At 70.0% G+C, this 52,064-nt stretch carries 53 protein-coding genes and 7 pseudogenes (1 of these 60 only partly in view); 20 read left to right on the top strand and 40 right to left on the bottom strand.

The features are described 5' to 3' along the window. Window positions 1–234 precede the first annotated feature (234 nt). On the top strand, window positions 235–966 hold the full coding sequence (locus ABT186_RS21265) for a nucleotidyltransferase family protein (protein WP_351223531.1): 732 nt from the start codon (window positions 235–237) through the stop codon (window positions 964–966). Between the two features lie 80 nt (window positions 967–1,046). Here ABT186_RS21265 and ABT186_RS21260 read toward each other — a convergent pair whose 3' ends face one another. From ABT186_RS21260 to ABT186_RS21230, 7 genes and pseudogenes are all read right to left on the bottom strand, one after another. Continuing rightward, entirely contained in the window at window positions 1,047–2,768 is a 1,722-nt protein-coding gene (locus tag ABT186_RS21260; protein ID WP_351926246.1) for a DoxX family protein, read from the bottom strand. A 146-nt stretch (window positions 2,769–2,914) separates the two neighbouring features. Then, window positions 2,915–3,022 (bottom strand): annotated as a pseudogene (locus ABT186_RS21255) (23S rRNA (guanosine(2251)-2'-O)-methyltransferase RlmB); the annotation flags it as partial. Between the two features lie 94 nt (window positions 3,023–3,116). Continuing rightward, complete coding sequence (rlmB, locus tag ABT186_RS21250) at window positions 3,117–4,055, bottom strand: 23S rRNA (guanosine(2251)-2'-O)-methyltransferase RlmB (RefSeq protein WP_351223533.1); 939 nt, start codon at window positions 4,053–4,055, stop codon at window positions 3,117–3,119. A gap of 97 nt (window positions 4,056–4,152) precedes the next feature. After that, the gene (gene cysS, locus ABT186_RS21245) at window positions 4,153–5,553 is read right to left on the bottom strand and encodes a cysteine--tRNA ligase (RefSeq protein ID WP_351223535.1); all 1,401 of its coding nucleotides are present in this window, start codon (window positions 5,551–5,553) and stop codon (window positions 4,153–4,155) included. A 314-nt stretch (window positions 5,554–5,867) separates the two neighbouring features. Continuing rightward, window positions 5,868–6,389 carry a 2-C-methyl-D-erythritol 2,4-cyclodiphosphate synthase gene (gene ispF, locus ABT186_RS21240; protein WP_351223537.1) on the bottom strand — a complete coding sequence of 174 codons (522 nt, stop codon included), beginning with the start codon at window positions 6,387–6,389 and terminating at the stop codon, window positions 5,868–5,870. After that, window positions 6,379–7,170, bottom strand: coding sequence for a 2-C-methyl-D-erythritol 4-phosphate cytidylyltransferase (gene ispD / locus ABT186_RS21235; RefSeq protein WP_351223539.1), 792 nt, complete (start codon window positions 7,168–7,170; stop codon window positions 6,379–6,381). The genes ispF and ispD overlap by 11 nt, the downstream gene beginning before the upstream one ends. Window positions 7,171–7,533: 363 nt before the next feature. Further along, window positions 7,534–8,016, bottom strand: a complete 483-nt coding sequence (locus tag ABT186_RS21230) for a CarD family transcriptional regulator (RefSeq protein WP_003953493.1) — start codon at window positions 8,014–8,016, stop codon at window positions 7,534–7,536. Window positions 8,017–8,675: 659 nt separating this feature from the next. Here ABT186_RS21230 and ABT186_RS21225 point away from each other — a divergent pair. After that, complete coding sequence (locus ABT186_RS21225) at window positions 8,676–9,332, top strand: copper chaperone PCu(A)C domain-containing protein (RefSeq protein ID WP_351223541.1); 657 nt, start codon at window positions 8,676–8,678, stop codon at window positions 9,330–9,332. 208 nt (window positions 9,333–9,540) lie between these two features. Here ABT186_RS21225 and phoP read toward each other — a convergent pair whose 3' ends face one another. Continuing rightward, entirely contained in the window at window positions 9,541–10,212 is a 672-nt protein-coding gene (gene phoP / locus ABT186_RS21220) for a two-component system response regulator PhoP (RefSeq protein ID WP_005476807.1), read from the bottom strand. A gap of 5 nt (window positions 10,213–10,217) precedes the next feature. Next, window positions 10,218–11,486 (bottom strand): two-component system sensor histidine kinase PhoR, encoded by a 1,269-nt coding sequence (gene phoR / locus ABT186_RS21215; RefSeq protein ID WP_351223543.1) that lies wholly within the window; start codon window positions 11,484–11,486, stop codon window positions 10,218–10,220. A 243-nt stretch (window positions 11,487–11,729) separates the two neighbouring features. Here phoR and phoU point away from each other — a divergent pair, with 243 nt between their 5' ends. The 4 genes and pseudogenes from phoU (at window position 11,730) to ABT186_RS21195 (ending at window position 15,225) form a co-directional block, all read left to right on the top strand. After that, the gene (phoU, locus tag ABT186_RS21210) at window positions 11,730–12,419 is read left to right on the top strand and encodes a phosphate signaling complex protein PhoU (protein ID WP_351223545.1); all 690 of its coding nucleotides are present in this window, start codon (window positions 11,730–11,732) and stop codon (window positions 12,417–12,419) included. An 802-nt stretch (window positions 12,420–13,221) separates the two neighbouring features. After that, window positions 13,222–13,465, top strand: a pseudogene (locus ABT186_RS21205) (alpha/beta hydrolase); the annotation flags it as partial. Between the two features lie 93 nt (window positions 13,466–13,558). Further along, complete coding sequence (locus ABT186_RS21200; protein WP_351223627.1) at window positions 13,559–13,810, top strand: SCO4226 family nickel-binding protein; 252 nt, start codon at window positions 13,559–13,561, stop codon at window positions 13,808–13,810. A 218-nt stretch (window positions 13,811–14,028) separates the two neighbouring features. Then, a complete protein-coding gene (locus ABT186_RS21195) occupies window positions 14,029–15,225 on the top strand; it encodes an SMI1/KNR4 family protein (protein ID WP_351926242.1) in 1,197 nt (398 codons plus the stop codon). Here the strand turns inward: ABT186_RS21195 and ABT186_RS21190 are convergent. After that, a pseudogene (locus ABT186_RS21190) lies at window positions 15,216–15,392 on the bottom strand (winged helix-turn-helix transcriptional regulator); the annotation flags it as partial. The gene ABT186_RS21195 and the pseudogene ABT186_RS21190 overlap by 10 nt on opposite strands. A 243-nt stretch (window positions 15,393–15,635) precedes the next feature. Here ABT186_RS21190 and ABT186_RS21185 point away from each other — a divergent pair. From ABT186_RS21185 to ABT186_RS21175, 3 genes are all read left to right on the top strand, one after another. Then, entirely contained in the window at window positions 15,636–15,854 is a 219-nt protein-coding gene (locus ABT186_RS21185; protein ID WP_351223549.1) for a DUF8825 domain-containing protein, read from the top strand. Window positions 15,855–15,887: 33 nt separating this feature from the next. Then, window positions 15,888–16,319, top strand: coding sequence for a DUF6233 domain-containing protein (locus tag ABT186_RS21180; RefSeq protein ID WP_351223551.1), 432 nt, complete (start codon window positions 15,888–15,890; stop codon window positions 16,317–16,319). Window positions 16,320–16,407: 88 nt separating this feature from the next. Further along, on the top strand, window positions 16,408–17,478 hold the full coding sequence (locus ABT186_RS21175; protein ID WP_351926240.1) for a PP2C family protein-serine/threonine phosphatase: 1,071 nt from the start codon (window positions 16,408–16,410) through the stop codon (window positions 17,476–17,478). Between the two features lie 247 nt (window positions 17,479–17,725). On the opposite strand, the gene ABT186_RS21170 is transcribed toward ABT186_RS21175, so the two are convergent. Then, window positions 17,726–19,039: a transcriptional regulator gene (locus ABT186_RS21170; RefSeq protein WP_351926238.1), complete on the bottom strand. Its 1,314-nt coding sequence runs from the start codon at window positions 19,037–19,039 to the stop codon at window positions 17,726–17,728. Between the two features lie 213 nt (window positions 19,040–19,252). Here ABT186_RS21170 and ABT186_RS21165 point away from each other — a divergent pair, with 213 nt between their 5' ends. Further along, complete coding sequence (locus ABT186_RS21165; protein WP_351926236.1) at window positions 19,253–19,978, top strand: DUF4232 domain-containing protein; 726 nt, start codon at window positions 19,253–19,255, stop codon at window positions 19,976–19,978. 284 nt (window positions 19,979–20,262) lie between these two features. On the opposite strand, the gene ABT186_RS21155 is transcribed toward ABT186_RS21165, so the two are convergent. Then, entirely contained in the window at window positions 20,263–21,024 is a 762-nt protein-coding gene (locus ABT186_RS21155) for a phosphoglyceromutase (RefSeq protein ID WP_351223563.1), read from the bottom strand. A 199-nt stretch (window positions 21,025–21,223) separates the two neighbouring features. Between ABT186_RS21155 and ABT186_RS21150 the strand changes: the two genes are divergently transcribed. Further along, a complete protein-coding gene (locus ABT186_RS21150; RefSeq protein WP_351223565.1) occupies window positions 21,224–22,477 on the top strand; it encodes an MDR family MFS transporter in 1,254 nt (417 codons plus the stop codon). A 42-nt stretch (window positions 22,478–22,519) separates the two neighbouring features. On the opposite strand, the gene ABT186_RS21145 is transcribed toward ABT186_RS21150, so the two are convergent. Both ABT186_RS21145 and ABT186_RS21140 read right to left on the bottom strand, forming a co-directional pair. After that, entirely contained in the window at window positions 22,520–23,008 is a 489-nt protein-coding gene (locus tag ABT186_RS21145; RefSeq protein WP_351926234.1) for a cupin domain-containing protein, read from the bottom strand. A 130-nt stretch (window positions 23,009–23,138) separates the two neighbouring features. Next, a complete protein-coding gene (locus ABT186_RS21140) occupies window positions 23,139–23,510 on the bottom strand; it encodes a DUF4267 domain-containing protein (RefSeq protein WP_351223567.1) in 372 nt (123 codons plus the stop codon). Between the two features lie 91 nt (window positions 23,511–23,601). Here ABT186_RS21140 and ABT186_RS21135 point away from each other — a divergent pair. Further along, window positions 23,602–24,042, top strand: a pseudogene (locus ABT186_RS21135) (TetR/AcrR family transcriptional regulator); the annotation flags it as partial. Window positions 24,043–24,048: 6 nt separating this feature from the next. Here the strand turns inward: ABT186_RS21135 and ABT186_RS21130 are convergent. The 3 genes from ABT186_RS21130 to mshA all read right to left on the bottom strand — a co-directional run bounded on the left by ABT186_RS21130 (window position 24,049) and on the right by mshA (window position 27,747). Continuing rightward, window positions 24,049–25,710, bottom strand: a complete 1,662-nt coding sequence (locus ABT186_RS21130; RefSeq protein ID WP_502973270.1) for a glycoside hydrolase family 55 protein — start codon at window positions 25,708–25,710, stop codon at window positions 24,049–24,051. 169 nt (window positions 25,711–25,879) lie between these two features. After that, window positions 25,880–26,380: a type III secretion system chaperone family protein gene (locus ABT186_RS21125; RefSeq protein WP_351223581.1), complete on the bottom strand. Its 501-nt coding sequence runs from the start codon at window positions 26,378–26,380 to the stop codon at window positions 25,880–25,882. 29 nt (window positions 26,381–26,409) lie between these two features. Beyond that, window positions 26,410–27,747, bottom strand: coding sequence for a D-inositol-3-phosphate glycosyltransferase (mshA, locus tag ABT186_RS21120; RefSeq protein WP_351926232.1), 1,338 nt, complete (start codon window positions 27,745–27,747; stop codon window positions 26,410–26,412). A 268-nt stretch (window positions 27,748–28,015) separates the two neighbouring features. Between mshA and ABT186_RS21115 the strand changes: the two genes are divergently transcribed. The 3 genes from ABT186_RS21115 (at window position 28,016) to ABT186_RS21105 (ending at window position 31,838) form a co-directional block, all read left to right on the top strand. Next, the gene (locus tag ABT186_RS21115; RefSeq protein WP_351926230.1) at window positions 28,016–28,834 is read left to right on the top strand and encodes a class I SAM-dependent methyltransferase; all 819 of its coding nucleotides are present in this window, start codon (window positions 28,016–28,018) and stop codon (window positions 28,832–28,834) included. Between the two features lie 239 nt (window positions 28,835–29,073). Beyond that, window positions 29,074–30,156 carry a C40 family peptidase gene (locus tag ABT186_RS21110; RefSeq protein WP_351926229.1) on the top strand — a complete coding sequence of 361 codons (1,083 nt, stop codon included), beginning with the start codon at window positions 29,074–29,076 and terminating at the stop codon, window positions 30,154–30,156. Between the two features lie 389 nt (window positions 30,157–30,545). Then, complete coding sequence (locus ABT186_RS21105) at window positions 30,546–31,838, top strand: PP2C family protein-serine/threonine phosphatase (protein ID WP_351223589.1); 1,293 nt, start codon at window positions 30,546–30,548, stop codon at window positions 31,836–31,838. Between the two features lie 35 nt (window positions 31,839–31,873). Here the strand turns inward: ABT186_RS21105 and ABT186_RS21100 are convergent, their stop codons facing one another. The 3 genes from ABT186_RS21100 to ABT186_RS21090 all read right to left on the bottom strand — a co-directional run bounded on the left by ABT186_RS21100 (window position 31,874) and on the right by ABT186_RS21090 (window position 33,523). Then, window positions 31,874–32,209, bottom strand: a complete 336-nt coding sequence (locus ABT186_RS21100) for a DUF2516 family protein (RefSeq protein ID WP_351223637.1) — start codon at window positions 32,207–32,209, stop codon at window positions 31,874–31,876. A gap of 97 nt (window positions 32,210–32,306) precedes the next feature. Then, complete coding sequence (locus tag ABT186_RS21095) at window positions 32,307–32,954, bottom strand: hypothetical protein (RefSeq protein ID WP_351223591.1); 648 nt, start codon at window positions 32,952–32,954, stop codon at window positions 32,307–32,309. A gap of 119 nt (window positions 32,955–33,073) precedes the next feature. Continuing rightward, window positions 33,074–33,523, bottom strand: a complete 450-nt coding sequence (locus tag ABT186_RS21090; RefSeq protein WP_351926227.1) for a helix-turn-helix domain-containing protein — start codon at window positions 33,521–33,523, stop codon at window positions 33,074–33,076. Window positions 33,524–33,803: 280 nt separating this feature from the next. Between ABT186_RS21090 and ABT186_RS21085 the strand changes: the two are divergent. Further along, window positions 33,804–34,124, top strand: a pseudogene (locus ABT186_RS21085) (hemerythrin domain-containing protein); the annotation flags it as partial. On the opposite strand, the gene ABT186_RS21080 reads toward ABT186_RS21085, so the two are convergent. Next, window positions 34,079–36,199 (bottom strand): phosphotransferase, encoded by a 2,121-nt coding sequence (locus tag ABT186_RS21080; RefSeq protein ID WP_351223639.1) that lies wholly within the window; start codon window positions 36,197–36,199, stop codon window positions 34,079–34,081. The pseudogene ABT186_RS21085 and the gene ABT186_RS21080 overlap by 46 nt on opposite strands. 232 nt (window positions 36,200–36,431) lie before the next feature. Continuing rightward, a complete protein-coding gene (locus ABT186_RS21075; RefSeq protein ID WP_351223595.1) occupies window positions 36,432–37,319 on the bottom strand; it encodes a winged helix-turn-helix domain-containing protein in 888 nt (295 codons plus the stop codon). A 174-nt stretch (window positions 37,320–37,493) separates the two neighbouring features. Between ABT186_RS21075 and ABT186_RS21070 the strand changes: the two genes are divergently transcribed. After that, window positions 37,494–37,676, top strand: a complete 183-nt coding sequence (locus ABT186_RS21070; RefSeq protein WP_351223597.1) for a hypothetical protein — start codon at window positions 37,494–37,496, stop codon at window positions 37,674–37,676. On the opposite strand, the gene ABT186_RS21065 is transcribed toward ABT186_RS21070, so the two are convergent. From ABT186_RS21065 to ABT186_RS21055, 3 genes are all read right to left on the bottom strand, one after another. Continuing rightward, entirely contained in the window at window positions 37,642–38,745 is a 1,104-nt protein-coding gene (locus ABT186_RS21065) for a phosphotransferase (protein ID WP_351223599.1), read from the bottom strand. The genes ABT186_RS21070 and ABT186_RS21065 overlap by 35 nt on opposite strands. 88 nt (window positions 38,746–38,833) lie before the next feature. Continuing rightward, window positions 38,834–39,577: an HAD family hydrolase gene (locus ABT186_RS21060; RefSeq protein ID WP_351223601.1), complete on the bottom strand. Its 744-nt coding sequence runs from the start codon at window positions 39,575–39,577 to the stop codon at window positions 38,834–38,836. Next, complete coding sequence (locus ABT186_RS21055) at window positions 39,577–40,455, bottom strand: GntR family transcriptional regulator (RefSeq protein ID WP_351926225.1); 879 nt, start codon at window positions 40,453–40,455, stop codon at window positions 39,577–39,579. Before ABT186_RS21055 ends, ABT186_RS21060 begins: the two co-directional genes overlap by 1 nt. 228 nt (window positions 40,456–40,683) lie before the next feature. On the opposite strand from ABT186_RS21055, the gene ABT186_RS21050 reads away from it, so the two are divergent. Then, entirely contained in the window at window positions 40,684–40,872 is a 189-nt protein-coding gene (locus ABT186_RS21050; protein ID WP_351223605.1) for a hypothetical protein, read from the top strand. On the opposite strand, the gene ABT186_RS21045 is transcribed toward ABT186_RS21050, so the two are convergent. From ABT186_RS21045 to ABT186_RS21025, 5 genes and pseudogenes are all read right to left on the bottom strand, one after another. Continuing rightward, window positions 40,857–41,651: an HAD family hydrolase gene (locus ABT186_RS21045; RefSeq protein ID WP_351223607.1), complete on the bottom strand. Its 795-nt coding sequence runs from the start codon at window positions 41,649–41,651 to the stop codon at window positions 40,857–40,859. The two genes, ABT186_RS21050 and ABT186_RS21045, sit on opposite strands and share 16 nt — an antisense overlap. Continuing rightward, the gene (locus ABT186_RS21040; RefSeq protein WP_351926223.1) at window positions 41,597–42,508 is read right to left on the bottom strand and encodes a winged helix-turn-helix domain-containing protein; all 912 of its coding nucleotides are present in this window, start codon (window positions 42,506–42,508) and stop codon (window positions 41,597–41,599) included. Before ABT186_RS21040 ends, ABT186_RS21045 begins: the two co-directional genes overlap by 55 nt. 291 nt (window positions 42,509–42,799) lie before the next feature. Then, a pseudogene (locus ABT186_RS21035) lies at window positions 42,800–43,398 on the bottom strand (sterol carrier protein domain-containing protein); the annotation flags it as partial. 5 nt (window positions 43,399–43,403) lie between these two features. Continuing rightward, a pseudogene (locus ABT186_RS21030) lies at window positions 43,404–43,616 on the bottom strand (asparaginase); the annotation flags it as partial. 122 nt (window positions 43,617–43,738) lie between these two features. Then, window positions 43,739–44,371 carry an RsiG family protein gene (locus ABT186_RS21025; protein WP_351926221.1) on the bottom strand — a complete coding sequence of 211 codons (633 nt, stop codon included), beginning with the start codon at window positions 44,369–44,371 and terminating at the stop codon, window positions 43,739–43,741. Between the two features lie 199 nt (window positions 44,372–44,570). On the opposite strand from ABT186_RS21025, the gene dtd reads away from it, so the two are divergent. After that, window positions 44,571–44,996: a D-aminoacyl-tRNA deacylase gene (gene dtd, locus ABT186_RS21020; RefSeq protein ID WP_351223641.1), complete on the top strand. Its 426-nt coding sequence runs from the start codon at window positions 44,571–44,573 to the stop codon at window positions 44,994–44,996. A gap of 16 nt (window positions 44,997–45,012) precedes the next feature. Here the strand turns inward: dtd and ygfZ are convergent, their stop codons facing one another. The 6 genes from ygfZ to ABT186_RS20990 all read right to left on the bottom strand — a co-directional run bounded on the left by ygfZ (window position 45,013) and on the right by ABT186_RS20990 (window position 49,735). Then, the gene (gene ygfZ, locus ABT186_RS21015) at window positions 45,013–45,990 is read right to left on the bottom strand and encodes a CAF17-like 4Fe-4S cluster assembly/insertion protein YgfZ (RefSeq protein ID WP_351223613.1); all 978 of its coding nucleotides are present in this window, start codon (window positions 45,988–45,990) and stop codon (window positions 45,013–45,015) included. A 10-nt stretch (window positions 45,991–46,000) separates the two neighbouring features. Beyond that, complete coding sequence (locus tag ABT186_RS21010; protein ID WP_351223615.1) at window positions 46,001–46,438, bottom strand: Fur family transcriptional regulator; 438 nt, start codon at window positions 46,436–46,438, stop codon at window positions 46,001–46,003. 16 nt (window positions 46,439–46,454) lie between these two features. Beyond that, the gene (locus ABT186_RS21005) at window positions 46,455–47,030 is read right to left on the bottom strand and encodes a heme-binding beta-barrel domain-containing protein (protein ID WP_351223617.1); all 576 of its coding nucleotides are present in this window, start codon (window positions 47,028–47,030) and stop codon (window positions 46,455–46,457) included. 232 nt (window positions 47,031–47,262) lie between these two features. Then, window positions 47,263–48,177, bottom strand: coding sequence for a hypothetical protein (locus ABT186_RS21000; RefSeq protein WP_502973269.1), 915 nt, complete (start codon window positions 48,175–48,177; stop codon window positions 47,263–47,265). Further along, on the bottom strand, window positions 48,174–49,001 hold the full coding sequence (locus tag ABT186_RS20995) for a hypothetical protein (protein WP_351223619.1): 828 nt from the start codon (window positions 48,999–49,001) through the stop codon (window positions 48,174–48,176). Before ABT186_RS20995 ends, ABT186_RS21000 begins: the two co-directional genes overlap by 4 nt. Further along, complete coding sequence (locus ABT186_RS20990) at window positions 48,998–49,735, bottom strand: hypothetical protein (RefSeq protein WP_351926219.1); 738 nt, start codon at window positions 49,733–49,735, stop codon at window positions 48,998–49,000. Before ABT186_RS20990 ends, ABT186_RS20995 begins: the two co-directional genes overlap by 4 nt. 151 nt (window positions 49,736–49,886) lie before the next feature. Here ABT186_RS20990 and ABT186_RS20985 point away from each other — a divergent pair, with 151 nt between their 5' ends. Next, on the top strand, window positions 49,887–50,249 hold the full coding sequence (locus ABT186_RS20985; protein WP_351223623.1) for a DsrE family protein: 363 nt from the start codon (window positions 49,887–49,889) through the stop codon (window positions 50,247–50,249). A gap of 47 nt (window positions 50,250–50,296) precedes the next feature. On the opposite strand, the gene ABT186_RS20980 is transcribed toward ABT186_RS20985, so the two are convergent. The 4 genes from ABT186_RS20980 to ABT186_RS20965 form a co-directional block, all read right to left on the bottom strand. Beyond that, window positions 50,297–50,461, bottom strand: a complete 165-nt coding sequence (locus ABT186_RS20980) for a hypothetical protein (protein WP_351237676.1) — start codon at window positions 50,459–50,461, stop codon at window positions 50,297–50,299. A gap of 352 nt (window positions 50,462–50,813) precedes the next feature. Further along, a complete protein-coding gene (locus tag ABT186_RS20975; RefSeq protein ID WP_351237678.1) occupies window positions 50,814–51,071 on the bottom strand; it encodes a DUF3099 domain-containing protein in 258 nt (85 codons plus the stop codon). A gap of 121 nt (window positions 51,072–51,192) precedes the next feature. Beyond that, the gene (locus ABT186_RS20970; RefSeq protein ID WP_351237680.1) at window positions 51,193–51,480 is read right to left on the bottom strand and encodes a DUF1416 domain-containing protein; all 288 of its coding nucleotides are present in this window, start codon (window positions 51,478–51,480) and stop codon (window positions 51,193–51,195) included. A 35-nt stretch (window positions 51,481–51,515) separates the two neighbouring features. Continuing rightward, window positions 51,516–52,064: the 3' portion of a sulfurtransferase gene (locus tag ABT186_RS20965; protein ID WP_351237681.1), read on the bottom strand. 291 nt of this gene lie beyond the right edge of the window; the window shows 549 of its 840 coding nt (coding positions 292–840); its start codon lies off the right edge, out of view; it ends in the stop codon at window positions 51,516–51,518.

Raw genomic sequence — 52,064 nt, 5'->3', positions numbered from 1 at the left:
CCGGGTCCCGGCGCCCCCCTTCCCGGGTCCGTGGGCCCGCCGTCCCGGGTCCGGGGGCCCGCCTTCCCGGACCGGGGCCCGCCTTCCCGGACCGGGGCCCGCCTTCCCGGACCGGGGCCCGCCTTCCCGGACCGGGGCCCGCCTTCCCGGGCCGGGGCCCGCCTTCCCGGGCCGGGGCCCGCCTTCCCGGGCCGGGGCCCGAGGTGCCGACGGGGCGCGACGTACAGTTCGGTCATGACCGATTCGAACGCCGCCTCGCGCCCCGTGCAGGCCGTCATCCTGGCCGGTGGCCAGGGCTCACGGCTGCGTCCGTACACCGACGACCGGCCCAAGCCGATGGTGGAGATCCCCGGCACGGGAACCCCGATCATCGGCCACCAGCTCAGCTGGCTCGCCGAGGAGGGCGTCACGGATGTGGTGGTCTCCTGCGGCCATCTCGCCGACGTCCTGCAGCACTGGCTGGACTCCGCCGATCTGCCCGTCCGTGTCACGACGGTCATCGAGACGGAGCCGCTCGGACGCGGCGGCGGCCTGCGATACGCAGCCGAACACCTCCCGCACCCCGACAAGCCGTGGTACGCGACGAACGGCGACATCTGGACCCGGTTCTCGCTGCGCGACATGGCGGACTTCCACGCCGAGCGCGACGCAGTCGCCACGCTCGCGCTGGCGCGCCCGCGCATCCCGTGGGGCGCCGTGCAGACGGACGGCTTCGGCCATGTCACGGACTTCATCGAGGCCCCGCCGTCGACGTTCGAGATCAACGCGGGTGTCTACGTCTTCTCCGCCGAGTTCGCCGAGCTGCTCCCCGAGCGCGGTGACCACGAGCGCACGACCTTCCCACGCCTCGCCCGGGAACACCGGCTGGCCGGCTTCCCGATCCCGCAGGGCGCGTACTGGCGGGCCATCGACACGGCGAAGGACCTGACGGAGGCGGCGAAGGAACTGGCGGCGCTGGGGCGTTGACGCACGCGCTCCCTCCTCACACGTGGGTGGGGCCCCGCACACTCACTGTGCGGGGCCCCACCCATGGGTGACGGTACGAGCTACCCCAGCAGCCCGCCCACCAGATGATCCGAGCCTCCGGAGCTGTTCCCCCCGCCGCTGCTCGCCCCGCCCGTCGGGCCGCCCGTGCCGCTGCCGCCCGAGGACGACGGGCCCGCGCTCGTGCTCGGGGCCTGCTGCACCGGCGCCGAGTGCCGCGGCGGGACCTGGCCGCCCGCCGTGCCCTGGGTCTGGCTCGGCTGGCCGCCCGTGACCGTGCCCGTCGCACCGGCCGTGCTCGGCGTCGTGGCCACGCTCGACGGCGAGGACGTCGTGCCCTTGGTCGTCGTCGGCGAGTGCGGGGCCGAGGGGCTCGCCCGGTGCGTCCCCTGACCCGGCGTCCCGGGCAGCGGCGAGCCCGGCAGTTCGTTGCGCGGCGCCTCACCGGGTCCGGGAACGACCACGCGGTCCGTGTCCCGCACCGCCCCGCCGAGCAGCGACCCGACCAGAAGCGTCAGCCCGGTCACGAGCGCCGTGACCAACGTGCCCCGCCGCAGCACGTACTGCCGCAGCTCCCAGATGTCCGCCCGCGGCCCGAGCCGACGCCATGCGCTGCCCGCCAGACGGCCGTCCACGGAGTACACCGGCGCCCCGGCGATGATCAGCGGCGACCAGGCCGCGAGGTAGATGATGTCGGGCGTGTCGTACGCGGGCACCGTCCGCCAGCTCACGGTGACGATCAGCGCGGCCGAGAGCATCGCCCCGACCGCTGCCGCGAGCCGCTGCCACAGGCCGAGGACCGTGAGCACGCCCACGATCACCTGGAGGAAGGCGATGACGAGACCGGTGCCGACGGGGTGCTGGAGCGCGAACTGCCGCAGCGGTTCGGCGGCTTCCCAGGGGTGCAGCGTGTTGAGCCAGGTGACCATGGAGCCGCGCTTGCCACCGTCGAAGTACAGGGGGTCGCAGAGCTTGCTCATGCCAGCGTAGGCGGAGATGGAGCCGAGGAAGATGCGCAGGGGCAGCAGCACCACCCCGAGGTTCATCCGGCGGCCGGGGTAGTAGGCGTGCCGCACTGGGTCGCCGGCGTGCCGCTTGGCCGGACGCCGCTGCTCCCCGGTACCGGCCTGATCCGCGAACTCGGCGTCCTCGTAAAGGGGTTCGTCGTAGTCGGGGCCGTCGTAGGCCGGTTCGCCGTAGACGGACTCCCCGTAAGCGGGGTCGTCGTACGCGCTGCCGCCGCTCTGCAGGTGCGGCAGCAGCCGGGTCTCACCGTAGCCGTGGCCGCGCGGGGCGCCGATGACCGGCGTCTGAAGGGTCCGGTCGGTCAGTCCGTCGTCGTAGCCGCCGGCTCCCGGCAGATCGTCGACGCCGATCCGGGGGATGACCTGGGTCGCGCCCGCGCCGGCGGAGTACTCCTCGCCGTGTCGCACGCTGGAGCTCCGCACGGCCTGCAACAGCCGGTGGGCGCCGGTGTCGTCGGGCGCCGACTTCCCGCTCCAGACGACGGGCCGGCGGCGGACGCCGGTGGCACCGGACGCACCGACTCTGCCCGCCGTACCGACGACGGGCATGCGCGCCATCTCCGGGTTGACGCTCGACTGCCGTGCGACCCGCGGGAACTGGGCGCGCCGCGCCGACGCGCCCAACTGCACGCGGAAGCTCGCATGATTGACGATGACCTGCGCCGGATCGCTCGGCACCTTCACCATGCTCAGCGCGGGAGTGTCGTCGAATCCCGACGATCGGTCCCCCGTGGGTGTGCGGGGTGTTCTGGTCTCCACACTCATCTAACCGAGTGACGTGTGGTTAGGACACTGCTTTGACCGCGCGGATCTGTCCGGACTCCGTCAAGCTCGCCCGGGACACCCGAATTACACCGTACGGGTGAGGTCACGAACGCCCGTTCAGGTGCCCATGGCCGTCGGCGTCATGCGCGCCTGCGGGCCGCCTCATACAAGACGATCCCCGCAGCCACACCCGCGTTGAGCGACTCCGCACCGCCCGGCATCGGAATCCGCACCCGGAAGCCGCACGACCCCTCTTATCTGCCGCCCTCGCACGCTTCGCGGTTTCGAACGGCTGCGCGCGGCCTCCGACCAGCGGGCTCCACCTGCCTACGACGGCTGCCGTCAACCCCGCCTACGAGCCGCCTCATACAAAACAATCCCCGCAGCCACACCCGCGTTGAGCGACTCCGCACCGCCCGGCATCGGAATCCGCACCCGGAAGTCGCACGTCTCGCCGACCAGTCGCGACAGCCCCTTGCCCTCGCTGCCGACGACGATGACGACCGGCCCCTCCAGGGCCTCCAGCTCACCAAGTTCGACGTCCCCGTCGGCGGCGAGCCCGACGACCGTGATCCCCGCCTTCTGGTACGCCTCCAGGGCGCGCGTCAGGTTGGTCGCGCGGGCCACGGGCGTACGGGCGGCCGTGCCGGCGGACGTCTTCCACGCACCGGCGGTCATCCCGGCCGCGCGACGCTCGGGCACGACGACCCCGTGCCCGCCGAAGGCGGAGACGGACCGGACCACGGCGCCCAGGTTCCGCGGGTCGGTCACCCCGTCGAGGGCGACGATCAGCGGGTCCTCGCCCTCGTCGTACGCGGCGTCGGTGAGGTCCTCCGGGTGCGCGTACTCGTACGGCGGGACCTGGAGGACGAGACCCTGGTGGTTGAGGCCGTTCGTCATCCGGTCGAGCTCGGGGCGCGGGGCCTCCATGAGGTTGATGCCGCCGCGCTCCGCGGCGAGCTGCAGCGCCTCGCGCACGCGCTCGTCGTTGTCGATGAACTGCTGCACATAGAGCGTGGACGCGGGCACGCCCTCGCGAAGCGCCTCGACGACCGGGTTACGCCCGACGACCAGCTCGGAGGACGCCTTTCCGCCCGGACGACGCTGGGGGCGTCCCTGTGCGCGGCGCGCCTTCGCCTGTGCGGCGCGCTGCTTGGCGTGCCCCTTGCGCATCTCGGCGGGCGGAGTCGGGCCCTTGCCTTCCAGGCCTCGGCGCCGCTGGCCGCCGCTGCCGACCTGCGCGCCCTTCTTGCCGGACATGCGGCGGTTGTTCGCGGCCATGACCTACCTGTCTCCAGAAAATGTCGTACGTACGTCTATGCAGTGTGCCGCCCGGAGGGCCGGGCGGCACAATCGATCTTCGCCGGTCGCGGCGGGCTCAGCGCGCGCCGAGCGTCCAGCGCGGCCCCTGCGGGCTGTCCTCGATGACGAGCCCGGACTGGTTGAGCTGGTCACGGATGGCGTCCGCGGTGGCCCAGTCCTTGCGGGCGCGGGCCGCCTCGCGCTGCTGGAGCACCATGCCCACCAACGAGTCGACGACCCCGTGCAGATCCTCACCGCGGTCGCCCTCACCGGCCCACTGCTCATCGAGCGGGTCGAGGCCGAGGACGCCGAGCATGGCGCGCACCTCGGCGAGCCGGGCCACGGCGGCCTCCTTGTCGTCGGCGGCCAGCGCGCTGTTGCCCTGCCGGACGGTGGTGTGCACGACGGCGAGCGCCTGCGGCACGCCCAGGTCGTCGTCCATCGCCTCGGCGAAGGCGGGCGGCACCTCGTCGGCGGGCTCGACGACGCCGCCGGCCTTCTCGACGACACGCTGCACGAAGCCCTCGATGCGCGCGAACGCGGACTCGGCCTCGCGCAGAGCCTCCTCGCTGTACTCGATCATCGAGCGGTAGTGCGGAGTGCCCAGGTAGTAGCGGAGCACGATGGGCCGCCACTGCTTGACCATCTCGGAGACGAGAACCGAGTTGCCGAGGGACTTGGCCATCTTCTCGCCGGCGATGGTGACCCAGGCGTTGTGCACCCAGTAGCCGGCGAAGTCGTCGCCGAAGGCCTTGGCCTGGGCGATCTCGTTCTCGTGGTGCGGGAAGATGAGGTCGAGGCCGCCGCCGTGGATGTCGAAGGCTCTGCCCAGGTACTTGTGGGCCATGGCGGAGCACTCCAGGTGCCAGCCGGGCCGGCCGCGGCCCCACGGCGTCTCCCAGGTCGGCTCACCGGGCTTGGCGGCCTTCCACATGGCGAAGTCGCGCGGGTCCCGTTTGCCCGTCTCCCCGGCCCCGGAGGGCTGCTGAAGGTTCTCCAGCTCCTGGTTGGAGAGCTGGAGATAGCCGGGGAAGGACCGCACGTCGAAGTACACGTTCCCGTCGGCCTCATAGGCGTGCCCGCGTTCGATGAGCGTGCGCATCATCTCGACCATCTCGGTCACGTGACCCGTGGCCCGCGGCTCGTTGGTCGGCGGCAGGCAGCCGAGCACGTCGTACCCCTCGTTGAAGGCGCGCTCGTTCTCGTACCCGATGGCCCACCAGGGGCGGCCCTGGTCGACGGACTTGGCGATGATCTTGTCATCGATGTCGGTCACGTTCCGGATGAACGTGACCTCGTAGCCGCGGTACTCGAACCAGCGGCGCATGATGTCGAAGTTCAGGCCCGAGCGGATGTGCCCGATGTGCGGCGCGGCCTGCACGGTGGCACCGCACAGGTAGATCGAGACACAACCCGGCTTGAGCGGGGTGAAGTCACGGATCTGCCGGGCGCTGGTGTCGTACAGGCGAATAGTCACGAGTCCAGAGTAGTGGCCCGCACCCAGTGCCCAGCGCCCCTTGAGGCCAAGGCCACGTATTCGTGACACAGCGAGCCGGAAGAAACGACTCGGACGCTCCCGACAACCGTCCCGCGCAGAGACTGCCGGTCGCTCTCCCAGCCACCACCTGCGGCGCGTCCTGCGACGACGCCGGGTCGCCCTGCCCCACAGGGGGCTCCGCCCGCGAGCCGCGTACTCCTCACCGACAAGCCGCCCGTGTTGCCGTGGGCAGGCGACCGCCGACACCGCACCCGCACCCGCACCCGCACCCGCACCCGCACGGAGACTGCCGGTCAGCCCACCCGCACCACGAGCGCCGTGGCGATCGCCATCAGCCCTTCGTCACGGCCCGGGAACCCGAGGCCGTCCGTCGTCGCCCCCGAGACCGACACCGGGGCTCCGGCCGCATCCGAGAGGATCTTCTGGGCCTCGTCACGGCGTTTGCCGATCTTGGGGCGGGGGCCGACGACCTGGACCGCGATATTGCCGATCCGGAATCCCGCCGCGCGGACGATCCGCGCCGCCTCCGTCAGCAGCGTCACCCCCGACGCCCCCGACCACTCGGGCCGCCCCGTGCCGAAGTGCTGCCCCAGGTCACCCAGACCGGCCGCCGAGAACAGCGCGTTGCACGCGGCGTGCGCGACCACGTCCGCGTCCGAGTGGCCCGCGAGGCCCGGTCCCTCGCCCTCCCACTTCAGACCCGCGCACCACAGCTCCCGCCCCTCCTCGAAGGCGTGGATGTCGGTGCCGATGCCCACCTGGGGCAGCAGCGGCCCACCCGGCGGGAGCCGGAAATCAGACGCTTCAGAAGCCATCGGTCAGCCTCCTGCGCGCCAGAACCGCCTCCGCAAGGACCAGGTCCAGCGGCCGCGTGACCTTGAAGGCCTCCTCGTGACCGGGAACCACCACGACCTGCAGTCCCAGCTGCTCCACCATGCTCGCGTCGTCCGTGACGTTGTCCGTGACCGTCTCGTGGGCGCGGATCAGCGTCGCGCGGTCGAAGCCCTGCGGGGTCTGCACCGCGCGCAGCCGGGCGCGGTCAGGAGTCGCGACGACCGGTTCCGGCTCTCCGGGCGTACCCGCCGGCTCGACCTCTTTCACCGTGTCCGCGAGCGGCAGCGCCGGTACGACGGCCGGCGCGCCCTCCCGTACCGCCTCGATCACCGCGTCCACCGTGTCGACCGGAACGAGCGGCCGGGCCGCGTCGTGGACGAGGACGATCTCGTACTCCGGCGGCAGCGCGTCCAGGCCGAGCTTCACGGACTCCTGGCGCGTGTCCCCGCCCGGGACGACCAGGAAGTCGGTCCTCTCGGGCAGGGCGTGCGCGTCCAGAAGCGACTTGACCTCGGCGGCCCCGTCGGGCGGGGCCACGACGATCACGAGCGACACGGCACGGGACGCGGCCATGGCGCGCACGGCATGGATGAGCATGGGCGTGCCGTTCAGCGTGCGGAGTGCTTTGGGGGCGCCCGGACCAAGGCGTACGCCTCGGCCTGCGGCCGGAATCACGGCGGCGATGGGGGTCCCCCCTGCTCGAGAAGAGCCGAGAGCTTGGGGGAGGGCGCCGCTGGGCGAAGGGCGCGAATCGTCAGACATCGGTTCCTGCCAGGTTTGTGTGCTCGGCCGGGATGGGTATGGCCACAGCGTGCCGGGCGCGACGCCTTGACCGGACCCTTCCGTGACTTCTGGTCGAGCCAGCTGCCCGGGCCCGGCACGCCAAGTATCGGGCCAGAAGGATTCAACACGGCCCGCCGGCATCCGGCATCAGGGGTGGGTTCCACGCCTCGCCAGGGCTTCAGGTATCGGTGTCGGCTTCAGGTATCGGCGTCCGGGTACGAACATGCCGCAGCGCCCGGCGACAGCTACTGCGTCATCGGGCACCGCGGCATGTGCGTTTGTGCTGTGCGCCGGTCCGTCCGCCGTGTTCCTGGTCGGGAAGCGAGCGGAGCGGGATGGGCGTCAGGACGCGAGGACCTCGTCGAGCAGGGCCTCGGCCTTGTCCTCGTTCGTGTTCTCCGCGAGAGCGAGCTCACTCACCAGGATCTGCCGTGCCTTGGCGAGCATCCGCTTCTCACCCGCGGACAGTCCGCGCTCACGCTCACGACGCCACAGGTCACGGACGACTTCCGCCACCTTGATGACGTCGCCGGAGGCGAGCTTCTCCAGATTTGCCTTGTAGCGACGCGACCAGTTCGTGGGCTCCTCGGCGTACGGCGCGCGCAGCACCTCGAAGACCCGGTCCAGCCCGTCCTGACCGACCACATCACGCACGCCGACGAACTCCGCATTGTCCGCTGGCACACGCACCGTCAGGTCGCCCTGGGCGACCTTCAGCACCAAGTAGGTCTTGTCCACGCCTTTGATCTGGCGAGTTTCGATGGCCTCGATCAGCGCGGCCCCGTGATGGGGATAGACCACGGTGTCGCCAACCTTGAACGTCATGTGACAGGTACCCCTTCCGTGGCTATCCAGGGTAACACGGAAACCGCGTCTTCTGAATGGCGTTTTCGCAGGTCAGGGCATATCTCGGGGCTTGACAACCGCAACAGGAACGTGCTTCAACAGGGGAGCGGAAGGGGGTATTCGCAGGTCGGAGCAGCTCTGCGGGCGGGGTGAAACGCGCACGTTACGCACTTCGGAGACCTCTGACCAGGCCCTGATTGCCCCCATTTGTCCGGCTCCAAGCGCTCGACTTCCGCTACTCCGTTCGGTGTCCTGAGTCGGGTACGAGACGAATCCGGAATTGATCAAGAGGCGCGGCGATCCCCCGACTGTTGTCGCGGTGATCGATTTTCCGCTACCGCCATGCATTCCTTACCGGAAATCCCCATGACCGGGACTGGAGACGCTTATGTGAATGGCGGACTACGTAGAGGTCAAAGGAGCTGATGAGGCGCACGGGAACTGTGTGACCGAACGTGCCCTCAGCCGGCGCCGAGAGGCCCCGGGCGGGGCCGGAGAGCGGGCTACGGACGCGTAGGGGCGGGTCGGGTGCGGGGGCCGGGGAACGGCTCGGTAACCTAAGGCCGCTGACAGACACTTAGGGCGGCTTTATCAGGGGGTCGCCCTGTTCCGCCCACGTTCAAGGAGTTGCCGCCGCCGTGAGCAGCAGCCTTCGACGCGGCGCCCTCGCCGCCGCCGCCATCGCGTTCTCGATCGCCTCGCTCGCCGCGTGCGGTGCCGGCAACAACAGCCAGACGCTCGAGATCAAGCCGGACAACGCGGCGATCAGCGTCGGTGACATCAAGATCCAGAACGCCCTCGTCATCACCCAGCCCGACGCGCAGTCCCACGGCCCGGCCGTGATCTCGGCGACCGTCTTCAACACCGGGCGCACCGCCCAGACGCTGGACTCGATCAGCGTGGAGGGCGACGGCAGCGCCGAGATCTCGCCCGCCAAGGGCAAGGGCCCGCTCACCATCCCGGCCGGCGGTTCCGTCGTCATCGGCGGCAAGGGCAACGCCGCCGCCACGCTGAGCAACCCCGGCGTGGCCGTCCAGAACGGCAACGCCCAGAAGATCACCTTCACCTTCAGCAGCACCGGTGACGTGAGCCTGCGGGCGTACGTCGTCCCGGCCGAGAGCTACTTCAGCAAGTGGGGGCCGAGCAACATCCCGTCGCCGACCGCCACTGCGGCGCCGACCGCCTCGACGACCGCGTCCTCCACCGCGAGCACGAAGCCGTCGAAGTCGGCCACGGGCACGGCGACTTCGACCGCGACGGCGACTTCGACCGCGACCAGCACGGCCGGACACTGACGGACGCTGACGGGCGCAGACAGGCGCAGACAGGCGCAGACAGGCACCGAAGACGAACGAATCGGGTTGCGACCGCGGACGCACGCGCCAGGTCGCAGCCCGAACGCACGAAGGGCGGTACCCCTTTCCAGGGGTGCCGCCCTTCGTCGTGCTGTACGCGCGCGTGGTGGCCTCAGGGCTCGTACGCGCGCGTGGTGGCCGTTTCGGCTTACGGCTCGAACTTGTAGCCGAGGCCGCGGACCGTCACCAGGTAGCGCGGGGCACCCGGGTCCGGCTCGATCTTGGCGCGCAGGCGCTTGACGTGGACATCGAGGGTCTTGGTGTCGCCCACGTAGTCGGCGCCCCAGACGCGGTCGATGAGCTGCATACGGGTCAGCACGCGGCCCGCGTTGCGCAGCAGCATCTCCAGGAGGTCGAACTCCTTCAGCGGCAGGTCGACCTTCGAGCCGGAGACCGTGACCACGTGGCGGTCGACGTCCATACGCACCGGCCCGGCCTCCAGCGCGGCCGGGGTCACCTCCTCCGGCTCGCCGCGGCGGCGCAGGACGGCCCGGATACGGGCGACCAGCTCGCGCGAGGAGAACGGCTTGGTGACGTAGTCGTCGGCCCCTATCTCCAGCCCGACCACCTTGTCGATCTCGCTGTCCTTGGCGGTCACCATGATCACGGGGACATTGGACCGGCCGCGCAGCTGCCGGCAGACCTCGGTGCCGGGCAGACCGGGCAGCATCAGGTCGAGCAGGACGAGATCGGCGCCGTTGCGCTCGAACTCGTCGAGACCGTCGGGCCCGGTGGCCGCGATGGCGACCTCGAAGCCCTCCTTGCGGAGCATGTAGGACAGGGCGTCGGAGAAGGACTCCTCGTCCTCGACGACGAGCACTCGGGTCACGGAAGGACCTCCGGGGCGGGAAGCGGTTCGTACGGGGATGAGACGGTGGTCGTCCCGTCGGGTCGGCCGTCCTCTTCATCGAGGTCGGACGGATGGTCGGTCGCGCGGTCACGGGCCGCACCCGCCTCCGGCAGCCGCAGGGTGAACGTGGAGCCCTGACCCTCGGAGCTCCACACCGTGACCTCCCCGCCGTGCGAGGCGGCCACGTGCTTGACGATCGCAAGACCCAGCCCCGTACCACCCGTGGCACGGGAGCGGGCCGGGTCGACGCGATAGAAGCGCTCGAAGATGCGCTCCTTGTCCTTTTCCGAGATGCCGATGCCCTGGTCGGTCACGGCGACCTCGATCAGGTCCCCGCCGGGCACGGACACCCGGCGGGCGGCGATGCCGACGCGGGTGCGGGCGGGCGAGTAGTTGACGGCGTTCTCGACGAGGTTGCCGAGGGCCGCGGCCAGCTGGCCGCGATTGCCCCACACATGCAGGTCGGCGGTGCCGCCGGCGGCCATGGTGATCTGCTTGGTACCGGCCTGGTGGCGGCAGCGGTCGATGGCCTCGGCGACGAGCTCGTCGACGCGCACCGGCTCGGCGTCCTCCAGCGGGTCGTCGTTCTGCACCCGGGAGAGGTCGATGAGCTCCTGCACGAGGTTCGTCAGCCGGGTCGCCTCGATCTGCATCCGGCCCGCGAAGCGCTCGACGGCCTCGGGGTCGTCGGAGGCGTCCATCACGGCCTCGGAGAGCAGCGAGAGGGCCCCCACCGGCGTCTTCAGCTCATGGCTGACGTTGGCCACGAAGTCGCGGCGCACCGCCTCTATCCGGCGGGCCTCGGTGAGGTCCTCGACGAGCAGCAGCACCAGCCGGGAGCCCAGGGGTGCCACGCGCGCGGACACCGCGAGGGCCTCGCCCCGCCCGGATCCGCGGCGCGGCAGATCCAGTTCGACCTGCCGTATCTCGCCGTCGCGCCGGGTGTCGCGCGCCATCTGGAGCATCGGCTCGACGGCGAGCCTGCCGCCCCGCACGAGTCCGAGGGCGTACGCTGCCGAGCTGGCCTTGACCACGGCGTCCGACTCGTCGAGTACGACGGCCGAGGACCGCAGCACGGACAGCACCGTGTCCACGCCCGGCGGGAGCACGGGGTCGGTGTGCAGGGTGGTGCGGGTAGGGCGCTTCTGGTCGCGCTCGCTCCAGCGGAACGCCAGCATGGCGATGACACCGGTGAGCACTCCGGCGATCGCTGCCGCTGCGGCGACCGCCGCGTTCACGTCCATGCATCCAGGTTAGGCACGTCATCAGGCGTGGCCACAGCCATCGGAGTGCGACCTCGGACACTCGTCGCCCAGAGTTCACCTTGGAGCCAGTATTGGTTCATTTGGGATGACGGAAACGGTCGCGTAGGGGCCGGAACGTGGGAGCGTGGGGTGTGTAGGGGCGCCGTGTCCGCCGTGTGCGTCATGGTGACGACGGGCCCCGGCCCCCGGCCCCCGAAGCAGACGTAAGAGAGGGACAACCTGATGCGGGACGCGTACCACGAGGAACTTGACTCGATCGGTGAGGGTCTGGTCGAGATGGCCCGGCTCGTCGGGTCGGCGATCGGGCGCGCCACGACGGCGATCCTCGACGGCGACCTGAAGCTGGCAGAAGCCGTGATCGAGGCCGACCAGAAGGTCGACGACCTCCAGCACGACCTGGAGGCGCGTGCGATAGCTCTCCTCGCCCGGCAGCAGCCGGTGGCGACGGACCTCCGCATCGTCGTCACGTCGCTGCGGATGAGCGCCGACCTCGAGCGCTCCGGCGACCTGGCCCAGCACGTGGCGAAGCTGGCCCGGCTGCGTTTCCCGGACCGCGCGGTCCCGCACGATCTGTACGCCACGATCCTGGAGATGGGCCAGCTCGCCCAGCGCCTGATGGCGAAGGCCGCCGAGGTGATCGTCACTAAGGACGTCGACCTGGCGATGCAGCTGGAGCAGGACGACGACGAGATGGACCTCCTCCACCGCACGCTCTTCCAGCACCTGATCGACGAGCGCTGGAAGCACGGCATCGAGACGGCCGTGGACGTGACCCTGCTGGGCCGCTACTACGAGCGCTACGCCGACCACGCGGTGGCGGTGGCGAAGCGGGTGGTGTTCCTGGTGACGGGTGAGCACGCGGACGAGATCCAGCAGGACATCCAGCCGGTGACGGGCGTCGAGGGCGCCTGATCCGGGTTCCTTGAAGGCAACCGGCCGGAGCCGTGACAGGAACCGGCCGGAGCCGTGAAGGAACCGGCCGGGGCTTTGAGAGCACCCGCCGGGCCCATGAGCGGCACCGGCCGGGGCTCAAAGGGAACCAGCTGAGGCTCAAAAGGAGCCGGCCGGGGTCTCGAAGGGAGCCGGCCGGGGCTCAAAGGGAGCCGGCCGGGGCTCGAAGGGAGCCGGCCGGGGCTCGAAGGGAGCCGGCCGGGGCTCGAAGGGAGCCGGCCGGGGCTCAAAGGGAGCCGGGCCGGGGCTCAAAGGGAGCCGGGCCGGGGCTCAAAGGGAGCCGGCCGGGACTCAAAGGGAACCGGCCGGGACTCAAAGGGAACCGGCCGGGACTCAAAGGGAACCGGCCGGGACTCAAAGGGAACCAGCTGAGGCCCAAAAGGGGTCGGCCGGGGGCTCGAAGGGAGCCGGTCAGGGCGGGCGCAAGCGCCTGTGCGCCGTTGATGCGCCTGGCGGAGCGGGCATGCAATGGGCACAGGCACCACTCTCGACAGCCTCGAGGAGGGCCCCATGGCCGAGACCCCCAGCGCGCCCGACCCCACGCAGGAGCGCGAGACCGAACAGCCCACCGAGATCAAAAGCCTCCCGTTGGTCGGCGCATGCGGCTGCGGGTCGGGCTGCGGGTGCGGGTGCCAGTCCGGCGCGCCGTGCCAGTGCGGCTGATTCGGTAGTACGTACGAGCAGGGCCCCGTCCCGAGGACGGGGCCCTGCTTGTGAGACCAGGATCCACCAGGCGTTGCCGAAGCGGCCGGGTCGGGCCGATCGGGCCGAGGCGGAGATCGAACCCCGACGTACACGGCCGGCTCGCGGGCTTCTTCGCCGCACTGTCCGCCGACACCATGCCCGCACCCGGCGCCCCGGACCCGTACTTCGTCGGCAGCATCGGAACGCTGCGCGACCGTGCACCGCCGGCCGTCTGCCGGCCTTTGCACGGTGAGTACGGCCCCGACGTCTACGCAGGGGAGTTCGAACGGACCGGCATGACGGGGGCTCCTGACCGCCCGCGAACAGGGCCGTGCGTGCCACATTCGCCCCCGCTGCCGTACGGGCGCAGGATGAGAAGAGGGCGGGCGAGCGCACCCGGAAGGAGGTGCGAGGCCATGAGTCAGTTCATGGATGTCCACCACGGCATGAAGGGCATCACGGCCGACCAGCTGAAGGAAGCCCACAAGGCCGACCTCGCCGTAGAGAAGGAAGAGGGCGTGCACTTCGAGAGGGCCTGGGCGGACCCGGAGTCCGGAACGGTGTACTGCCTCTCCGAGGCCCCCTCGGCCGATGCGGTCCGCCGCGTCCACGAACGCGCCGGCCACAAGCCCGACGAGATCCACCCGGTCCCGCTGTCCATCTGGTGACCCCATCGAAACGGCCCCCTGCCTGCGGCAGTTCGCAGGCAGGGGACCGTGCGCCCGGTGCGGCCCGGAAACACGGCCGACATCGCCGACAACATGTGGAACACCAGTACGTCCGCACGGGACCCGTTCGACGCACCAGATCCACGCACCCGATCCAACGACATACCTGCCGCGCTGTATCAGCATCAATGCCAGTACCCCCCTCTAAGGTCGGCCGCATGACAACAGACCTGGTCGTGAACTCCTGGGATCGCATGGACAGTTGGCTACGGGAGCACGCACCGCGCACCTTCGCCTCGCTCGGCCCGCCCGCGACCGAGGAGGAGATACGGGCGGCGGAGGAAGAACTGGACGTCACCTTCCACCCCGACCTGGTCGCGTCGCTGCTCCGACACAACGGGGCGCAGGGCGGCGAGGCGGCGTTCCGGTTCACGACGCATGACCGGTTGCTCGGCGTACGGGAGATCGTCGGGATGTCACGGGCTCTGCGGGACCTCTCCACCGACCTGGACGAGGAGTTCGCCGATTACTACTGGCACCACGATTACCTCAAGTTCGGTTCCTACGACGTCACCGCCGACGGCCTGACGATCGACTGCCGGCCGGGGCGCGACTCGTACGGCGCGATCGGACGGTTCTTCGACGAGACGGGGACCGACTTCGGGCACGCCGAGTCACTGGGCGCCTGTCTGGCGGCACTGGCGGACAGGCTGGAGGGCCCTCGGACGGCCCTGAGCAGGGGCGCGAGCCCGGTGGCGTTCAACGGCCGGCTGATCTGGGCGGAGGCGGCTGCGCCCCGGCCGGAGTGGGGCAGCGCCGACGACCCGCTCCCCAGGGCCCCGACGGACCTGCAGCCGCTGGAGCTGCCCTCGGACCCGGCGGAGCCACTCAGAGCCGTCTATCTGCACGGGCTGCAGGAGCTCGGTGCGCTGGTCGCCACCCTGCCGCGGGAACGCGTGGCCGAAGCGGCCCGGAAGCAGATGCGCAGACTGGCCGTCGAGACGGGGCTGGCCAAGTACGCCGAGGTCACGGCGGCCCTGGACGCGATGGAGCGGGGCGAGGCCGTCCCGATGGGCCAGGACAGCCCGCTGAGTCTGCGGCTGCGCACAGTGATCGCCGAGGCGACGGCACACCGGGACGACCTCCGCAGATGGGCGGCGGAGAACATGGTGGACGCGGTGTGGGGGGTGCCGCACCGGGCCGTGAAGAAGATCGCGAACACGCGTGGCCACCTGAGCGTCGACTGGCGCGCCGAACTGCTCGCGGACTTCGACAACCCATCGATTCCACCCATGCCGGACGACCTGTTCTGGGCGGGGCTGCGTAATCCGGACATCGACTCGAGTTGGTACGCGGCCCGCTGTGCCCAGGACCACCGTCAGGCGTCGAAGCGGGGGCGGGAGGTCTCGATGTGACCGATGCGCTCCAGCATGCGCAGGTTCTGGGTGAGCATCTTGCGGCTGATGCCCTCGCTCTCGTTGCGCAACTCGGTGAAGCGCAGGGTGTGTTCACCCACCGCTTCGATGATCGGGAGCGCCCATGTGCCGACGACGGCCGAGAAGATCTTCCGCGCCGACGAGTCAGGAGCCGAAGCTCCATGGTGCTCTCGTCACTGGGCCCCGACATCTGAAGGCCGCGGCGAATTGCTCGTCGTCCGGCGCCGGGCGCCGGGCGGCCAAGCCACTGCAGCTACGGACGGCTGCCGGCCCGGGGCCACACCCGGCGCCCCCGGGCGACCAACTGGCGTGCTCGGTCACATGAACGCGGCGATCGACTCGGTGCGGCTCGATGGCGCAGAAAATCGAACACGTGATTGAATCCGGCCATGCGACCGTTTCCAGACGACCTCGTCCAGGCGCAGCGGGAGTGGAACAGCACCTACCGCCGACTCGCCGAGCTGCCCGGCCGGACCGCCCTGCGGCGGCGCTTGTACCGGTTGTCGACCACGGTGCTCTTCCACTCGTACTGGCAGGAGCGCGGCCGTACCCCGGCCGCATGGGCGGAGCTGCGGAACCTGGGGCGGGGAGGAAGGAGCCGGCGGTGACCGGCTTCATCCCGAGCGGCGACGGTGCGGGCCGTGTCCGAGCTGCCGCCTGACGCACCGCGGCTGCGGGCGATCCTCACGTTCCTCGAAGAACAGATCGCCGAGAACGAGACGGTCGGTATCTACCTGCGCCTGCAACGCGACGCGGTACGCGAGGCACTCACCCACTCCGAAGGATGGCCGGCGTCCAGGCAGCGCCGCCCTGATCCGCCTCCGCACCGCCGCACGACGTCTCCCCCCTTCGCCCCCAACCGCGGCGAACGCCGGTCGACAGGCTTCGTCGTCCAGCAGAAGCGCACTCCGAACGGACCCCAGCCCGCGGTGATCCACACGGACGACTGCACGATGATCGAGGGCACCACCCACCCGATCAGGTCTGACGAAGCCCGCGCCGCCCTCACGGATCCGAACCTCGAACCCTGCGCGTTCTGCCGCCCGGACAGCGGACTGGGGATCCTGGACTAGGAGGACATGCGCCGTGGCCTGCGGCTTCCCTGGCTTCCTGCTCCTATGGTGAGGAGACACACCAGCGGCGGCGTCGAGGCAGGAAGTCGTGACGGAACCGGAGATCGACTACACAGCGGTGTTCCGGGCTCTTCCCGGGGCGGTGGCGCTGTTGACCCCGCAGTTGGTCTACCTGGACGCCAACGAGGCGTTTCTGCGCGAGCTGGGACGCACCCGCGAGCAGGTGATCGGCCGTCATCTGTTCGACAACGTCCCCGATGCCGACGCGGCCATCGTGCGCCAGGTTCAGGCGTCCCTGCACCGGGTGGCGGAGACCGGTGAGAGCAACACCATGCCGCTGGAGCGCCACGGAGAGCGGTACTGGAGCATGACCAACATTCCCATCCTCGCTTCGGACCAGCGGGTGGCGCTGCTGCTGCACCGGGTGGAGGAGGCCACCGAACTCATCCGCGCCCGCGAAGTCGCGCTGAGCCTCCAAGAGGCGATGCTGCCCGCCGCCCGCCCGATCTGCCGGCACCCTGCGGCCGTACGCTACCGGCCCGCCGTCGGCGCGCTGCACGTGTGCGGCGACTGGTACGACCTGGTCGACCTGCCCGGAAGCCGCATCGCGGTCGCCGTCGGCGACGTCGTCGGCCACGGCCTGGCTGCGGCCGGCGTCATGGGACAACTGCGCAGCGCGCTCAGCGCGGTCTCCCGCGTCGCCGACGGCCCCGCCCGGGCCCTGGAGGTCCTGGGGCTGTACGCCCGCTCCGTCGAGGGTGCCGAGAACACCACGGTGGCCACGACGTCCATCGACTGGGACACCCGCACCATCACCTACAGCAGCGCCGGCCATCCCCCACCGGCCCTCCGGCGGACGGACGGCGCCGTTGACTTCCTGGACCAGGCCACCGACCCCCCACTCGCCGCCCGCCCCGAACACGGCTCCCGCATCCAGGCCACCGTGCCCTTCACCGACGGCGACGTCCTGGTGCTGTACACCGACGGCCTGATCGAACGCCGCGGAGAAGACCTCGACACCGGGCTCACACGGCTCGCCGACTCTCTGTCCCACCACCGGTCGTCCGATCCCGAAACCCTTGCCGACGCCATACTGGCCGACCTGCTGCCGCCCGACGGCATCACCGACGACACCGCCCTGGTCATCGTGCGCCTGTGACCCGCGGGTTGGCGGGTGGTGCCGACGTGGACTCTTGTCAACGGTCCGCAGAAGGGCCGGACAGGTGAATGCGTAGACGCCGACGGCGACCTTTTCTTGCCCTGGGTCTTGTCGCGGATCTTGGGGAGCTGGGTTCTTGCCGGTCAGGAGCGGCGCCATCGTGAGCGCCTGGCTGGTGTGGCCGGGGCAGGTCGACGGCGTCGATACGGATGCGCGTACCGGCCGTCATCCGCTGCCTGCCGGACGCTCAGCCGGGAATGACGGGGTTGTACTCGTTCCGCCCCCACTCGGAGCTACCGAGCGGATAGTTGTACGCGGGCCGTCCCACGTTCCCGCTCGTCCGGAAGGGCTTGCCGTTGTCGTCGATGCGTACGGTGCCGTGGTGGTCACCGCTGGACCAGTCCAGCTCCAGGTACCAGCTCACGTTGTGCGCCCGCGCGTCCGCGAAGACGTAGAAGACCTCGGGATCGGTCTCACTCACCTTGTACGGGAAGTCGCGTTGACCGGCCTTGGGGGAGAGCGCGGGCCGCCCGGCATCGAGGTCCACCCCGAATGCCGCCGTCTTTACGCCACCACCGCACCCGACGCCCATCGCGAAGTCGTTCCAGGCGAGCGGCGCGCTCTTCTCCACCACCCGCACATGCAGGTCCTCCAGGACGACGGTGGCCTTCCCGGTGCCCTGCACGGTCAGCGCGAGCATCTGCTCCCCGCCGGGGACCCCGCCCAGCGCGGTGACCCACCCGCGCGCGTCCGGCTCGCCCGGCGGCGGAGGCACCTGCTCGGGCTGCCGGTCGACGAGGTAGTGCTGGCTGCACTGGTTTTCCCACTTGTACGGATTGACGGCGACGGTGGGCGCGGTGGCCCCGTCCTCGGAACCGCCCCCCTGGGCCGCCCCGGCCCCACCGATCCGGGAGGCGGAGACGGAAGCCGTGGGACTCCCGCTGCGCGAGGCGGACGGGGAGGCCGACCCGCCCTTCGCGTCGGCCGACTCGGAGGCGCCGGGACTTTCGTCGACGGACGGGGAGGCAGCCGCCCCGATGGACTGCTTCCCGCCCCGGTCGTCATCGCCCTTGCCGGGCACAAGATGCACCACGAGCGCGGCCGACACGAGGGCGGCGGCCACGGCGGCCCCGGCGAGGGCGACGGTACGCCGCCGCGCCGAGGGAGCTTCCGTCAAGGGCCACCGCTCGCCCTCGGGACCGGACTCGGCCGCCGCTTCGGACCCCACTGTCTCGGTCCCGGACCCTGCCGTCTCGGTCCCGGACCCCACGGCTGTCCGCGCCCGCGGTTCCTCCTCCGCAGGGGCCCCGCCCGCCTTCTGCCCCCGCCGGGCATCCGCGAGAACCCACCGCCGATGCAGTTCCACCAGTTCCTCGGGCGTTGCCTTGCACACCCGCGCGAACCGTTCCACGGGCGCGTAGTCCGTCGGTACGGCGTCCCCGTTGACGTACCGGTGAAGCGTGGACGCACTCGTGTGCAGCCGCTTCCCGAGCACCCCGTAACTGAGCCCGGAACGCTCCTTCAACCGGCCCAACAGCTCCGAGAATTCGTCTCCCGCCACTATTCCGCTCTCTCTCCATGTCCCGGAACCCCATTCCAGGGCGAGGCCATTCCCCCAGGTCAGAGCTATCGCAGCGTTCCAGCATCCCGGATACCCCGGCAGTCGTGGCGGTCGGGACGGATCACCGCACAAGCTTGGGCCATCCAAGCACGCCGCTCCCGGCATCCGGACGAGCGGCCCATGCCAACACCCGTACCGCACAAGGGGGATCACATGTCCACACGCACCCGCCGCACCCGCATGTTCGTCGCTGCCACGCTCGCGGCCGCCGCGCTGACGTTGACGGCGTGCAGCAACGGCAAGGGCGTCCGCGACGAGGGGGCATCAGCAGGATCCGCGTCCACGTCGGCGCCCACGGCCTCCACCACGCCCTCGTCCAAGGCGAGTGGGGGGACCTCCACCGGGACGGGACGGTCCAACCCTGCGGGCTGGACCTCCGAAGGCTCGACGGGCGGCGCGGCCGGTTCGAGCGGCACAACGGGTTCCAAGGGCTCGTCGGGTTCCAGGGGCTCCAAGAACTCGGAGCCCACCTCCACCCGCTGCTCCACCACCTCCACCCGGATGACCGCCACGGAGGTCTCCCGCCCCCTGAACCACCTTCTCCTCACCGTCACCAACACCGGCTCGAAGAACTGCAACCTCATCGGCTATCCGGCGGTCCGGTTCGGCGAGGCCCAGTCCGTCCCGCCGGCCTTCGAGGACTCCAAGCCGCAGGCGGTGGTCACGCTGGCCCCCGGCGAGTCGGGCTACGCGAGCGTCCTTCTCTCGGCCGCGGACGGCAGCGGCTCCCATGGCTACACGGCCAAGTCCCTCGCGGTCTACTTCAACGACGGCGCGAGCGCCGCCCACCCGTCACTCCCCGCGAAGGGCGTGTACGTCGACGACTCGATCCGAGTCTCGTACTGGCAGTCGACCATGGCCGACGCCCTGGCCTGGTGACGGCACCGGCTCACTGACGCCACGGTTCGCAAGGCCAGGGCCGGGGCCGCCTCCGCCACTTCTACGCCTCGGTGCTGCTGGACGCCGGAGAGAACATCAAGGCCCTCGCCGAGTACCTCGGCCACTCGGACCCAGGCCTGACGCTTCGCGTCCACGCGCACCCCATGCCGCCCAGCCGGCAACAAGCAGCCGACGGCACAGAGACGGCCCAGAGACGGCTCACGGCTATCAAAAAGCCCCCGGCCCGCGAAGAACTCGCAGGCCGGGGGCTCAATGGTGCCGCGTTACTTCTTCTTGCCCTGGTTCTTGACCGCCTCGATCGCCGCCGCAGCCGCCTCCGGGTCGAGGTACGTGCCGCCGGGGTTGACCGGCTTGAAGTCTGCGTCCAGTTCGTAGAAGAGCGGGATGCCCGTCGGGATGTTCAGACCCGCGATGTCGGCGTCCGAAATGCCGTCGAGGTGCTTGACCAGCGCGCGCAGGCTGTTGCCGTGGGCCGCGATCAGGACCGTGCGGCCGGTCAGCAGGTCCGGGACGATGCCGTCGTACCAGTACGGGAGCATGCGGACGACGACGTCCTTCAGGCACTCCGTCCTCGGGCGCAGCTCCGGCGGGATCGACGCGTAGCGCGGGTCGTTCGCCTGGGAGAACTCGGAGTCGTCCGACAGCGGCGGGGGCGGCGTGTCGTAGGAGCGGCGCCAGAGCATGAACTGCTCCTCGCCGAACTCGGCCAGCGTCGCCGCCTTGTCCTTGCCCTGGAGGGCGCCGTAGTGGCGCTCGTTCAGGCGCCAGGAGCGGTGGACCGGGATCCAGTGACGGTCGGCGGCCTCCAGCGCGAGCTGCGCGGTGCGGATCGCGCGCTTCTGGAGGGACGTGTGGACCACATCGGGCAGCAGGCCGGCGTCCTTCAGCAGCTCACCGCCGCGGACCGCCTCCTTCTCGCCCTTCTCGTTCAGATTGACGTCCACCCAGCCGGTGAACAGGTTCTTCGCGTTCCACTCGCTCTCGCCGTGGCGGAGGAGGATCAGCTTGTACGGTGCGTCGGCCATGGCCCTGAGCGTAATCGAACCTTTTGATCGATTGCGCACCCGCCCAGCAGGCGGACTTCCACTTCCCCGGCCGCCCGACAGTTGACGGCTTCTGTTAATTGAGTGGCCGCCCCGGGCCGCGCACTCGTAAGTTGTGCTCACCGCCAGAGCCGCTTACATCCGAGCCGCTTGCATCCGTGTACATCCGGGGGGACCCCTCATGTCGCTCGCCATGCTCAGACGTGCCGCCCGGGAGACCGTCTCCGGGCTTCCCCGTGAGTTCTGGTGGCTGTGGACCAGCACCCTGGTCAACCGGCTCGGTGCCTTCGTCGCCACCTTCATGGCGTTGTACCTGACCCTGGACCGCGGGTACTCCGCCTCGTACGCCGGCCTCGTCGCGTCGCTGCACGGACTCGGCGGGGTCATCTCCTCCCTCGGTTCGGGTGTGATGACCGACCGGCTCGGGCGGCGGCCGACGCTCCTCATCGCCCAGTCGTCCACGGCCGTCTCCGTCGCCGTCCTCGGCTTCATGCGCGATCCGGTCGCGATCGCGGCCGTCGCCTTCCTGGTCGGCATGGCGAGCAACGCCTCCCGCCCGGCCGTGCAGGCGATGATGGCCGACATCGTCCGTCCCGAGGACCGGGTCCGCGCCTTCTCCCTCAACTACTGGGCGATCAACCTGGGCTTCGCCGTCTCCTCCATGGCTGCGGGCTTCATCGCCGAGTTCAGCTATCTCGCGGGGTTCCTGATCGAGGCGGGCATGACGATGGTCTGTGCGGTCGTCGTCTTCGCCAAGCTGCCCGAGTCCCGGCCCGCGCGGACCAGCAAGGAGGCCGCCGAGGACGTAGGGCTCGGCACCGTCCTGCGCGACGGCCGCTTCATGGGCGTGGTCGGGCTGTCCTTCCTCGTCGCGCTCGTCTTCCAGCAGGGGTCCGTGGGCCTGCCGGTGGCGATGGGCGAGGCCGGGTTCACGCCCGCGGACTACGGCATGGCGATCGCGGTCAACGGCGTACTGATCGTCGTGCTGCAGATTCCGGTCACCCGATTCATCGAGCACCGGGACCCGCGCCGGCTGCTCGTCGTCTCGTCCATGCTCGCGGGTTACGGCTTCGGGCTCACCGCCTTCGCGGGCTCGGTCGGCGTGTTCGCGCTGACGGTGTGCGTGTGGACGCTGGCGGAGATCGTCAACGCGCCCACGCAGACCGGCCTCGTCGTCCGCCTCTCCCCCGTGCACGGGCGCGGCCGCTACCAGGGGATGTACACCCTGTCGTGGTCGGTGGCGTCCCTGGTCGCCCCGCTGATGTCCGGCTATGTGATCGACCGGTTCGGCGCGGAGTGGCTGTGGGGACTGTGCGCGGTGGTCGGCACGGGTGCGGCCGTCGGGTACGAGGCACTGATGCGCCGCCTCCCTGCGGAGGAGGCGGCGCAGGGGACGAACGCGGAGGCGGCCGAGGCGGAGGTCAGCGCGGCCTGAGGGGGCACCCCGCACCCGGGGTGCCCCCGCGCCGCGCCGGTTTCAGCGACGCTCCCACACCTCGCTGGTCAGGAAGTACGTGTCGTACAGCTCCTGCACCTCCAGCAGCGACTCCGGCGGCACCTTCCCAAGGCCGATGCGCTCGAGGTGGCGGAAGTACTCGAAGCGTTCGACGCCCGGAGTGATGACGATCAGGATGTCGGCGTCCTGCCCGGGCGCGGCGGCGAACGCGTGCGGCGCGCCCGGCGGCACGACGACCAGGTCGCCGCGCTCCGCGGTGACGATCCGGTCGCCGGAGAGCAGCTGCGCGGCGCCGTCGAGCATGTAGAACATCTCGGCCGAGCCGTCGTGACGGTGGGGCCGTGCCCCGTCCGCGCCTCCGGCGAGGGTGACCCGTTGCGTGGAAAGCGCCCCGCCGGTCGCGCTGCTGTCGGCCAGCAGCCTTACGGTCGTGGGGGCCCGGCCGACCACCTCCGCGTCGGCGGAGCGGACGATCACGGACGAGTCGAACTGCGGCACGATCAGCGACATTTCAGGCCTCCCCAGTAGGTGCGTCGGTAAGTGCATGGCGCGTCGGTGGTACGTCGGCGGGTCGAACAACAGCGCATCGGCGGGTCGGACGGCAGTGCATCGGCCGGTCGGACGGCAGTGCATCGGCGGGTCAGACGGCGAAGAGCAGTGCGGCGGAGACAAGTACCACCACCGCCGTGGCGAAGTGGATGCCGAACGCGACGGCCCGCATGCCGCCGTGGCGCAGCACGATCAGCGTGTCGCCGAGCGGCACCAGGGCGGCGGCCAGCATGAACCAGGCCTCCGCGTGCGCCCCGGCGAAGGCGAGCAGAGCGAGGCCCAGTATGCCGCTGGCGCCGTCGCGCAGTCCCTTGATCTCCAGATACGCGGCGTCGCCGTCCGGCTTGGCGGGCACGCCGTAGCCGGCGGCCGCCGCGCGGGGCTGCACCAGGAAGCGCGCACCGATGAAGAGGACGAAGAGGTCGAGCACGAGGGCAAGGCCGTAGGCGGTGGTGGTAAGCACGTCGGTCTCCTTGCTAGCGCTGCTAGATGCCGGATCGAAGCTAGCATATCGTCGACAGAAGAGCTAGCAGTGCTAGACACCTCCTCCCACCATATCGATCCAGACGCGCCATGAGCGCGAACGAGCGGAACGGGAGCGGCTCATCGTCACGGCCGTACGGGAACTCGCCGAGGCCGAGGGCTGGGACGCGGTGACCACGCGCCGGCTGGCCGCCGAGATCGAGTACAGCCGGCCCGTCCTCTACAGCCACTTCAAGGGCAAGGACGCGATCATGGCTGCGGTCGCCGTCCAGGGCTTCGACGAACTGGCGGGCGAACTGCGTGCGGCGCGCGCCTCGGCGTCCTCACCACGCGAGGCACTTGCCGCGGTGGGCCGGGCGTACGCCGACTTCTGCGAGCGACGGCCCGCGCTGTACGACGTCATGTTCACGCACGCCGTGGACCTGCTGTTCGCGACGCCGGAGACGCCCGCCCCGCTGCGCGCCGCTTCCGACGAACTGCGCCTGGCCGTCGTCCCGCTCGCCACCGACGGGTCGGCGCTACAGCTCCCGCTGGGCCTCGTACAGGTTCCGCGGTCGTACGATGTCCGTCGTGCCGTACAGCTCCAGGCGCGAGTGCAGATCGCCCGTGAAGTCGGGTACGTCGATCTGGTCGAACTCCGTGACCTCGTTCAGGCCGACCGTGGCGGAGTACGGCGCCAGGCCGTCGATCTTCATCAGGCCCGCCCGGCCGTTCGTCACACGGACGTTCCAGTGGGTGAAGCGGGCGCCGAAGAGAGGGCCTGCGATGGCGTCCCCGCCGTGGCGGCCGTTGTTGTTCACCGTGATGTCGGTGCGGACGTTCGCGAACGGCAGCCCCCGGTGCGAGTCGAACGTGCCCATCTGCATCTCGCCGCGCGACCAGACGTTGTACGAGGACAGACCCTCCACGTTGATTCCGTGGAGCTGGGTGTTCGGCGGGGCCGGAACCGTGCGCTGTTCGATGGTGAAGTCCTCGATCAGGTTGTCGTGCGAGCCCTCCCGGCAGAAGTACGGGTGGTGCGAGCCCCGGCCCGCCACGCGTGTGCGACGCAGTGTGCAGGAGGAGGCGGCGACCAGGCCGAAGCCGTTGTCGACGTGCCGTACGACGACGTCGTCCGCCCAGCAGTCGTACGCACACTGGAACGCGACCCCGTTGTAGCCCTTGTCCAGGAGGTGCGGTGACTGCGGCGTCTCGATCGCCTGCAGGGTCAGGCCTTCCACGCCCGCCCCGGTCAGCGGCCTCACGTGTGTCGTCAGGCGCGGGTCCCACTCCGGGCGCACATCCAGCGGAAGGGGTCGCTCGAACGTGATCTTCCGGCCCGCCACGCGCGCGATGCGCACGGGCCACTCATAGGGGACGTACGACGTCAGCTTCGTCTTGTCGTCCCAGGAGTACGCCTCCGGGCCCGGGCCGCCGCCCGACATGTGCTCCAGGAGGGTGTGGCCGGTGTCGTCCGCGAGGCGCAGGAGGACGAATTGCCCCGGCCTCAGGCGCCCGGCGTCCGCGACCGTCACCGACCAGGAGCCCTGCTGGGCCGCAGACACCGTCGTCAGGGTCTCCCACTCGTCGCGCTTGTTGCCGGTCCAGCCCTCGAACGGCCAGGCCCTGGCCCGGATGGCCGCGACCAGGGAGTCCCAACGGGCCGTGGGCGCCAGCCAAATGAGGCCGCCCGCCCAGGACCAGGCGGACTTGTCGCCGCCGTACCGGGAGCCGTAGACGCCGATCAGCTCGGTGAGGTTCTTCGTCGCGTACAGCGTCGTACGGTCGCTGCCCGCGCCCCGCAGCACGACGTTGTCGTACCCGATGCGGATCAGGCCGTCGATGCGGAACGTTCCGGGCGGGATGAGAACCGTGCCACCGCCGGCCCTTCCGGCGGCGGTGATGGCACGGTTGATCGCGGGGGCGGAGTCGGTCGTGCCGTCCGCCACGGCCCCGTACGCGGTCACGTCGGCCACCACGGGACGGCGGGGGAAACGCGCCGCCCCGCCATGGCAGCCGGCCCGGCCGACGTACGGGATCTGCGGGTGGGTGAAGGGGGTGCGGACGAACTCGCGCCACAGGACGGGGACCTGGCCCCCCGATGGTGCGGCGGCCGTCGCCGTCGTGCCGGTCACGGCAACGGCCGCCACGGCGATGGCGCCGCCGAGCAGGCCCCGTCTGCTGATGTCCGCGTGCCCCATGCCCATGTCCGAACCGCCTTCCAAGGGTCCCAGGACGTTCAGGGAGGTGAACCACCGGTGGTTTCCATGAATGTGAACGACGTTCAGATCTGCGTCGGCGGTGAGCATGCCACGGAGGACCCGGACGGGGAAGGGGTCACGCAGCGATCGGCCAGTCGGCTCCCGTAGGTCAGCCCTCGGGACGCTCGGTCAGATGCCTGAACGCTTCCAGATTGCGGGTCGACTCACCGCGTGACATCCGCCAGGCGTATTCCTTGCGGATCGCGGACGCGAAACCCAGCTCCAGAAGGGTGTTGAAACCGCCGTCCGCCGCCTCCAGGACCGAGCCGAGCAGCCGGTCCACCTCGTCGGCGGTGACCGCGGCCAGCGGCAGCCTGCCGGTCAGATAGATGTCGCCGAGCGGGTCGACGGCGTAACTCACCGCGTACAGCTTGAGGTTGCGCTCCAGCAGCCAGCGGTGCACCCCGGACTCGTTCTCGTCCGGGTGCCGGATCACAAAGGCGTTGAGGGAGAGGGAGTGCCTGCCGACGATCAGTGAGACCGTCGTCGACAGCTTGCGCGTCCCGGGGAGCTTCACGACGTACGAGCCCACCGCCGGGCTCTCCCACTCCAGCTCGGCGTCCTTGAGGACCCCTTCGATGACCTGTGCCGCCCGCTGTTCCTCAGACATGCTGGGAGCGTACGCGACCCGCACCGGCCTCAGCCGTGGTGGGCGCGCACCCGGCGTCGATGGGCCTGCATGGCCGCCATGTAGACCTCCGCCGTCGCGGAGGCCGACGTGCCCCAGCCGAAGGACTCGGCGTGCCGGGCCGCGGCCTCGCCCATGCGGGCGGACAGCCCCGGTTCGTCGGCGAATTCGCGCAGTACGCGCGCGTAGTCGGCGGGATCGTGCCCCTGGACGAGGAATCCGGTCCGTCCGTCCCGCACGGCGACGGGCAGCCCGCCGACCGCGGCCGCCAGCACCGGCGTACCGGTGGCCTGCGCCTCGATGGCGACGAGCCCGAAGGACTCGCTGTACGAGGGCATCACCAGTACGGACGCGGCGCGGAACCAGTCGGCGAGCTGGTCCTGCGCGACGGGCGGCCGGAAGCGCACGACATCGGCTATGCCCAGCCGGGCGGCAAGCTTCTGCAGACCCTCCGGCTTGGCGAGACCACTGCCGCTGGGACCGCCCACGACGGGCACGACGATGCGGGAGCGCAGTTCGGGGCGCTCGTCGAGGAGGACGGCAACGGCGCGCAGCAGCACGTCGGGCGCCTTGAGGGGCTGTATGCGCCCCGCGAAGAGCGGAATCAGCGCGTCCTGCGGCAGCCCGAGCCGGGCGCGGGCGGCGGCACGGCCGTCCCGGGGCCGGAAGCGCTCCAGATTCACCCCCGGGTGAACGACGGCGACCTTGCCGGGGTCGGCCGCGTAGTGCCGTACCAGTTCGTCGGCCTCTTCGGCGGTGTTGGCGATGAGCCGGTCGGCGGCGGCCACGATCTGGGTCTCGCCGATGACGCGGGCGGCCGGCTCGGGGGTGTCGCCCTCCGCGAGGGAGGCGTTCTTGACCTTGGCCATGGTGTGCATGGCATGCACCAGGGGCGCGCCCCAGCGCTGGGCGGCGAGCCAGCCGACATGGCCGGAGAGCCAGTAGTGGGAGTGCACGAGGTCGTAGTAGCCGGGCCGGTGGCCGGCCCAGGCCTGCATCACACCGTGAGTGAACGCGCAGAGCTGGGCGGGGAGGTCCTCCTTGGCGAGGCCTTCGTACGGACCGGCGTCCACGTGCCGCACGAGGACACCGGGCGCCAGCTCGACGGTCGGCGGGAGCGCGCCGGTGGTCGCCCGAGTGAAGATCTCGACCTCGACGTTGATCGCGGCAAGGCGCTGGGCGAGTTCCACGATGTAGACGTTCATACCGCCGGCATCGCCCGTGCCGGGCTGGTGGAGCGGTGAGGTGTGCACGGAGAGCATGGCGACACGGCGGGGGCGACGGTGCAGCCTCAGCCGCGGGGGTGCCGCCGGGGAGCGACGCCCGAGCCTGCTGACGTACTGGCTCACGTGGCGTTCCTCCTTGTTGCGGGCATGCCGTCTTCGACGGTGCAGTACACCGTCCAAGAGGTGCGAACGCCGGAGGAGCGCGCTCCATTTCCCCCACGAGCAGCTTTACCGAACCATTACCATTTATCGCTCAACCGTTCGAGGGAAGTCGGCGTGCGGCGCCCTCACGCCTGCCGAGGGTCGGGAGCGAGCATGGCCGGGTCTTCGCTCCGATGAGTTGTCCACAGGCCGGTCCTTGCTCCGTCCTGGCCCCCTTACTCTCATACGCATGTCAACCCGCGCCGCGTCCCGCCCCGTGGGTACGGTGACGCGCGGGACCACCAATCCGAACCGGCTGCGCCGGATGGACCGCTGGATCGCCGCGGTCCACGGCGCCGAGCTGCGCCGTACGGCGGACCCCGTGGCCGTCGACCTCGGATACGGGGCCGCCCCGTGGACCGCGGTCGAACTGCTGCAGCGCCTGCGCGCCGCCGCGCCCCGCACCCGTGTGGTGGGCGTCGAGATCGAGCCCGCCCGGGTCGCGGCCGCACAGGCGTACGCCCGCGAGGGCCTGGTCTTCCGGCACGGCGGCTTCGAGGTGCCCGTACCCGGCCGTCCGTCCCTGATCCGCGCCGCGAACGTCCTGCGGCAGTACGAGGAGGGTGAGGTCGCCGCCGTCTGGGAGCGGCTGTGTGCCCGGCTCAGCCCCGCCGACCCGGCGACCGGCTCGGGCGGGGGTCTGCTCGTCGAGGGCACGTGCGACGAGATCGGCCGCCGCCATGTGTGGGTCGCCCTGGGCCCCGAGGGCCCGCGCACGGTGACGTTCGCCACCCGGCTCGGCTCCCTGGAGCGCCCGTCCGATCTGGCCGAGCGGCTCCCGAAGGCGCTCATCCACCGCAACGTCCCGGGCGAGCCGGTGCACTCCTTCCTGCACGACTTCGACCGCGCCTGGGCCGCCGCCGCGCCCTACGCCTCGTACGGCGCACGCCAGCGCTGGATACGCACGGTCCGCCGGCTGACGGCGGACTGGCCGGTCACCGACGGCCCGGCGCGCTGGCGCCAGGGGGAAGTCACCGTGGCCTGGGGAGCCTTGGCGCCTCGCGCGTAGACCCCGGTTGACCTGCGGGGAACGATCTTCCTGAGTCGTTCGTCACATCGCGGGGAGATCGCCGTGCGAAGGCGGGCAGCCGGGGAGGGAATTCGTCGTACGGGTGTGGCAGTAGAGGGAGTTTTATGCGCTGTTAAGTCCTGCGCCTGTCACTTTACGCATCGGCATGGCACGATCCCCCAGGCGTCCGCGCAAGTTACTGACGGTAAATCAGCTTTAGCAGCTCTAGGGGGCGAAGTATGGGATCCGGGAAGCGGACCCTGACCACGGCGGCCATCGCCCTGGTCTGCGCAGTGACCGTGCTGACCGCGCCCGGCGCGGCGTATGCGAGCCCGGGCCGGCCGACCCCGACACCCAACCCGTCCGGCAGTGCGGTTCCGGCAGCCGACAAGGACCTCGACGCGGTCCGCATAAGGCTGGAGAAGCTGTACCACGACGCCGCGGTCGCCACCGACGAGTACAACGCGGCCGAGGAGCAGACCAAGAAGCAGTCGGCGCAGATCGTCGAGCTGGCCCGGGAGATCGTCAAGGGCCGGCAGAAGCTGACCGACTTGAAGGACCGCGCGGGCGCCGCGGCCCGCGCCCAGTACCGCGGCGGGGGCCTGCCGCCCGAGGTCCGGCTCTGGCTGAGCGACGACCCACAGCAGTTCCTCGACGCCGCGGGCACCGTCCGCGAGGGCGAGCACGCGACCGAGGGCCTGCTCACGGAGCTGACGCGCACCCAGGAGGACTTGAAGCAGTACGCGCGCGACGCCGCCGACCAGTGGCAAGGGCTGGAGGCCAACCGCAAGGCCAAGGCCGAGGCCAAGAAGAAGGTCGAGAAGCAGATCGCCGCCGCCGAGAAGCTCCAGTCCCGGCTGAAGAAGCAGGAACAGGAGCGGCTGGAGCAGTTGGAGCAGCAGGCCGCGCTCCAGGCGCAGACGGCCTGGCTCGACTCCGGAATACTGAAGGAGATCAAGAGCAAGGCGTCCGAAGAGGGCAGGAAGGCCGTGCAGTTCGCGACCGACCAGATCGGCAAACCGTACGTATGGGGCGCCGAGGGACCGAAGTCGTACGACTGCTCGGGGCTGACGTCCCAGGCCTGGCTGGCGGCCGGATCCCCCATCCCGCGCACCTCGCAGGAGCAGTGGAAGCAGCTCAAGCACGTGGCCGTGAAGGACATGCGGCCCGGCGACCTGATCATCTACTTCGACGACGCCAGCCATGTGGCGATGTACGTCGGCGACGGTGCGATCATCCACGCCCCGCGCCCGGGACGGACGGTGACGATCGCGGGCGCGGGCTCGATGCCGATACTGGGGGTCGTACGCCCGGACGCGTAGGACGTCCGGCGGTGTGACCGTCGATCGCCCTTCGGGCTCGTCCTCAACCGCCGGACGGGCTTTGCCCTTGGCGACCGGTCGAGTGATACGCCCCACGTGACTCGCCCGCGTGAACACACCCGCGTGACACACCGCACGTGACGCGGCCCATGTGACGGGTGACACAACACTCGCCGTCAAACCTCCGCCCGACGTGACTTTCGTCATTCCCGGCCGGGTCACACCGTGTCCAACTGCGGGAGGGGATGCGGCATATGACTGCGGCGGGTTGCCCAACGCCACGCGGTCAGGCATTCCGTTGCGGCCTCGGCTACCGCTATGGTCCCCGTCGGTGGGTCGAGGTCCCTCGCCCCACCGTGCCCTCGGGGGGAGGGAAGGAACCCAAGACGATGCCCGTACCCGTACCGCGGCAGAGAGCGATCCCGGCCGTGGGGAGTGGTCAGGCTCAGGCCGCGCCCCCGCCCGGGAGCCAGGCCGCTCTGGGGGCGGCCCGTACCAAAGCCACGACCGACACGCTCACCCTGCTGGTGATCGAGGACGACCCGGCCGGTTCGCCGATCGTGCCCGAGATGCTCGACTCGGCGGGCCGGCCCATCCGGCTGCGCACCGCCCGCAACCTCACCGAGGCCGAGCGGCTGCTCACCGACGACGTCCAGTGCATCCTGCTCGACCTCGCACTGCCCGCCCCCGGCCGGGCCGCCGAGGAGGACGACGAGCTGGCCGTGCTGCGGCACGTGCTGCAGCTCGCGCCCCGCCATGCCGTCCTCGCGCTCACCGCGTCCGGCGACGCCGAGCGCGGCGCCGAGGCGGTGCGCGTCGGTGCCCAGGACTATCTGTTCCGCGACGAGCTGGACGGACGGCTGCTGAGCCGCGCCATCCGGTACGCGGTCGAGCGGAAGCGGTCGGACACGGCCGAGCGGCGGCTGACCGAGTCCAGGCTGCGGGCGCAGGAGAACGCCCGTCTGGAGCGCGGCCTGCTGCCGACCCCGCTGCTGGAGGGCTCCTCGCTGCGCTTTGCCGCCCGCTACCGTCCCGGCCGCTCGCGCGCGCTGCTCGGCGGTGACTTCTACGACACGGTTCGTACGCCGGACGGCACGGTGCACGCGATGATCGGCGACGTCTGCGGGCACGGCCCGGACGAGGCGGCGCTCGGCGTGGAGCTGCGCATCGCCTGGCGCGCGCTGACGCTGGCGGGACTGAGCGGCGACCAGCTGCTCTCCACGCTCCAGCAGGTACTGGAACACGAGCGGGCCAGCGACGAGACCTTCGCGACGCTGTGCACGGTGGACATTGCGCCGGACGGCCGCCGCGCCGGACTGTGCCTGGCCGGCCACCCGTCCCCGCTGATCGCCCGCCCGGACAGGCCGGCCGAACTGCTGCCGTACGACAACAACGGCCCGGCGCTCGGTCTGCTGCCGCACGCCCGCTGGCCGCGTATGCAGGTCGAGCTGGGCCGCGCCTGGAGCCTGATGCTCTACACCGACGGTCTGATCGAGGGCCGGGTCGGTGCAGGCCGGGAGCGCCTGGGGCAGGACGGCCTGGTGGAGCTGGTCCGCCGCCGGCTGGCCGAGAGCCTGCGGGGCGAGGCGCTGCTGCGCGCCACGGTCAACGAGGTCCGCGACCTCAACGGCGGGGAGCTGACCGACGACGTGGCGGTCGTGCTGCTCGACCGGGAGCCGTGACCGGCCCGACCCCCGCCGCCCCCGCGGGCCGTGGCCTACCGGCCGCCGTTGTACGGACCGTACGGACCGTCGCTGCTGCTTCCGCCACGACGGCCGCCGCCCGAGACCTGCTTCAGCGCGGGCCGTACGTCCACGATGTAGACGATGCTCGCGATGACGCCGATGACGGGCAGGAACGAGAAGATCGAGAAGAGGTAGCTCACCGCCAGCGCGATCGCCAGGATCACCAGCCAGAACACCTTGTTCTGCTTGTCCGCGGCGCGGAACGCGTCCTCGCGCCGGAACGCCGCATCGAAGAGCCCGAACGCGGCAAGGGCCATCAGGACGATCTTCAACAGTCCCAAGAACCCTGCGAAGCCCAGCATCAGCATGTTGTCCACCGCCCGTTCCCACTGACTCCTACGCGGCCACCGTACCCGTAGAACGGGCCGGACACCCCAAGGGTGCCCGGCCCGTTCCCGGTACCTCTTACCTGGCCGGCGGCGTGGTCTTCTTCGCCGTCGTCTTGCGGGCCACGGGGGCCTTCTTCACGGGGACCTTCTTGTCCTCGAGGGGCTCGGCCTTGACCTCGGCCGGCTTCGGCTCGTCCTTGACGACGACGGGCTCCGCCTTCGGTTCGACCGCGACGGCCAGCTCCGTGATCTCCTCGGCGGCCTCGCCGCGCCAGGTCTTTACGGCCTGCTCGCCGTGCTCGGCGACCTTCTCGTAGGTCTCACGGGCCTTGACCGCGTACTCGGCGGCGACGCCGACGCCACGCAGGGCGAGGTCCTGGGCGGTCTCGCCGAGCTTCTTCAGGTCGGCGTCGAGGCTGGTGCCGAACTTCTTGATGTCCGAGTCGAGGGTGCTGAAGAACTCGCCGACCTTCGTCTGGATGTTCTCCTGCGTCTCCTTGGCGCGGGCGCCGGCCTCCTTGACGCGGGCCGCGGCCCTCTCCTGGACGGCCTTCGGGTCGGTGTTGCGCACGGCCTCGATACGGGCCGGGGCCTCGGCGCGGAACTGCTCGACCAGGCCGGGCACCTTCTTGGCCTGCTGGAGGGCCAGGTCGGCGGTGCCGGCGGCGAAGTAGAGCGGGGTCGGGTCGCTGAGGGTCTTGCGCAGGTCGTCGGTGATGGCCATGGAAATGGTCCTCCCGGTTCGGCTTTCGGCTGAGGGTTTTGGGTGGTCCGCGGGGCGCTTTGCCGTCGTCCCGATCGTCCCGGTCGTGTCGGTGGTCTGGGTTGTCTCGGTCGTCTCGGTCAACTGGCGCTCTGCTGCGGACCGGCATCGCTGCCGTCGGCCGTGCGGGGGCCGGGGGCTGCGGTGTCCTGGGCGTCGTCCGTGTCCGCCCGGGCGATCTCGAAGCCGTTCTCCTTGCGGAAGGACTCGTAGATCTGGAGCAGCACCTGCTTCTGCCGCTCGGTGAGCGTGGGGTCGGCGAGGATGACGGCGCGCGTCTCCACCTCGTCCCGGTCCCGCTCGGCGTCGAGGATGCCGGCCCGCACGTACAGCGTCTCGGCGGAGATCCGCAGCGCCTTGGCGACCTGCTGCAGCACCTCCGCGCTCGGCTTGCGCAGCCCGCGCTCGATCTGGCTCAGATACGGATTGGACACCCCGGCGGCGTCGGCGAGCTGCCGGAGCGACAGCTGCGCATTGCGCCGCTGTTCGCGCAGGTACTCACCGAGATTGCCGACGTTGAGCGATGCCATGCCCCCACCTTGCCGCAACGGCGCTAACAATTGCAAGCACCTGCTTGCAAAAGTGCGCCACGCCACGCGCGGGTGTCGCACCATCGGCGTACATCCCACACCCGTCGCGCCCGGGACGGTGTGAGGCGCCGCCGGGCGGACGGGTGACACACCAAACCGTTGGCACGGCCTCGCGTACCCCGCCGGCGTTCCGCTCATGACTGCCGGGTCGGCCATGGGCCGCGAGCGAGTCGGGTGCCCGGCCTCCGAGTGAGGCGGGGGCGGGCCAGGGGTCCGCCGTTTCTTCCAGGGCCTCGGCAACCACCACACCGGCGAGGACATCGCCCTGTTCCCGTTCCTCGCCGACCGTCACCCGGAACTGGCACCGGCCCTGAACCGGCTGCGCGGCGAACACGAGCGGAGTGCCGTCCTCCTCGACGAACTGCGCCGGACCGTGTCGCGGGAGGACGCCGACCCCGCTCTCGTCCTCCCCGAAGTGGAACGTCTCACCGGAGAGCTGGAGGCCCATCTGCCGTACGAGGAGGAGCAGTTGGTCCCGCTGCGAGATCCCGTCCCTCACATACTGTCGTGGTCGCCGTGCGGCAGCGCCCTGGCCAGGTAGGGGTTGGCCGTGGACCGGATCGGCAGGCCGAGTGAGGCCGTGGCGGCCTCCAGGGTCATCGCGTACGAGTCCACCGCCCTGCGCACGTTGGGGGCGTCGAGGCTGGCACCCGTGACCAGGCGGTCGAGGTCCACATACGCGGACCGGACGATCTCGATCCAGCGATACACGAGCCAGTCCTGCCTCCAGTCCTTGGTGTACTCACCGGGCAGGCCGTTCTCCCAGCGGCGGAACATCCGGTCACGGATCTCCTGCCGGGTCGGAGTGAGGTGCATATGACGGACCAGGTCGTACAGGGGGTCGCCGACCATCGCCATCTCCCAGTCGATGATCGTGAGCGCGAAGGAGTCGTCACGGCGGACCAGGTTCCAGGGGTTCAGATCGGCGTGCAGCAAGGCCGGCCGGCGTTGAGTGACCTGGTGCCGGGAAAGGATCTCCCGCAGGCGCTGCGCATCGGGCAGGCCGAGAACCCTGGCCAGCTGCTGGGACTCCTTGGGCAACCCCTCCACCAGCAGAACCAGCTGCTCACTGAGCCAGCGGTAGAAACCGGCGTTCGCGGCCCACTCCCCGGCCGTCGGATCCAGTGGGGCATAGTCGACCCGCGTCAGGGCACAGAGCTGGTCCACCAGCCCGTCCGCCTCGTGCGGCAGCAGACCGTTCACGGGGTGGTTCGGCGGCTGGTCGCCTTCGGGACTGCCGACATACGTGTGGATGGCGAACGGGTCGTTGGTGTGACTCTCGCCCAGGGCCAGCACCCTCGGCGCCATCACGCCGGCATCGGACAGCTCGATGGCTCCGAGAACGGCGTGTTCGCTCAGGTAGCCGCGTTCGCGTCGACAGGCCGATGCCACCTTGCGTCGTACCACGACCGGAAAGTCGATGCCCGGCACACGCACCACCGAGTTGAGGTGGGCGGTTCCTTTGAACACGCGGTTGGCGGGTGCGGAGCCCTCAGCGATCAAGGCATCGAGAACGGACGAACGCGGAAAGCGAGGGTGCTCCGAAAACCGCTCGTCGGCCTTCCACGGCAGGGCGGTGACCGTGCGACGTACACCTGCCACGCGGTCACGCCGTGCCGCCTGCCACCGGATGAGAACCCGCTGGATCTCGGCCTCGTCCGGCACGTGGGCCAGCCTGAGCGGTTCGGCCGCGGCCTGCAGGGCACGGCTCACCGTGGCGGTCGCCGCGTCCAGACTCTTCTGGTCCAGCGAGCCCTCCAGGGACTTCGCCGCACGCATCACGTCCGGATAGATGGACTGAGCGCGCTCGAACGCGACGTAGTGCCGAAGGTCCCTGGCCAGGCCATTCGCTGCCATCGGCCGGGTCTCCCGGATGGCCCGCGCCCAGGAATCGATCACCTCGCCCCACTGGAACTCCGGGTACTGCATCCGGACGAGATGCGTGGCGAGGTCGTGGAGGGGGTCGCCGTACGTCGCGAGCTCCCAGTCCACACAGATCAGTGGCGGCTCACCGCGGTAGGACACGATCACGTTGTCCCGGTGCAGATCCGCATGGAGCAGACTGAACGGACGCCGGGCCATGAGAGGCACCCGTTCGGCCAGCCGGATCAGGGCGTCCTCGGGGATCCCCAATGCGGCGAACAGTCCCCCGAAGGCAGTCCAATTGGGCTGACGGATCTGACGGTCCGCGAGGAAGGCGAGTGTCCGCAGGAAACCCTGGCTGTCCTTGTCATTGAGCGGCCAGCCCTCGGGCAACCGCGGCAGGGCCTCTCTGCGTACCTGTGCCATCTGCGCGAGAAGCCTCGCCAGCGCGCCGATCAGGAGCCCGTCGAGGGGCTTGCCGTTCGGGCAGACCGTGGAGAGCGGAACACCATCCACATAGCTGTGGATGGACGAGCCCCGGCCCCGGGCGAGGCACACGGGTACATGAGGCAGCTCCCCCTTGATGGCATCGAGGATCTCTGCCTCGTCCTCCCAGGTCCTGATCACGACCGGCAGGGCCTCGGGCCTGCGGATCCGTACGGTCACATTCGTGCCCGGCTCGCGCTGCACCCTACGCGCCATCGCCTCGGTCAGGGGCAGCACATAGTTGCGGTTGTGATGACCGCCGGTCATCAGCCCGACCTGCTTCGCCTGCCCGACGAACTCGTCGTAGGCGTCATCGGCAGCCCATCGTTCCCAGAAGACCCGTCGGGGAACCGGAGGTGCGCCCACGGGCCACTCCTGTAACTGAGGTTGCGGCAACACTAGCGGCAGCCGGGACCTCACACCCTCATGAGTGGTCTCAATGAGGTAAAGCCAGCCCGGGGCGCATTCCCCCACGGCGCGCCGCTTTGACCCTGTCCGGTCACGCCGAGAGCAGGTCCCACACGGAGTTGAACCATGACTGCATGCTGTCGACGAAGGTGGAGCCGGGCGAGTTCGGGTCGTCGTCCCTGATGTGGTGCGTGAGGGTGGCACCGAGTCCGATCACATCGAGGGACTCGATCTCCTCGCCGCTGTCCAGAACGATGGGACGCTCATCCACCACGTACGGGCCGAACAGCGCTTCGGCCTCGTTGAACAGGTACACCTTGAACGCCGCAGGCACTCTCACGTGGTGGACCTGCAGGTCGAACGACTCGACCAGTTTGGATGCCTGGAGGTTGCCCAGCACGCGCCGCAGCGACGACGTGTGCTCCCGGGCGATCTCCAGATGACGCTCCCTCACAGCGGCGTCATCTCCGGGGTTCTTGGCCCGGGGATAAGGAAGTTCGATGTCCTCCGACGGCAGCAGAAGCCGCACGGACACACGCGGAGGCGTGAACTGCGACTCGGCCCTCCGATCACGGACCCACTTGTCGTACAGCATCCGCAGATGCATGTCGAGCGACTCCGAGGTCAGCGTGAAGACATCCAGCGCGACATCCTGCAAATTGAACGCCTGCTCGATGAATGACCCCACCGTCACCGCACCACCCGACTTCATGCTCCGGGGCGTCGAGGACTGAATGCGCTGAGTCATGATCACTCTCGACCCGCTGCCGCGCCGTGATTCGATCCAGCCCTCGCTGGTGAGCTCCCTGATCACCCGTTGCACGGTGTCGCGGGACACTCCGAACTCCTCGGCCAGGGCCCGCTGAGGGGGCAGCATGCCGTTCAGCGGATACGTCTCGTCGGCTATCCGAGCACGCAGGGCTCCCGCGACACGGTCGAACTCCTTGCCGCCACCGTCACCGACCCGCTCTCCATCCACACGCCGACCGTACCTCCTCCCTCCGGCAGCCAAACCAGTTTCGGTCAACCAAGCAGTCCAACACCCTGCCGGTTAAGGGATCAAGCAGTCAGGGGACAACCAAGACAAGGCAACCAGTCCAATTGGACGGGTAGTTGCCAGTTTCGCTGAAGTGGACAAGGGTGGGTGGGGCACATGGTCGTCTTTCAACTGGTGGGGGCCGCTGTCCAATTCGGGGTGGCGGAGATGGTGCAGTCACGGATCGGACTGTGGGGCGTGCTGCTCATGACGGTGGCCGCGGTGGGCATACGGGCCCGCAACACGGCCATGACCTGCTGGGCGGTCACCCTTTTCGTCGTTCTGATGACCCAGGCCTGACCGGCTGTTGCCAGGGCGCGAGTGCCGCCGCGATGCGTCCCAGGCTCGGCACGGACTCCAGACCCAGCGGCTGCGCGGCGGCGGCCAGCACCTGGCGCACCTTCACGGCCTTCTGCGCCAGGACGCGCTCGCCGGGCTCCGGCCAGGAACGGAGGAACTGGGTCGCACGGATGATGTCGGTGAACACGGACTGGGCCCTTTTGAAGTCGAGCAGCCTCGGGAGATCCTCCTGCCAGCCGTGCGAGCTGCCGGGCCTTTCCTCCTCCATCACCTCGCACCATCGCCTCGCCATCACGCGCTGCTGCACCATCGGATAGCGCGTCAGATGGAGATGGGTCGCCAAGTCGTAGAGGGGGTCGCCGACCATGGCCAGTTCCCAGTCGATGGTCCACAGCCGGTGCTCGGCGTCGACGATGAAGTTCTCCCTGTGCAGATCGGCGTGCAACAGACAGAAAGGCCGTTCGCTCAGGCCGGCGACGTGCTTCCTGAGCCATTTGAAGGAGTCCTCGTCCAGTCCCAGAGAGGCGAACAGGCCCGGAAACGCCAACAGGTTTTTGCGGTAGACGCGCTCCTCGACAAAACAGATGAGGCGTTCCAGAAACGCCCCGGTGTCGCCTTCGGCGGGCCGGTCCTCGGGCCGGCACTCTCGCTCCACCACGAGGGATCCCGGGGTCACACGGGCCATGTGCCGGAACAGATCGAGAATCTGGGTGGCGATACCGTCGGGGATCTCTTGGCCGGACACATAGAGCGAACCCAGCGTCCGCCCTTCGATGAACCTCTGCAGGCGCACACCGTCGGCCACGTCGATGATGTCCGGGATGCCCCGAATGCGGTCACGCAACGCCAGGATCAGTGTTTCCTCCGAGGCGAAGCACCGGCGGTCGAACCAGAGCAGGTTCTCGCGCGGCTCACGGAACTTCCCACGCACACGAGGCCCTGCCAGCTTGTCCGGCAGCGGGATCACATAGGTCTCGTGGTGATATCCCTGAAGCGGACCCTCGACGGCGTCACGGTCCGCGCTGATCTCACTGGCCCGCTGCCGGGCAGCCGAAGACTCGGGTGACATTGGCCCCTGATTCCTTGTCGCTCCCCGCCGAGGGGTAGAGGCAGGCACGCTATACCCCCGCGGGTGCGGGAGGGGCCCGTGAACGACGTTATGAGCGGCTCTGATCACGCAGTATCCGCAGTACCGGCTCCAGCGAGCTCACCACGTGTTCGGATCCGGCTTCCCTCAGCAGCTTCTCCTGGCTGCTGTTGCGCGCGTAGCCCAGAAAAGGCACGCCGGCCTGTTGAGCGGCATCGAGGTCGGAGGGGGTGTCGCCGATCATCAAGGCGGAGGAGGGAGCGGCGCCCATGGCGCTCAGCGCGCGGTTCAGGCAGTGCGGATGCGGTTTGAGGTGGTGCAGGTCCCGGGTTCGGCCGTAGACGTTGGGGGCGAAGCAGCGGCTTGTTCTGCGACCGGCGAGGTAGCTCGTGGCCGTCCGCGCCGAGTTGTTGGTGGCGATGGCCAGCTTGGCTCCGATCGCGGCCCAGGTCCGTATGAGCGGATCCGCGTAGGCGGTGGGCCAGGCGGTGGCCACCGCCTTGAGCTCCTGCTGGGTGAGCCGTTCCTCCAGCTCGGCCACCAGATCACTGCGCGGGCGCCGGCGGTTCACCGCGTACAGAACGACCATCGGGTCCGGGTGGACGCGCTCCTCCTCGGTCAGCAGTCCTTGCAGCCCCTGCCCCTCCAGCCACTCGACCAGATCTCTCGCCACGTCCTCCGCCGAGTGTCTCGCGAACAGGCGGCAGATCGGCCCGTCGAAGTCGAAGAGCACGAAGCGGACACGTGTGATCAGTTCCCGGAGGTTTTCGGTCTCTTCTGCCGCTTGGTCGGTCCGTGTCGTATCAGAAGTCACTAGGAGAGTGTCAGGTCCGTCGTGATGGTTTCCCAGAGGGCGTTGAACCACTTCTGGGATTGCTCCACGAACGCCGCGTCGCGCCGGCCCGCCCGGCTCTCGAAGGAGAAGAGGAGCGACTCCGTGCCCAGGGCGTCGTACATCTCGAGGGTCTGGCTCTCCACCTCCTCCTCCCGCTTGGTGAGCATGTAGTACGCGATCAGGGCCTCCGTCCCGTTGAGGAGGTACAGCTTCACGGGCGGGGTGAAGGGCAGCGCGCGGAACGTCACACGGACGTCGATGCCGTGCGACGAACGCAGGGCCTGGAGGTTGTGGCGCAGGACATGGCCCTGGGCGTTCCGCTGGTCCAGCCAGCGCTTGTGGACCGGGTCGTCCTCGCCTCGGCCGCTGACCGGCACGGGGAACGCCAGATTGATGTCACGGGACGGCAGCAGGATGCGGACGTCGATCGACTCAGGGCGAATCCTGCCCTCGTGGATCAGTCGCACAGGTGCGCCCAGCGCCAGCATCAGGGTCTCGGCGGTCAGGCAGGCCGCGTCGATGCGGACGTGCGGTGCCGCGAACGCCTCCGCGAGCCGCGGCGCCAGCCCGACCATCGTCGGCTGCGGCTCGTCCCGGACCTGCTGCGGTTCGGCGACCCTGGGCGGACTTCCCTTGCTGACGTGAGTCAGCAGCCCGTCGTCCTGCAGTATGCGGAGCGCCTGGCGGATCGCCCCCCGCTCCACGCCGAACTCCATGGCCAGTTCGGCCTGGGTGGGCAGGCGGTCGCCGGCCTTCAGGTCGCCGCTGCGGATGCGGTCCCGAAGTGTGTCGGCGATCTCCGGAGGCGAAAGTCTTCTGCTGCCGTTCACTGCCACGTTCTCCTGGGTCACGACCAAACGCTACAACCTCTGCCCATCTAAGGGGAGTTGTTTGAGACTTGTTTATCACTAGGGGCCAACTGGGGATAACTCTATTGAAGTTGGCTGCCAACTTTTCGGAGTTGGCGGAGGGTTTGCTTCCTCTCACGCATCATCCGCAGGTAGTCACCCCATGCAGACGGCTGATTCCCCCCTGCCCCGCCACCCGGAACGTGAAGGTCCACCCCTTCGAAAAGAGGTGCCGCCGTGCCCGCCATAGCCCTTCTCTCCGCAGTCTTCGTCGTCGGCTTCGAGCAGTTCGTCCAGTGGAGGTACGGCACGATGGGCATCATCGGCCTGCTGCTGCTCACCGTCGGCATCAAGGCCAAGAACCCCACCTGCAGCTCCATCGGGGCGGTCGTCCTCGCGGTGATGGTCGCTCAGCCTGCGCTGTGACCCCGCAGCACCCGCAGCACCGGCTCCAGCGACGTCACGATCGTCTCCGCGCCCGCGTCGCGCAGGAGCTTGTCCTTTCGCTCATTGCGCGCGTAGCCGAGGAACGGCACGCCGGCCTGTGCTGCGGCCGCCAGGTCCGAGGGGGCGTCGCCGATCATCACGGCGGCGTCCGGGGCCGCCCCCATGGCTCGCAGGGCCCGGTTCAGGTGATACGGGTCCGGCTTCATCCGGTGGAGTTCGGGCGTGCGGCCGTAGATGTGCGGCGCGAAGCACTCCGCGAGTCCGCGGCCCGCGAGGTACGCGGCGGCCGCCCGCGCCGAGTTGTTGGTGGTGATCGCCAGCCGTGCGCCGAGCGCCCTCCAGGTGCGTACCAGTGGATCGGCGTGCCCAGTGGGTTGTGCGGAGGCCACGGCCCTCAGCTCCTGCTGGGTGAGCCGTTCCTCCAGCTCGGCGACCAGATCACTGCCCGGGTGCCGCTTGTGGACCGCCAGCAGGACGGCCTGCGGGTCCGGGTGGTCGCGCTCCTCCTCGGTCAACAGTCCTTGCAGCCCCTGCCTCTCCAGCCACTCGACCAGATCCCTTGCCACGCCCTCCGCAAAGTGGCCCGCGAACAGCCGGCAGATCGGCCCGTCGAAGTCGAAGAGCACGAACCGTGTGCCGGTGACCAGCCCGCGCAGCTGCTCAGTCTCTGCTGTCACCGGCTCAGTCTGCGTCGTATCAGGGGTCACTGGGAGAGTGTCAGCTCCGTGGTGATGGTTTCCCAGAGGGCGTTGAACCACAGGTGCGACTGTTCCACGAAGGTCGTGTCCCGCAGTCCCGCCCCCTGGGCGAAGGGGAACAGCATGGACCGCGTGCCCTCCGCGTCGTACATCTCCAGGTACTCGTGGTCGATCTCCTCGCCGCGGCGCGTGAGCGTGTAGTAGGCGAACAGCGCCTCCGTGCCGTTGAGCAGGTACAGCTTCACGGGCGGGGTGAAGGGCAGCGCGCGGAAGGAGACGTGCACGTCGATGCCGTGCGTACTGCGCAGCGCCAGCAGGTTGTGCCTCAGGACCTGGCCCTGCGCGTTGCGCTGCGCCAGCCAGCGCCGGCGCAGCCGGTCGTCGTCGTCCGCCCCCTCCACGGGTGTGGGGAACGCCAGCTCGATCCGGCCGCTCGGCAGCAGGACTCGTACGTCGACCCTGGCCGGTTTTATGCGCCCCGCGTGAATCTCGCGCAACGGCTCGTACATGGCGAGCGTCAGCGACACCGATGTCAGGCACAGGGCGTCTATCTCCACGTGCGGAGCCGCGAACGCGGCGGATATCCGTGGGGCGAGCGCCACCATCGTGGGCTGCGGCTGGTCCTCGGGCCCGGCCGGCGCCCCGCCCGTGAGCTGGGCGACCGTCGCAGGGCTCCCCTTGGAGACATTGGTGAGCAGGTGCTCCGACTGCAGGATGCGCAGCGCCTGGCGTACGGCTCCGCGCTCCACGCCGAACTCGTCCGCCAGCATGGCCTGCGTGGGCATGCGCTGGCCCGGCCGCAGCACTCCGGACCTGATCCGGCTGCGCAGCTCGTCGGCCACGTCGTGGTGGGACCTCTGTGGCCGTTGTGACCTCTTCCGCCCATTGACGGCGGCATGTTCCGGCTCCACGGCCAAACACTACAACTTTACGCCATCTTTGGGCAGTTCATAGGAAGGTGGTTATGAGACGACTCCAAGTGGAGATAAGTAAGGTGAAGTTGGTCGCCAACTTCGGGAAGTTCGAGCAAGCTTGACCGCTCTTGAAAAACATGGTCAAACGTTCGAGAGACGTTGGCCGATCGGACTCCCTTCCGGAGGGGAGCCGGGAGCCCGGTCGGTCCGCACCATGCCGCATCACCACAACCACAACTGAATCGCTACGGATGAACACAGCACAGCAGCCACCACCCGCACGGAAGGAGCGGTTCAGAAGCTGTCCGGGCACCATGGCCGCCTGGGCGTACGCAGCAGGGCGTCGGCGACGGAGGCGGCGCCCTTTTGCTGTTCCCGCACACGCCCGAGCGCCGCGAGCCGCACGGCGGACTCGTCGCCCAGCCACAGGGTCGCCAGATCGCCCACGGCGAGGGTCAGATGGGGGTCCCGGTCGGTCGGCGTGCACTCCGCGCCATCCGGGCCGGCCTCCAACAGGTAGCGGCCGCCGGTCAGTCCCGCGTCGTCCACGACTTCCAGAGGTAGTGCCACAGGGCCCGCTCCGCGGCCGGACTCGTGGTGATCAGTCCCTTGACGGTCGCCGTGTTCAGCGGACGCTTGCCGTCGCCCCAGTGGTCGTCGCACACATAGGCGGCGAGGCCCTCGGCCTCGCTCGTGGCGGAGCGGTACACGGCGTAGAAGGGTTCCGTCCAGGAGACGCGGTCCAGGCGCACGGCACCCGTGCTGATCTGCCACCAGCGGTCGTCGCGGTCAATGGCGCCGGCCTGGCTGCGGCGGAACTGTTCGTGCAGCCGGGGGCCGAGCGTGCGGACGTCGGAGTCGTCCACCAGGTCGATACGGCCACCGTCGTCCGGGGCGGGCCGGCCGCCTGCATCGGCTTGTTGGACGACCGCGGGAAGACCGGCGCCGTCACGTCCCCGAGCGCGAACTCCACGGATCCGTCCGCGGCCGGCGGCACCAGGCTTCCCCGGTGCCGCCCCTCGACGAACCCGGAACGCACCACCTCGGCGAGCACCGGGGGCACGGCAGGCGCAGACGTGGTGGACGTGGTGGACTGGGCAGGGATGGACATGGGCGGCGGCCTTCGGGGTGGGAAGGGACCCGCCCCGGCCGCCGGAGTCCCGGAGCCACCGTGTACGCACGAGGAGCCCCGGGTTCGCCGGGGCCCTCCGCGTATCAGGGGCCCTCCGTGTATCACAGGAGCAGGTCGTCTACTTGTGCTTCTCCTTCACGGTATCTGCGCGCGATCTCGGCACTGCAATCGTCCGCCGTGCGCTGCAGCTGCTGCCGCCGCCGGGAGACCTGCTGCTCGTACCGCACGAGCCTGCCCATGCCCGCGCCCAACTCGTCGTCCGTACGCGCCTCCAGGTCCGACAGCTCGACCTCGGCGAGCACCTCGGCCGCCAGCCGCCGGTACTCCTCGCCGTGCGGTGTGCCGAGCGTCACATGCCGGGCCGAGGAGCGCTGCCGGGCGGGTGCGTCCCTGAGGATCTCCGGGAGCCGCTCCATCACCCCCGCGGGCGCCGCTCCTGCCCCGCGCCGCGCCAGCTCCGCCCGCAGGATGTCGATACGGCCCTGGATCAGCCGCCGTACATAACTGAGGTCGGCCTCGTCCTGATGGGCGTCCCGGCGCAGCGCGCGCAGCTCGGGCAGCCGCAGTGCGGAAAGATCGTGCGCCTGGGGGTCCCCCCTGCTCGAAGAGCTTGGGGGAAGGTCCACAGGCGGGGGGCTGTCCGTGCGCTGCACGGGCGGCCGGTGCTCCACCCCGCCTTCCGTACGGGCGGGCGCCACAGCCCCGGGCGACTGCCCGGTACTCGGTGTGCTCATGTACTTCTTACCGTCCCCTCGACCGGCGCGGCACCCCCACGGGTGCGCCGCAACAGACGCATCGTGCCACCCCAAGTGGCCGCTATGTGACTGACTGCTCCCGATCCGCCCCAGATGGGGGGCTAAGGGCCAATAAGAATCCCCTCTTAAGAGAACACCGGAGAAGGATGCGAGGAGGCGGCACGGCATCATGGTCCCCATGCGTGCGGTGGTGCAGAGGGTGGACGGCGCGAGTGTCGTCGTGGACGGCGAGACGGTCGGCGAGATCAGCGGCGAGGGGCTGTGCGTGCTCGTCGGGGTCACCCATGACGACACCAAGGAGAAGGCGGCCCAACTGGCCCGCAAGCTCTGGTCGATCCGCATGCTGCACGACGAGAGGTCCTGCTCCGACATCGACGCGCCGCTGCTGGTCATCAGCCAGTTCACGCTCTACGGCGACGCCCGCAAGGGCCGCCGCCCCACCTGGAACGCGGCCGCGCCGGGGGATGTCGCCGAGCCCCTCGTCGACGAGGTGGTCGCCCAGCTCCGTTCGCTGGGTGCGACGGTGGCGACGGGCCGGTTCGGTGCGCAGATGCGCGTGTCACTGACGAACGACGGCCCGTTCACGGTGCTGCTGGAGATCTGAGCGGCCCCCGGGGCCCCTACGGTTCGACGATCACTTCCTGCGCCGCAGCCGTCGAATCCGCGATCAGGGGGGCGTCGACCGGGACGTTCCGCTTGACCAGGGCGAGGGCGACCGGGCCCAGTTCGTGGTGGCGTACCGACGTCGTCACGAAGCCGATCCTGCGGCCCTCCGGCCCTTCCCCACTCTCGGCTCCCGCGAGGCGCAGCTCCGTGCCGTGGGGCGGGAGGTGGACATCGCTGCCGTCGAGGTGCAGAAAGACCAGGCGGCGCGGCGGCTTGCCGAGGTTCTGGACGCGGGCGACCGTCTCCTGGCCGCGGTAGCAGCCCTTCTGGAGGTGTACGGCCGTGCCGATCCAGCCCAGTTCGTGCGGGATGGTGCGGTGGTCGGTCTCGAAGCCGAGACGCGGGCGGTGGTTCTCGACGCGCAGCGCCTCGTAGGCGAGGAGTCCGGCCGCGGGGCCGTTCTTCTCCGCGTACGACTCCAGGTCCGTACGCGGGAGGAAGAGATCACGGCCGTACGGTGTCTCGCGGACCAGGACACCCTCGGGGGCCTCGGCGATCGAACCGGCCGGCAGGTGGACCACCGCGAAATCGCCCGTCCGGTCTGCGACTTCGACGCGGTAGAAGAACTTCATCGACTCCAGGTACGCGAGCAGCGCCTCCTGGGTGCCGGGCTCCACATGGGCCCAGACCGTCTCGCCGTCGTCGACCAGGTACAGCGCGTGCTCGATGTGGCCGTGCGCGGAGAGGATGAGCGCCTCGGTGGCCTGGTGCGGGGGCAGGTCGCTGACGTGCTGGGTGAGCAGCAGATGCAGCCAGCTCAGCCGGTCCTCTCCGGTGACCGTGATGACGCCGCGGTGCGAGAGGTCCACGAATCCGATGCCGTCGGCAAGGGCGCGCTGCTCGCGGAACAGGTCGCCGTAGTGGGCGGCTACGCCTTCGTCCACGCCCTCGGCCGGGACGGCGCCGGGCAGGGACAGCAGGGGGCTCTTCATGGCTCCAAGCCTACGACTTGGTGGTTGAACTCTTGAGCGAACAGTCCTTGCAACGGCCGAAGATCGCGAAGTGCTTCATATCCGTGTCGAACCCGAAGGTCTCGCGCAGCTTGGCGGTGAACTCGGCGGCCACGTCGAGGTCGGCCTCGATGACGTTCGTGCAGTCGCGGCAGACCAGGTGGATGTGGTGGTGCCGGTCCGCGAGGTGATACGTCGGGGCGCCGTGCCCCAGGTGGGCGTGCGAGACGAGTCCAAGCTCCTCGAGCAGCTCCAGCGTGCGGTACACGGTGGAAATGTTGACCCCCGACGCCGTCTTCCTCACTTCCACGAGGATGTCGTCGGGGGTCGCATGCTCCAGGGTGTCCACGGCTTCGAGCACAAGTTGCCGCTGCGGGGTCAGCCGGTAGCCGCGCTGCCGCAGATCGCTCTTCCAGTCGGTGCTCACCACACTGGAAAGTCTAGAACTACTTGAAGAAGGCGATCCCGTCGTCCGGCAGGTCGTCGGGGAGCGCCTTGGCCCAGCGCTCGACGTCCTCCGGGGTGACGACCTTCTTCAGATGGGCCGACATGTAGGGGCGCAGCTCGACCTCGGGCGTCTGCTTCTCGCCGACCCACATGAGGTCGCTGTTGACGTAGCCGTACAGTCGCTTGCCGCCGGTGTACGGGCCTGAGGCCGCCGTCCGGGCGACGGCGTCCGTGGCGATGTCGATCTGCGGCTTCTTGTCGGCCAGCTCGCCGTACCAGACCTCGACGACCCCGTCGTTGCGGACCATGGTGACCTCGACCTGGCGGTTCGCGTCGATGCGCCAGTAGCCGGACTCGGACTCCAGCGGCCTGACCTTGTTCCCCTCGCCGTCCAGCACCCAGGTGTGGGAGTGGTACTCCAGGAAGTCCCGGCCGTCGTGGGTGAAGGTGACCTCCTGCCCGAAGTTGCACTTCTCGGAGCCGGGGAAGTCGTGCACACCCGCGCCCGCCCAGTTGCCGAGCAGGAAGGCGAGCGGGACGAGGCCCTTGTGGAGGTCGGACGGGATCTCGATCATGAGCTGCTTTTCGTCGTGGATGTCGAGTACGTGGGCGGTGCAGGGGTCAGCGCTGGCCCTGGTACAGCTTCTTCACGGTCAGTCCGGCGAAGGCGAGGACGCCGACGCAGACCAGGACCAGCAGGGTTTCGAAGAAGATCTCCACGGGGTGCTCCTTGGTGAGCGAGGGTGGGTACACAAGAGCCGGGTCCCACTTTAGTCGGGCGGGACCCGGCCCTCGCGCGGAGGTCGGCTAGCCGAGCAGCTGGCTCTGCAGGACGACCGTCTGCTGGAAGGGCACGGCCTTGGCGCCGCCCCTCCTGGACTGCACGACCAAGGCGAGGGTGTCGCCCGCGGTCAGGTACGCCTCACGGACCTGCTCGTCGCCGTACGGTTTGGCCTCCGCGTACACCTCGTGGTTGACGTTCGTGACGTCGGCGGCGTCCGGGTAGTCCTCGTCCCGGGCCGTCTGCGGGGCACCGCGGACGGCGAACCGGGGCGCCTCGTAGTCGGCCAGTTTGAGTTCGTCCGCTGCCACCGCCGTGTCGAACTGCAGCAGGTAGATCCGGGTGTGCGTGCCGTCCTGGGTGGTCCAGCCGCGGGCGGCGATGTGCCGCAGTCCGTTGTCGGTCAGGAGCTGCCCGAGCTCGTCGCGGTCGCCCTTGTCGAACTCCGTGAGGAAGGCCGTCGTCGGCAGCCAGCCGTCCGCACCGCGCAGCGCCGCGTCGGTCTTGGCGCCCTTGGGGGCGGGCAGGAGCAGGGCCCGCAGGTCCGCGTAGTGCGCTTTGGCCTTGTTCTCCTCGGCGAAGGGCCCCGGGCTGCCGGACGGCAGCGGCGGCCGGGTCAGCTGCGGGTACTCCCAACGGCCGTCGGAGGCGGTGGCGAGCCCGGGGAGGTCGGTGCGCTCCATCCGGGTGATCCCGTACGCGGTCCCGCCCCCGGCCACCGCGAACACGGCGACGGCGGCGGTCCAGCGCAGCAGGGCGCGGAGGGGGCGGCGGTCCTTCTTCACCGGGGGTGGCGCGGGGGCCGGAGGGGGGACGAGCGGCGGTGTTCCGGGCGCCGGCGGCACCAGCATGTCCTGGTGCCCGGTCCGCTCCGGTTGTTCGGTCCCTTGCGGCTGGTCGGTCCGCTCCGTCTGGTCGGTCCGCTCCGTCTGGTCGGTCATACCGCCTCCCCCGGGTCCGTGACACGGTCGAGCTGGGTGCGGAGCAGCAGCGCGGCGCCCTTGGTGTCCATCGGCCTGACCCCGTACGCCGTCGCCGTGACGAGCACGTCGCCCTCGTACGCGGAGCAGAACATCATGTCGAGCTTCTCGCCCGCCTCCTGCGGTGGCAGGAAGCAGTGCGCGTTCTTGTGGCCCTGGATCGCCGGGCCCTTGCGGAAGACGTTCAGGGCGTTCAGGAACTCGCTCTGGAACGTCGAGATGTCCCGTACGGCCGCGCGGCTCTCCAACTGCGTCAGGACGATGTCCATGGTGAACGCCTTGTCCGCATAGGCCGTCGAGTTGCCCGCCTCGGACGTGCTGAGGTAGCTGCGCAGCGCCATGCCCTTGGTGTGCTGCTTTTCGATCTGCTTCGACAGCCGCAGCCGCTGGGAGCGCGGCAGATCGCGCAGCGACTCCTTGCGCAGGGCGGTGGCCTCGGGACCGCTCAGCGCGGCGTCGGCGCCGTACTGGGCGATGTCGGGACCGCGGACGAATCCGTCGGTACCGAAGGGCACGAGCATGCCGGCGAGCCCGGACGCCTTCTTCACCCCGGCGTCCTTCTTCGCCGCCGGGAACTTCCAGACGGGCGCGCCCGCATCCCGGTCGGCACCGTTGACGGTCACGACGGTGTACCCGACCCCGGCGATCAGCGCGGCGGCCACCAGGGTGGCGCCGACGACGGCGGCGAGGCGGCCGCGGCGCACGGGCCCGCGGGCGGCCGGGAGCCCGTCGGGCAGGACGACGGTCGCGGTGGCGGGCTCGACGGGGCCGATGTTCTGGCTCACAGCTGCCCCACCTGCCGCTTCGCCAGGTCCATGATCTTCTGCTCGGGGACCGGCTTCGTGTCGTAGATCCAGATCTCCATGGCGATGTCACCGCGCCAGGCGTGCGCCTCCGCGGAGTACACCGACACTCCCGACTTGGTTTCGGGCCTCGTGTGGACGTACACCCGGCCGTCCGCCGTACCGGGGATGCCCCAGCTGCTGGTGCCGGCCTCGTTCTCCGCCCAGAAGTGACCGCTCTCGACGGAGTCGGCCGCGGCGAGCTGCTCCTCCTGGCGGTACTGCACGAGACGGATCTCGACGCTGAACGTGCTGCCCGTCCGCCACGCGGTGACGGCGGCCCGGCGGAACTCGACGCTGATCTCATGCTTGAACGCGTTGGCCGGCTGGGTGAAGCTCTCCGCGTACTCCGTGAGCGTCATCCAGCCGTCGTTGCCCGGTGCGTACAGGGGCTCCTGCGCATCGCTCGGCCGCTTCAGCAGGAGCTTGCGCAGGTCGCCATCGGTTCGGATCCGACGGTCCTGCGCCGCGGACAGCGGCTCGGGACCTTTGCCCTTGGCCTGGGCGAGTACGGGCTGTGACAGCGGCGGCAGCGCCGTGGATTTGCGGCCCGCCTGAACGACGTACCCGGTGCAGGTGCCGGCGACGACGCCGAGCACGGCGGCCGCGGCGATCAGCAGTGTCGTACGCCGCCCGCGGCGTACGACGGGCGCGTCGGACGGACCCGGATCAGACACCGATTCGGGAGCATCCGCGACTTCCGAGACTTCCAAGACGTCCCCCCATGAAACGCGAAGCGCGGATTCCGTATCCGCGCGCACAGGAGACCCATGGACAACGCAAGGAGTTGCACCAGAAGTTGATTACGATTCGGACTACCATTCGGGCATGGCGAAGAAGCTCGTGATCAAGGTGACGGCCGGGCAGGACGCCCCGGAGCGCTGTTCCCAGGCATTCACCGTGGCGTCCGTGGCCGTGGCCAGCGGAGTCGATGTCTCGCTCTGGCTGACCGGGGAGTCCTCGTGGTTCGCGCTGCCGGGACGGGCCGCCGAGTTCGAGCTCCCGCACGCGGCTCCGCTGCCCGATCTGGTCGAGTCGATCCTGGCAGCCGGGCGGATCACCCTGTGCACCCAGTGCGCGGCCCGTCGCGAGATCACGGAGAAGGACGTCATCGAGGGCGTACGCATCGCAGGCGCACAGGTGTTCGTCCAGGAGGCGCTGGCGGAGGACACACAGGCGCTCGTGTACTGAGAGGTGCCCCTCCCGGCGGGAGGGGCACCTCTCACCGGCGGCAGGCGTCAGGAGACCAGCGCGTCGGCCGCCGTGGGCTCCGAGACGGTGATCGAGGGGGCGTGGACGTAGGCCTTCACGGGGTTCCGGATCGTGTCACCGCCGTCGAGCCGCACCGCGAGGGTGGAGGTCCGGGATCCCGTGCCGGACGCGTCCTGCTGATCCAGTGACACACCCTCGTGGCTGGCCTGGCCCGGGGCCAGGATGGTGGGCCCGGCAGTACGGGACCCGCTTGCTCCCGGATGCGGAGACGGGGGCGGAGGTGTGCGCGGCGCCCGCCGCGGAGCCGCCCTTCGCCGTGCCGCCTGTCCTGGCCGGGGCGCCCGCTCGGGACGCGCCGGCGGCGGGCGGGCGACTGCCGGGGAACGACCCGTATCGACGACCACGGCAGGCCGTTCCGGACGGCGGGCATGCGCGGCGACAAGTGGCACTGGTACAACGCGGACGGCACGAACGCCTGGCTCCCCTGCACCTCGTAGGCCGCTGTACGCCTCGAAGGCCCCTGGGTCCTGTCGCCGAAAGGGGCTAGTGCCGCTTCTTCCCGTCCAGTTCGTCCCACCACTCGTCGGACTGCGGGTCCCCGGACGGGTCGTCCCACCAGCGGTCCTCGGGGCCACGACGATTCGCCACCATCGCCGCCAGCGGCGGGATCACCATCGCGACCACGCACATGCCCACGGCCACGGGAACCGACCAGATCCGCACGACTCCCCAGGCCAGGACGAACAACCCGATGCAGGTGCCCATCATGGCGAAGTAGATATGACGCCGGCGTGCGTACATACCTCCAGGCTATGCCCGGGTGCGCCGAAGGGCCGCACCCCGACCGGTAAGCGTCCAACCCCCGGGGTGCGGCCCTTCAGCCGTACACGGACGGCCCCTGGGACCGTCGTGGAGTGTGCCGTCAGACGGCGATCGCAACCTCCGCGAGGCCGCCCTTCTGAGCGACGACCGTACGGTCCGCGGTGCCGCCCGGCACCAGGGCGCGTACGGTCCACGTGCCCTCGGCCGCGTAGAAACGGAACTGTCCGGTCGCCGAGGTCGGGACCTCGGCGGTGAACTCGCCGGTCGAGTCCAGCAGGCGCACATAGCCGACGACGGGCTCGCCGTCGCGGGTCACCTGACCCTGGATCGTGGTCTCACCGGGCTTGATCGTCGAGGCGTCGGGGCCGCCGGCCTTCGCTCCACACATGGTTCTTCCTTAGGGGTAGGTCCGGGGATCCGGGATTACTTCGCGGCGCCGAGCTCGATCGGGACGCCGACGAGGGAGCCGTACTCGGTCCAGGAGCCGTCGTAGTTCTTGACGTTCGGGACCCCGAGCAGCTCGTGCAGGACGAACCAGGTCAGCGCGGAGCGCTCACCGATGCGGCAGTACGCGATGGTGTCCTTGGCCAGGTCGATCTTCTCCTCGGCGTAGAGCTCCTTGAGGTCCTCGTCCGACTTGAAGGTGCCGTCGTCGTTGGCGTTCTTCGACCACGGGATGTTGCGGGCGGTCGGGACGTGGCCCGGACGCTGCGACTGCTCCTGCGGCAGGTGCGCGGGGGCGAGCAGCTTGCCGGAGAACTCGTCGGGCGAACGGACGTCGACCAGGTTGTACGAACCGATTGCGGCGACCACGTCGTCACGGAAGGCACGGATGGACGTGTCCTGCGGCTTGGCCTTGTAGGTGGTCTCGGCGCGCTCGGGCACCTCCTCGACCAGCTCGCGGGCGTCCAGCTCCCACTTCTTGCGGCCACCGTCGAGCAGCTTGACGTTCTCGTGGCCGTAGAGCTTGAA

Origin of the sequence: Streptomyces sp. NPDC001634 (assembly GCF_040298185.1) — a bacterium.
Taxonomy (GTDB): domain Bacteria; phylum Actinomycetota; class Actinomycetes; order Streptomycetales; family Streptomycetaceae; genus Streptomyces.
The sequence above is the reverse complement of the archived record's forward strand: the minus strand, read 5'-3'. Positions and strand labels throughout refer to the sequence as shown.

Coding starts and splice junctions, on each gene's coding strand:
- ABT186_RS21005 (WP_351223617.1), bottom strand. CDS start 47,030: ATGATCGAGATCCCGTCCGACCTCCACAAGGGCCTCGTCCCGCTCGCC.
- rlmB (WP_351223533.1), bottom strand. CDS start 4,055: ATGGCCGCGAACAACCGCCGCATGTCCGGCAAGAAGGGCGCGCAGGTC.
- ABT186_RS21230 (WP_003953493.1), bottom strand. CDS start 8,016: ATGACGTTCAAGGTTGGCGACACCGTGGTCTATCCCCATCACGGGGCC.
- phoU (WP_351223545.1), top strand. CDS start 11,730: ATGCGGGACGCGTACCACGAGGAACTTGACTCGATCGGTGAGGGTCTG.
- ABT186_RS20975 (WP_351237678.1), bottom strand. CDS start 51,071: ATGTACGCACGCCGGCGTCATATCTACTTCGCCATGATGGGCACCTGC.
- ABT186_RS21110 (WP_351926229.1), top strand. CDS start 29,074: ATGGGATCCGGGAAGCGGACCCTGACCACGGCGGCCATCGCCCTGGTC.
- ABT186_RS21000 (WP_502973269.1), bottom strand. CDS start 48,177: ATGACCGACCAGACGGAGCGGACCGACCAGACGGAGCGGACCGACCAG.
- ABT186_RS21155 (WP_351223563.1), bottom strand. CDS start 21,024: ATGGCCGACGCACCGTACAAGCTGATCCTCCTCCGCCACGGCGAGAGC.
- ABT186_RS21150 (WP_351223565.1), top strand. CDS start 21,224: ATGTCGCTCGCCATGCTCAGACGTGCCGCCCGGGAGACCGTCTCCGGG.
- ABT186_RS21090 (WP_351926227.1), bottom strand. CDS start 33,523: ATGGCATCGCTCAACGTCGGCAATCTCGGTGAGTACCTGCGCGAACAG.
- ABT186_RS21025 (WP_351926221.1), bottom strand. CDS start 44,371: ATGAGCACACCGAGTACCGGGCAGTCGCCCGGGGCTGTGGCGCCCGCC.
- ABT186_RS21185 (WP_351223549.1), top strand. CDS start 15,636: ATGCGACCGTTTCCAGACGACCTCGTCCAGGCGCAGCGGGAGTGGAAC.
- ABT186_RS21130 (WP_502973270.1), bottom strand. CDS start 25,710: ATGGGGCACGCGGACATCAGCAGACGGGGCCTGCTCGGCGGCGCCATC.
- ygfZ (WP_351223613.1), bottom strand. CDS start 45,990: ATGAAGAGCCCCCTGCTGTCCCTGCCCGGCGCCGTCCCGGCCGAGGGC.
- ABT186_RS21195 (WP_351926242.1), top strand. CDS start 14,029: ATGACAACAGACCTGGTCGTGAACTCCTGGGATCGCATGGACAGTTGG.
- ABT186_RS21125 (WP_351223581.1), bottom strand. CDS start 26,380: ATGTCTGAGGAACAGCGGGCGGCACAGGTCATCGAAGGGGTCCTCAAG.
- ABT186_RS20970 (WP_351237680.1), bottom strand. CDS start 51,480: ATGTGTGGAGCGAAGGCCGGCGGCCCCGACGCCTCGACGATCAAGCCC.
- ABT186_RS21105 (WP_351223589.1), top strand. CDS start 30,546: ATGCCCGTACCCGTACCGCGGCAGAGAGCGATCCCGGCCGTGGGGAGT.
- ABT186_RS21200 (WP_351223627.1), top strand. CDS start 13,559: ATGAGTCAGTTCATGGATGTCCACCACGGCATGAAGGGCATCACGGCC.
- ABT186_RS21115 (WP_351926230.1), top strand. CDS start 28,016: ATGTCAACCCGCGCCGCGTCCCGCCCCGTGGGTACGGTGACGCGCGGG.
- ispF (WP_351223537.1), bottom strand. CDS start 6,389: ATGGCTTCTGAAGCGTCTGATTTCCGGCTCCCGCCGGGTGGGCCGCTG.
- ispD (WP_351223539.1), bottom strand. CDS start 7,170: ATGTCTGACGATTCGCGCCCTTCGCCCAGCGGCGCCCTCCCCCAAGCT.
- ABT186_RS21065 (WP_351223599.1), bottom strand. CDS start 38,745: ATGTCACCCGAGTCTTCGGCTGCCCGGCAGCGGGCCAGTGAGATCAGC.
- ABT186_RS20985 (WP_351223623.1), top strand. CDS start 49,887: ATGGCGAAGAAGCTCGTGATCAAGGTGACGGCCGGGCAGGACGCCCCG.
- ABT186_RS21095 (WP_351223591.1), bottom strand. CDS start 32,954: ATGGCCATCACCGACGACCTGCGCAAGACCCTCAGCGACCCGACCCCG.
- ABT186_RS21165 (WP_351926236.1), top strand. CDS start 19,253: ATGTCCACACGCACCCGCCGCACCCGCATGTTCGTCGCTGCCACGCTC.
- ABT186_RS21070 (WP_351223597.1), top strand. CDS start 37,494: ATGGTCGTCTTTCAACTGGTGGGGGCCGCTGTCCAATTCGGGGTGGCG.
- ABT186_RS21080 (WP_351223639.1), bottom strand. CDS start 36,199: ATGACCGGCGGTCATCACAACCGCAACTATGTGCTGCCCCTGACCGAG.
- dtd (WP_351223641.1), top strand. CDS start 44,571: ATGCGTGCGGTGGTGCAGAGGGTGGACGGCGCGAGTGTCGTCGTGGAC.
- phoR (WP_351223543.1), bottom strand. CDS start 11,486: ATGGACGTGAACGCGGCGGTCGCCGCAGCGGCAGCGATCGCCGGAGTG.
- ABT186_RS21265 (WP_351223531.1), top strand. CDS start 235: ATGACCGATTCGAACGCCGCCTCGCGCCCCGTGCAGGCCGTCATCCTG.
- ABT186_RS21145 (WP_351926234.1), bottom strand. CDS start 23,008: ATGTCGCTGATCGTGCCGCAGTTCGACTCGTCCGTGATCGTCCGCTCC.
- ABT186_RS21100 (WP_351223637.1), bottom strand. CDS start 32,209: ATGCTGATGCTGGGCTTCGCAGGGTTCTTGGGACTGTTGAAGATCGTC.